Annotated in this window: 40 protein-coding genes and 1 tRNA gene (2 of these 41 running past the window's edge); 26 read left to right on the top strand and 15 right to left on the bottom strand. The window is 62.9% G+C overall.

Annotation, left to right across the window (positions count from 1 at the left end; translation table 11 throughout):
- The 4 genes from BM400_RS00460 to BM400_RS00445 all read left to right on the top strand — a co-directional run.
- On the top strand, positions 1-1,048 hold the 3' portion of the coding sequence (locus BM400_RS00460; protein WP_089835612.1) for a mechanosensitive ion channel domain-containing protein. The gene continues 728 nt to the left of window position 1, outside the view; only the last 1,048 of its 1,776 coding nucleotides appear in the window; its start codon lies beyond the left edge, outside the window; it ends in the stop codon at positions 1,046-1,048.
- A gap of 191 nt (positions 1,049-1,239) precedes the next feature.
- A complete protein-coding gene (locus BM400_RS00455) occupies positions 1,240-4,461 on the top strand; it encodes an efflux RND transporter permease subunit (RefSeq protein ID WP_089835610.1) in 3,222 nt (1,073 codons plus the stop codon).
- A complete protein-coding gene (locus BM400_RS00450) occupies positions 4,461-6,110 on the top strand; it encodes an efflux RND transporter periplasmic adaptor subunit (RefSeq protein WP_089835609.1) in 1,650 nt (549 codons plus the stop codon). The genes BM400_RS00455 and BM400_RS00450 overlap by 1 nt, the downstream gene beginning before the upstream one ends.
- Entirely contained in the window at positions 6,107-8,116 is a 2,010-nt protein-coding gene (locus tag BM400_RS00445) for a TolC family protein (protein ID WP_089835607.1), read from the top strand. Before BM400_RS00450 ends, BM400_RS00445 begins: the two co-directional genes overlap by 4 nt.
- A 6-nt stretch (positions 8,117-8,122) precedes the next feature.
- Here BM400_RS00445 and BM400_RS00440 read toward each other — a convergent pair whose 3' ends face one another.
- Positions 8,123-8,467, bottom strand: coding sequence for a carboxypeptidase-like regulatory domain-containing protein (locus BM400_RS00440; protein ID WP_175528797.1), 345 nt, complete (start codon positions 8,465-8,467; stop codon positions 8,123-8,125).
- A gap of 209 nt (positions 8,468-8,676) precedes the next feature.
- On the opposite strand from BM400_RS00440, the gene BM400_RS00435 reads away from it, so the two are divergent.
- The 3 genes from BM400_RS00435 (at position 8,677) to BM400_RS00425 (ending at position 15,701) form a co-directional block, all read left to right on the top strand.
- Entirely contained in the window at positions 8,677-10,215 is a 1,539-nt protein-coding gene (locus tag BM400_RS00435) for a CoA-acylating methylmalonate-semialdehyde dehydrogenase (protein WP_089835603.1), read from the top strand.
- A gap of 95 nt (positions 10,216-10,310) precedes the next feature.
- A complete protein-coding gene (locus BM400_RS00430) occupies positions 10,311-11,450 on the top strand; it encodes a helix-turn-helix transcriptional regulator (protein ID WP_089835601.1) in 1,140 nt (379 codons plus the stop codon).
- A 345-nt stretch (positions 11,451-11,795) separates the two neighbouring features.
- Positions 11,796-15,701, top strand: coding sequence for a TonB-dependent receptor (locus BM400_RS00425; RefSeq protein WP_089835599.1), 3,906 nt, complete (start codon positions 11,796-11,798; stop codon positions 15,699-15,701).
- Positions 15,702-15,750: 49 nt separating this feature from the next.
- Here BM400_RS00425 and BM400_RS00420 read toward each other — a convergent pair whose 3' ends face one another.
- From BM400_RS00420 to BM400_RS00410, 3 genes are all read right to left on the bottom strand, one after another.
- Positions 15,751-18,006, bottom strand: a complete 2,256-nt coding sequence (locus BM400_RS00420) for a GH92 family glycosyl hydrolase (protein ID WP_089835598.1) — start codon at positions 18,004-18,006, stop codon at positions 15,751-15,753.
- Positions 18,007-18,147: 141 nt separating this feature from the next.
- Entirely contained in the window at positions 18,148-18,798 is a 651-nt protein-coding gene (locus tag BM400_RS00415) for a response regulator transcription factor (protein ID WP_141223758.1), read from the bottom strand.
- Positions 18,795-20,225 (bottom strand): ATP-binding protein, encoded by a 1,431-nt coding sequence (locus BM400_RS00410; RefSeq protein WP_089835594.1) that lies wholly within the window; start codon positions 20,223-20,225, stop codon positions 18,795-18,797. The genes BM400_RS00415 and BM400_RS00410 overlap by 4 nt, the downstream gene beginning before the upstream one ends.
- Positions 20,226-20,398: 173 nt before the next feature.
- Between BM400_RS00410 and BM400_RS00405 the strand changes: the two genes are divergently transcribed.
- Genes BM400_RS00405 through BM400_RS21855 form a run of 4 tightly spaced genes read left to right on the top strand, consistent with a single transcriptional unit; the run spans position 20,399 to position 26,223 of the window.
- Positions 20,399-21,550 (top strand): efflux RND transporter periplasmic adaptor subunit, encoded by a 1,152-nt coding sequence (locus tag BM400_RS00405; protein ID WP_089835592.1) that lies wholly within the window; start codon positions 20,399-20,401, stop codon positions 21,548-21,550.
- Positions 21,550-24,687: an efflux RND transporter permease subunit gene (locus BM400_RS00400; protein ID WP_089835590.1), complete on the top strand. Its 3,138-nt coding sequence runs from the start codon at positions 21,550-21,552 to the stop codon at positions 24,685-24,687. Before BM400_RS00405 ends, BM400_RS00400 begins: the two co-directional genes overlap by 1 nt.
- Positions 24,687-26,021, top strand: coding sequence for a TolC family protein (locus tag BM400_RS00395; RefSeq protein WP_089835588.1), 1,335 nt, complete (start codon positions 24,687-24,689; stop codon positions 26,019-26,021). Before BM400_RS00400 ends, BM400_RS00395 begins: the two co-directional genes overlap by 1 nt.
- Before the next feature lie 40 nt (positions 26,022-26,061).
- Complete coding sequence (locus tag BM400_RS21855; protein WP_175528796.1) at positions 26,062-26,223, top strand: hypothetical protein; 162 nt, start codon at positions 26,062-26,064, stop codon at positions 26,221-26,223.
- 464 nt (positions 26,224-26,687) lie between these two features.
- On the opposite strand, the gene BM400_RS00385 is transcribed toward BM400_RS21855, so the two are convergent.
- Positions 26,688-30,134 (bottom strand): TonB-dependent receptor, encoded by a 3,447-nt coding sequence (locus BM400_RS00385; protein ID WP_245781599.1) that lies wholly within the window; start codon positions 30,132-30,134, stop codon positions 26,688-26,690.
- Positions 30,135-30,289: 155 nt separating this feature from the next.
- Here BM400_RS00385 and BM400_RS21515 point away from each other — a divergent pair, with 155 nt between their 5' ends.
- From BM400_RS21515 to BM400_RS00345, 8 genes are all read left to right on the top strand, one after another.
- Positions 30,290-31,744 (top strand): sensor histidine kinase, encoded by a 1,455-nt coding sequence (locus BM400_RS21515; RefSeq protein ID WP_175528795.1) that lies wholly within the window; start codon positions 30,290-30,292, stop codon positions 31,742-31,744.
- Entirely contained in the window at positions 31,735-32,442 is a 708-nt protein-coding gene (locus BM400_RS00370) for a response regulator transcription factor (RefSeq protein WP_089835581.1), read from the top strand. The genes BM400_RS21515 and BM400_RS00370 overlap by 10 nt, the downstream gene beginning before the upstream one ends.
- Positions 32,443-32,593: 151 nt before the next feature.
- Positions 32,594-34,012, top strand: a complete 1,419-nt coding sequence (locus BM400_RS00365; RefSeq protein WP_089835579.1) for a hypothetical protein — start codon at positions 32,594-32,596, stop codon at positions 34,010-34,012.
- Positions 34,009-34,167 (top strand): hypothetical protein, encoded by a 159-nt coding sequence (locus tag BM400_RS21850; protein WP_175528794.1) that lies wholly within the window; start codon positions 34,009-34,011, stop codon positions 34,165-34,167. Before BM400_RS00365 ends, BM400_RS21850 begins: the two co-directional genes overlap by 4 nt.
- Before the next feature lie 99 nt (positions 34,168-34,266).
- Entirely contained in the window at positions 34,267-37,191 is a 2,925-nt protein-coding gene (locus BM400_RS00360) for a sensor histidine kinase (protein ID WP_089835577.1), read from the top strand.
- On the top strand, positions 37,188-37,808 hold the full coding sequence (locus BM400_RS00355; protein WP_089835575.1) for a response regulator: 621 nt from the start codon (positions 37,188-37,190) through the stop codon (positions 37,806-37,808). The genes BM400_RS00360 and BM400_RS00355 overlap by 4 nt, the downstream gene beginning before the upstream one ends.
- A gap of 87 nt (positions 37,809-37,895) precedes the next feature.
- Positions 37,896-38,213 carry a helix-turn-helix domain-containing protein gene (locus BM400_RS00350; RefSeq protein WP_089835573.1) on the top strand — a complete coding sequence of 106 codons (318 nt, stop codon included), beginning with the start codon at positions 37,896-37,898 and terminating at the stop codon, positions 38,211-38,213.
- A gap of 257 nt (positions 38,214-38,470) precedes the next feature.
- On the top strand, positions 38,471-42,058 hold the full coding sequence (locus BM400_RS00345; protein ID WP_175528793.1) for a carboxypeptidase-like regulatory domain-containing protein: 3,588 nt from the start codon (positions 38,471-38,473) through the stop codon (positions 42,056-42,058).
- 325 nt (positions 42,059-42,383) lie between these two features.
- On the opposite strand, the gene BM400_RS00340 is transcribed toward BM400_RS00345, so the two are convergent.
- From BM400_RS00340 to BM400_RS00330, 3 genes are all read right to left on the bottom strand, one after another.
- Positions 42,384-43,604: an MFS transporter gene (locus BM400_RS00340; protein ID WP_089835569.1), complete on the bottom strand. Its 1,221-nt coding sequence runs from the start codon at positions 43,602-43,604 to the stop codon at positions 42,384-42,386.
- Positions 43,605-43,628: 24 nt separating this feature from the next.
- A complete protein-coding gene (locus BM400_RS00335; protein WP_089835567.1) occupies positions 43,629-44,795 on the bottom strand; it encodes an acyl-CoA dehydrogenase family protein in 1,167 nt (388 codons plus the stop codon).
- A gap of 104 nt (positions 44,796-44,899) precedes the next feature.
- Complete coding sequence (locus BM400_RS00330) at positions 44,900-45,883, bottom strand: tetratricopeptide repeat protein (protein ID WP_089835565.1); 984 nt, start codon at positions 45,881-45,883, stop codon at positions 44,900-44,902.
- Positions 45,884-46,311: 428 nt separating this feature from the next.
- Here BM400_RS00330 and BM400_RS00325 point away from each other — a divergent pair, with 428 nt between their 5' ends.
- Both BM400_RS00325 and BM400_RS00320 read left to right on the top strand, forming a co-directional pair.
- Entirely contained in the window at positions 46,312-46,734 is a 423-nt protein-coding gene (locus tag BM400_RS00325; RefSeq protein ID WP_217644053.1) for an NIPSNAP family protein, read from the top strand.
- Positions 46,735-46,965: 231 nt separating this feature from the next.
- Positions 46,966-47,202, top strand: coding sequence for a hypothetical protein (locus BM400_RS00320; protein ID WP_089835563.1), 237 nt, complete (start codon positions 46,966-46,968; stop codon positions 47,200-47,202).
- Positions 47,203-47,281: 79 nt separating this feature from the next.
- Here BM400_RS00320 and BM400_RS00315 read toward each other — a convergent pair.
- From BM400_RS00315 to BM400_RS00290, 6 genes are all read right to left on the bottom strand, one after another.
- A tRNA-Thr gene (locus BM400_RS00315) sits at positions 47,282-47,357 on the bottom strand.
- A 45-nt stretch (positions 47,358-47,402) separates the two neighbouring features.
- Positions 47,403-48,551, bottom strand: coding sequence for a DUF6599 family protein (locus BM400_RS00310; RefSeq protein WP_089835561.1), 1,149 nt, complete (start codon positions 48,549-48,551; stop codon positions 47,403-47,405).
- A 77-nt stretch (positions 48,552-48,628) separates the two neighbouring features.
- Positions 48,629-49,024 (bottom strand): nuclear transport factor 2 family protein, encoded by a 396-nt coding sequence (locus BM400_RS00305; RefSeq protein ID WP_089835559.1) that lies wholly within the window; start codon positions 49,022-49,024, stop codon positions 48,629-48,631.
- 13 nt (positions 49,025-49,037) lie between these two features.
- Positions 49,038-51,227, bottom strand: coding sequence for an N-acetylmuramoyl-L-alanine amidase (locus tag BM400_RS00300; RefSeq protein WP_089835556.1), 2,190 nt, complete (start codon positions 51,225-51,227; stop codon positions 49,038-49,040).
- A gap of 108 nt (positions 51,228-51,335) precedes the next feature.
- The gene (locus BM400_RS00295; protein ID WP_089835553.1) at positions 51,336-52,508 is read right to left on the bottom strand and encodes an acyltransferase family protein; all 1,173 of its coding nucleotides are present in this window, start codon (positions 52,506-52,508) and stop codon (positions 51,336-51,338) included.
- 25 nt (positions 52,509-52,533) lie between these two features.
- On the bottom strand, positions 52,534-53,133 hold the full coding sequence (locus tag BM400_RS00290) for a cupin domain-containing protein (RefSeq protein ID WP_089835551.1): 600 nt from the start codon (positions 53,131-53,133) through the stop codon (positions 52,534-52,536).
- Positions 53,134-53,559: 426 nt separating this feature from the next.
- On the opposite strand from BM400_RS00290, the gene BM400_RS00285 reads away from it, so the two are divergent.
- The 5 genes from BM400_RS00285 to BM400_RS00265 all read left to right on the top strand — a co-directional run bounded on the left by BM400_RS00285 (position 53,560) and on the right by BM400_RS00265 (position 57,220).
- Positions 53,560-53,820, top strand: a complete 261-nt coding sequence (locus BM400_RS00285) for a hypothetical protein (protein ID WP_089835549.1) — start codon at positions 53,560-53,562, stop codon at positions 53,818-53,820.
- A gap of 608 nt (positions 53,821-54,428) precedes the next feature.
- A complete protein-coding gene (gene fabZ / locus BM400_RS00280; RefSeq protein WP_089835546.1) occupies positions 54,429-54,920 on the top strand; it encodes a 3-hydroxyacyl-ACP dehydratase FabZ in 492 nt (163 codons plus the stop codon).
- Positions 54,917-55,699, top strand: coding sequence for an acyl-ACP--UDP-N-acetylglucosamine O-acyltransferase (gene lpxA / locus BM400_RS00275; RefSeq protein WP_089835544.1), 783 nt, complete (start codon positions 54,917-54,919; stop codon positions 55,697-55,699). Before fabZ ends, lpxA begins: the two co-directional genes overlap by 4 nt.
- A 1-nt stretch (position 55,700) precedes the next feature.
- Positions 55,701-56,555 (top strand): LpxI family protein, encoded by an 855-nt coding sequence (locus tag BM400_RS00270; RefSeq protein ID WP_089835541.1) that lies wholly within the window; start codon positions 55,701-55,703, stop codon positions 56,553-56,555.
- Positions 56,556-56,680: 125 nt separating this feature from the next.
- On the top strand, positions 56,681-57,220 hold the full coding sequence (locus BM400_RS00265) for a peroxiredoxin (protein WP_342714536.1): 540 nt from the start codon (positions 56,681-56,683) through the stop codon (positions 57,218-57,220).
- Positions 57,221-57,329: 109 nt separating this feature from the next.
- Here BM400_RS00265 and BM400_RS21845 read toward each other — a convergent pair whose 3' ends face one another.
- Positions 57,330-57,671, bottom strand: partial view of a hypothetical protein gene (locus BM400_RS21845; RefSeq protein ID WP_175528792.1) — the 3' portion only. The gene runs 696 nt beyond the window's last position; 342 of the gene's 1,038 nt are visible here — the last part of the coding sequence; the start codon falls outside the window, past its right edge; the stop codon is at positions 57,330-57,332.

Raw genomic sequence — 57,671 nt, 5'->3', positions numbered from 1 at the left:
GAAGATCGAGGCGATGAAGGCGTCGATGGGGGGGAAGGCTCCGGATGCGGGCCAACCGACGGTGGCGGCGGGGCAGACGATCGAGGAGAAGAAGGCTCGCGTGGCGCGGCTGCAGAAGAGGGAGGCAGCCGATAACATCACCGATATTGCGCAGGACCGGATGCAGACGGAGCAACAACTGGCCGGGGTGTACAGCAAGTGGTCCAAGCAGGTTGGGGTGCAGCACGAGATTGTGAATCATCTGCTTCTGAACTCGTTCGCGCTGGTGATCTTTGTGGTGCTGGCGACGATGGTGGCCGGTGCGGTGGTGAGGGCTTTGCTGGCTCGCGCGAAGCTGGAGCCGAGGCAGGCACGGACGTTGCGCACCATTCTCGACCTGGGGATTCAACTGGTGGGGATCCTGCTGATTGCGCTGGTGGTGTTCGGGCCGCCGAGCCAGGTGCCTACGATTCTGGGTCTGGCCACGGCCGGCTTGACGGTGGTGTTTCAGGACTTCATCCTGGCGTTCTTCGGATGGTTCGTCCTGATGGGGTCGAAGGGGATTCGCGTCGGGGACTGGGTGGAGATCGATTCGGTTGCGGGTGAGGTGGTGGAGATCGGGCTGTTCCGGACGGCGCTGCTGGAGACGGGTAACTGGACGGACAAGGGGCATCCCACGGGGCGGCGGGTTACGTTCATTAACAGCTTTGCGATTCGCGGGCAGTACTTCAACTTCTCCACAGCGGGGCAGTGGATGTGGGATGAGATCAGCATGAATATTCCGCCGTCGGACCACTCGTATCAGCTGATCGAGGAGATTCACGCGCTGGTGCTGAAGGAGACGGAAGAGGATACGCTGCTGGCGGAGGCGGAGTGGCGCGGGGCCTCGAAGAGCAGCGGACTGAGCCAGTTTTCGGCGACGCCTTCGGTCGATCTGCGGCCTGCGGCGAGTGGCGTGGACATCAAGGTGCGGTATGTGACGCGGGCAGGGGACCGGTTCTCGATGCGGAACAAGCTGTATCAGGACACGATTGCGGTGCTGCAGAAGAGTGGAGTGGAGGCGAAGTAGGGAACAGGGAAAGGGGAACCGGCATGCGCGGTTCTTGCTGGAGAAACATGAGTGTCGTGTAATTGCACGTGTAAATTTGATCTCAGCGAAACAGTGTCGGATTTGTGAGTCTCCGGGCGTGATCCATTCGTCTTATAGACCCATACGGGGAAACCCGATCTTGAATCACTGCACATCGATGAAGAGGGGCCATGTGGATTGTTGTCCTGGCGCTACGGCGTCCGTATACGTTTGTGGTGCTATCGATGCTGATTCTGTTTCTGGGGATTGGCTCCGCGATTGAAGCACCCAAGGACATCTTTCCTTACATCAACATTCCGGTGGTCAGCATTGTATGGACGTACACGGGGCTGACTCCCAATGAGATGGAAGGCCGCGTGGTTACGGTTTGCGAGCGCGCGCTGACGACGACGGTCAACGACATCGAGCACTCCGAGTCGGAGAGCTACCAGGGCGTCTCGATCATCCGGGTTTATTTCCAGCCGACGGTGAAGGTGGATCTCGCGATGAGCCAGATCACGGCGGTCGTGCAGACGATTCTGAAGACGCTGCCTCCGGGGATTACGCCGCCGGGCATTCTGAAGTACGACGCTTCGTCGGTGCCGATCGTGCAGGTTTCTCTGAGCGGCGAGGGCCTGACGGAGGCCGACCTTTACGATCTTGGCCAGAGCTTTGTCCGTCCACGTCTTTCGAATGTGCAGGGAGCGTCGATTCCACTGCCGTACGGAGGCAAGGTGCGGCAGGTGATGGTGGATACGGATCCGAACCTGCTGTTCGCCAAGCATCTGTCCGCTACGGATGTTTCGTCGGCTATCTCGGCGCAGAATCTTATCCTTCCCGCGGGCACGGCGCGTCTGGGCGACAAGGAGTTCGTCGTCCGGATGAACTCGAGCACGTCGTCGATCTCGGCGCTGAACGACCTTCCGATACGTGCCTCGAATGGCGCCGTCGTGTACATCAAGGATGTGGCGCAGGTTCACCAGGGATTCGCGATCCAGACGAACGTGGTGCGGCAGGATGGCAAGCGTGGCTCTCTGCTGACGGTGCTGAAGAACGGCCAGACGAGCACGCTCGATATTGTCGCGGGGATCAAAGCGGCGCTGCCGAAGGTGAAGGCGGGCCTTCCTCCGGCGCTGACCCTGACGCCTCTGTTCGATCAGTCGACGTTCGTGCGGGATTCGATCTCGGAGGTGGTTCGCGAGGCGACGATTGCTGCCGCTTTGACTGGTTTGATGATCCTGCTGTTCCTGGGAAGCTGGCGTTCGACGGTGATCGTGTGCGTTTCGATTCCGCTTTCGATTGCGACATCGCTGATTATCCTGACGGCGCTGGGCGAGACGATCAATGTGATGACGCTGGGCGGACTGGCGCTTGCGGTCGGCATCCTGGTGGACGATGCGACGGTCGAGATTGAGAATACGCATCGCAACATGGCGGAGGGCAAGGCGCTGGTGCGGTCGATTCTGGATTCGGCGCAACAGGTGGCGGCCCCGGCGTTCGTGTCGACGCTTTCGATCTGCATCGTTTTTATCCCGGTGGTTCTGCTGACGGGCGCGGCGAAGTTCCTGTTCACGCCGCTGGCGATGGCGGTGGCGTTCGCGATGCTGGCGTCGTACTTCCTCTCGCGTACCCTGCTGCCGACGATGATGCACTTCATGCTGGGTTCGGAGATTCATCTTTACCAGGATCCGAAGGCGGCGCACGAGGAAGAGAAGCACAACTGGATCTGGCGCTGGCATCAGAAGTTCGACCGGCAGTTCGAAAAGTTTCGTGAGCACTACAAGGAAGTGCTGGAGTGGTGCCTGGGGAATGCGGCGATCACGCTGGTGCTGTTTGCGGGGTTCGTGGTGTTGAGCCTTCCGCTGATCCTCCTGATTGGCCGGGACTTCTTTCCGTATGTGGACTCGGGGCAGATGCGTCTGCATGTGAATCCGCCGCAGGGCATGCGCCTGGAGGATTCGGAGCAGTATTTTGCGTCGATCGAGGCGGAGATTCGGCGGGTGATTCCGGCGGAGCGGATTCAACTGATTCTCGACAATATCGGGTTGCCGAACAGCGGCATCAACCTGGCGTTCGGCACGACCGGCACGATCTCGAACTCGGATGGCGAGATTCAGATTGCGCTGAAGCCTGGCAAGCGGGAGACGACGAAGTATATGCGTCTGCTGCGGGCCGACCTTGCGCAGAAGTTTCCGGATGGCACGTTCTTCTTTACGCCGGCGAATATCACCAACCAGATTCTCGACTTTGGTTTGCCGGCTCCGATCGATCTGCAGGTGATTGGGCGTGCGCCGGGGAACTATGAGCTGGCGTCGAAGCTCTCCAGGCAGATTGCGGCGATTCCGGGAGCGGTGGATGTGCATGTGCATCAGGAGGTGACGTATCCGACGATGCAGGTGAACGTGGACCGCACGAAGGCGCGGCAGTTGGGGCTGTCGCAGCAGGATGTGGCGCAGAGCATGCTGATCTCGCTGACGGGCACGGGGCAGACGGCTCCGAATGAGTGGCTGAATACGGCGAATGGCGTGAACTACCAGGTGGTGGTGCAGACGCCGAACTATCGGATCAGCACGCTGCCTGAACTGGCGCGGACGCCGGTGACTTCGCCGCAGGGGAATACGTCGCAGTTGCTGGGGAACCTGGCTACGTTCCGCCGGGATGCTTCGCCGATCATCATCGACCACTACAACATTCAGCCGGTGTTCGATGTGTATGCGGATGTCGATAACCGCGATCTTGGCGGGGTTGCGGATGCCATCCATAAGATCATGGCCGATGCGCAGAAGGACCTGCCGGTGGGCACGACGCTGGAGCTGCGGGGCGAGGTCAAGACGATGCAGGACTCGTTCGTGCGGCTGGGCATCGGGATCGTGTTTGCGATCGGCCTGGTGTACCTGCTGATGGCGGTGAACTTCCAGTCGTGGCTGGATCCGATGATTATCCTGATGGCGATTCCGGGTGCGTTCTGCGGGATTCTGTGGATGTTGTTTGTGACGCAGACGACGTTCAACGTGCCTTCGCTGATGGGCGCGATCATGACGATCGGCGTCGCGACGGCGAACTCGATCCTGATGGTGGTGTTCGCCAATGACGAGCGGATTGCCGGGAAGGATCGTTATGAGGCGGCGTTGAGCGCGGGCTTCACGCGTCTGCGGCCGGTGTGCATGACGGCGCTGGCGATGATCATCGGCATGCTGCCCATGGCGCTTTCGATCGGCGAGGGCGGCGAGCAGAACGCGCCGCTTGGACGTGCGGTGATTGGCGGGTTGCTGCTTGCCACGGTGGGAACGCTGTTTATCGTTCCCGTAATTTATTCGTTGCTCAAGAAAGATGGACCGGCTGACTACGACCGTGAAGTGGATGAGGCCGAGGCGGAGCAGAGAGAAGCCGAAGGACAGGAGCAACACGCGTAATGGATGAGAAGAGTTTTGACCAGCGGGAACGTGAGCAGAAGGCGCGGGAGCAGCAGCGCCTGGGCGAAGAGTTTGCTCATCCGGAGCGGGCCGAGGGACGGCGTTTGGGGGAGAACTTCGCGGAGGCGAACGAGCCGGACGACGCGAAGATGGGCAAGCTGTTTGCCGAGGCGAACACGACCCATGAGGACGAGAAGAAGAAGGGCAGCAAGAAGGTTCTTGTGTGGTTCATTCTGATCGTCGTGGCGGTCTTCGGTGTGGTGTTCCTGCTGGCGATGATTCCGCGGCACAACCGCGACAAGGAGAACGCGAAGAAGGCAGACGAGGAGAAGAACAGGAAGCCTGTCGTGATAGTGGAGACGGTGAAGCGCGACGACCACTCCGGGGGGCTTGTGCTTCCGGGAACGACGACGCCGCTGACCGAGGCGTATGTGTTTGCGCGGGCGAATGGGTATCTGAAGACGCGGCTGGTGGACATTGGGGACCATGTGCAGAAGGGGCAATTGCTGGCGGTGATCGATTCGCCGGACCTGGATGCGCAGGTAGCGCAGGCACGCGAGCAGGTGCGCCAGGCCGAGTCGCAGGTGGCGCAGCAGAAGACACAGTTGGCGCTGACGAAGATTACGTGGGACCGGTGGCGGGTGCTGGTGCAGAAGGGTGTGTTTGCGCGGCAGGATGGGGATCAGAAAGAGGCGGACTATCTGGCGGCCGAGGCGAATGTTGCGGCGGCGGAGCGGAATGCTCAGGCGTTTCGAGCGAATCTGCAGAGGGTGATTTCGTTGCAGGCGTACGAGCAGGTGCGGGCGCCGTTCGATGGGGTGATTACGGCGCGCAATGTGGATGTGGGGGCTTTGATCTCGGCCTCGGGTTCGACGAGCGGTGGTGCGACCGGGCCTTCGGGGCTTGGCGCGACGAATACGGGGGGGACCAGCGGCAGCTCGCCGACGGCGGGGACGGCGACCGGAGGCGGCGATGGCAGCGGTGCGGGGGCCTTGTTCTCGGTCGCGCAGGTGCAGCGGTTGCGTGTGCTGGTGGCTGTGCCGGAGGGATACGCGTCGAGCGTGAAGCCGGGGCAGAAGACGGTCATGCACTTTCAGGAGTTTCCCAAGCAGGAGTTTCCTGCGGATGTGACGCGGACGGCTGGTTCGATCGACCAGAACACGCGTACGCTGCTGACCGAGGTGCAGGTGGACAACCGCGACGGCAGGCTGCTCGCGGGGATGTATGCGGTGGTGACGTTCGATGGCGTGACGGGAGCGGGGCCGCTGATGATTCCGGGTGACGCGATCGTGATCCGCGAGAACACGACGGAGGTGGCGGTCGTGGAGGACGGCAAGATCCGGATGCAGCCGGTGGAGATTGGCCGCGATTTCGGCGAGGCGGTCGAGATCGTGCATGGGCTGAAGGAGGGCGACGTGATCGCGACCAGCGTGACGGATGAGGTGCACGATGGCGCGCAGGTGCAGGCGCGGGAAGAGTCCGCCGATAAGAAGAAGGCTGTCCAGCACGCTCCGTCGAATACGCTTCCGGGGGGATCCAGCCAGTACGGCGACCAGTCGATTACGGACCAAAATCTGCAGGGACAGGCGAACCAGACGCAGCAGAAGAAGCCGGCGTCACAGACGAAGAAGTCGGAGAGCAAGCCTTGAACGCGCGGATCGGTTTGGGGATTGTGCTGATGATGGGTGGTGCGGCGCTGGCGCAGACGGCGACGATACCGGAGGCGCCGGATGTGCCTGCGATCTCGGGTTTTGTGCAGACGCCCGCAGGCAAGGCTCCGGCGATTGGAGCGGAGGCGGCGTCGCATGTTGCTACGACGCGTTCGCAGCCTGCGGGCCTGGGCTTCAGTTTTTACGGGCTGCTTGGGCCCTATCGCCGGCCCAGTGTTCCGCCTTTGTTTAGCGGGAGCGACGCGCGTTTGCAGCCGCTGATTCGTGACGGCAAGCTGTATCTCTCGCTGCATGACGCGATTGCGCTGGCGGTGGAGAACAACCTGGATGTCGAGGTGGAGCGGTACAACCTGGAGCTGGCCGATACGGATACGCTGCGGGCCCGGGGCGGCGGCAATCTGCGGGGGATCGACTACACGGTGCAGGCGGCACCGAATGGCGTGGGTGGTCCGGGGAGTCCGCTGCTGAATACGGGCGCGACGAATCCGAACCCGACGGTTCCCACGGTGACGGATCTGACCGCGCTGAACTCGACGACGCAGGCGACGCTGAACTATGGCGAGAGCGGCACGGGGCTGCAGCCTTCGACGGGACCGGCTGTGCCGTTGTTCGACCCGAGCTTCCTTCTGTCCGGAGGGTATCTGCGGCGGTCCAACTCCATTACGTTGAGTGGAACGACGACCACGACGACGCAGATCGCGCCGCTGCATTCCATCACGACGAACGCGGCGTATCTGCAGGGGTTCAGCACGGGCGCGCAGCTTGAGGCGACGGTGAACAACGACTCCCAGGTGATCTACGGGGCGCAGTCCGAGAACAATCCCTTTCACGCGCCGAGCACCTCCGTCACGCTGACCCAGCCTTTGCTGCGCGGGCGGGGGCGAGATGTGAATTTGCGGTATGTCCGGATCGCGAATCTGGACAAGAAGGTCTCGCGTCTGCTCTTCGACCAGCAGGTACAGCAGACGGTGTACGGCATCTCGCGGCTGTACTTCGATCTTGTGTCGCTGGGCGAGAGCGTTGCGGTGAAGCGGGACGCGCTGCGTGCGGCGCAGAAGCTGCGCAAGGACGATGCCGACCAGGTGATCGAGGGAACGCTTGCCCCGATCGAGTTGACGCGGGCTTCGGCACTGGTGAGCTCGAGCGAGTTCGACCTGATCCAGACGCAGGGCTTGTACCGGCAGCAGGAGGTGATTCTGCGGAACCAGATGCTGCGGATGGCTTCGCCGGTGTTCGCGGCTTCGTTCACGGAGATCGTTCCGACGGATCACATCGTCGTTCCCGATCTGATGGACGCGCTGGTTGTGCCGGATCTGATCGCGCAGGGGCTGGCGCGGCGTCCCGATCTGGCGCAGGCCGAGATTCAACTGCAGACCGGGCAGATGACGGCGCAGGCTTCGCGCAACCAGGTGCTTCCGCAGTTGAACGTGTATGCGAACGTCGAGACGCGGGGGACCGCGGAGCAGGCGTATGAGCAGCTTGGATCGCCGGGCACCGGCATCCCGACGATTCCGCAGAATCTTGCGCTTGGCGGTCAGCGGGTGTCGACGATCTACCAGGCAGGCGTGCAGATGACGCTGCCGATTCGCAACCGGGTGGCGGCCTCGGACGCGGCGCGCGATACGGTGCTGGTGCGTCAGGCGCAGGCCAGGACGGAGAAGCTGTCGGCGTCGATCCGGCAGGATATCGAGAATGCCGTGATCGCGCTGCAGACCTCATACGCGGCGTACGCTGCCGCACGCAAGAGCACCGGTTTCCAGGAGCAGTTTCTCCAGGCGGAGCGGGACAAGCTGGGCGTCGGTGCTTCGACCAATCTGCAGGTGATTCAGGATGAGACGTACGTGGCGCAGGCCCGGTCGACGGAGATTGCGGCGCGGAGCAACTGGAAGAAGGCGCAGATTGAGCTGGAACGCGCGCTTGGGACGCTGCTGGATGAGAACCAGGTCAGCCTGGACGATGCGGTGCGGGGAACGTTGCCGCAGTAAGCCGCGTCAATGCAGGGCGATGACGAGATCGATCTCGGCGTCTTTCCGGGTGTCGAATTTGTCGAGCTGGCGCTCCTTCGAGCGGATGCCGCGGAATGTGGCCCATATCTTGTAGTCCGTATCGTTGCCGATGCGTTTGAAGCTGTAAGTGCCGCGGCGGTCGGTGATGAACGAGACGATGCCGTGGGTGTTCTGGTTTTCAAGCTGGACGACGGCTCCGCGGAGGGGCTCGCGGCTGGTGTCGGTGACGCTTCCGGTCAGGTTGCGCGTTCCCTCCTGCGCGTGAAGCGCGAGGGGCGCCATCAGCGTGAGGCAGAGAAGAATGGTCGTGCGGGACGGAAAGCCGGGCATCGTGGTCACCTTGGTTTGGGGCGTCTTATCGGGTTGGATGCAAAGAGGCTCGCTACGGAAGCATCGGAGGCTGGTGCGATCTGCTGCCGGGCGAAGAGTTGCCCTTACCGTGCTTCGCTTCAGCATATCTTGCATGGAGAGCACGACGGGCGACGAATCGCGGTATGATTCTTCTTCTCCGCGATCCGTGGCGGTGAAAGGTGGTTTTCATGTCGAGTACGCTGCTCTCTCCTCTGACCGAGTCTCCGGCTAAGCCGGACAGCCTTCCGCACTGGATCGACGGCAAGCGCACGCCGGACTCCGGTGCGCGGAGCGCGGCTGTCTACAACCCGGCTACGGGGAAGATTCGCACGATGGTGCCGCTTGCCAGTGCGGAGCAGGTGGGCGCCGCAGTGGCTTCGGCGAAGGCGGCTTTCCCGGAGTGGTCGGCACAGCCACCGCTGCGGCGGGCGCGGGCGCTGTTTCGCTTTCGCGAACTGTTTGAGGCGCGCCTGGATGACATTGCGCGGCTCATCACGGCCGAGCATGGCAAGGTCTTCTCCGACGCCAAGGGCGAGGCGACGCGCGGACTGGAGGTGGTGGAGTTTGCGACGGGCATCCCGCAGCTTTTGAAGGGCGAGTTCTCGGAGCAGGTGGGCGTCGGCATCGATAGCTGGTCGATGCGGCAGCCGCTGGGCGTCGTCGCGGGGATTACGCCGTTCAACTTTCCGGCGATGGTGCCGATGTGGATGTTTCCCATTGCGCTGGCGTGCGGCAATACCTTTGTGCTGAAGCCGAGTGAGCGCGACCCGAGCGTGTCGCTGTTGCTGGCGGAGCTGCTTAAGGAGGCTGGGCTGCCGGATGGCGTCTTCAACGTGGTGCATGGCGACAAGACGGCGGTGGATGCGCTGCTGGACCATCCCGATGTGAAGGCCGTGACGTTCGTTGGGTCCACGCCGATTGCGGAGTATGTGTATCGGCGCGGTACGGATGCGGGCAAGCGCGTGCAGGCGCTGGGCGGGGCCAAGAATCACATGGTCGTGATGCCCGATGCTGATTTGGACCAGGCGGCGGACGCGCTGGTGGGCGCGGCGTATGGTTCTGCGGGAGAGCGGTGCATGGCGATCTCGGTGGCCGTTGCGGTTGGCGATAAGACGGCGGATGCGTTGATCGGGCGGCTGCGTGCGCGGATCGATACGCTGGTCGTCGGCGATGGGATGAACCCGAAGGCAGAGATGGGGCCGCTGGTGACGGGCGCGCATCTGGATCGCGTGACGGGGTATGTTTCGCTGGGCGTGGAGGAGGGCGCGGAGCTGATCGTCAATGGCAGGGAAGCGGCGTTGCCGGCGGGCGATGGATTCTTTATCGGGCCGTGCCTGTTCGACCATGTGCAGCCGCATATGCGTCTGTACAAGGAAGAGATCTTTGGGCCGGTGCTCTGTGTCGTGCGGACGACTCACTTCGATGAGGCGCTTGGACTGATCAACGATCACGAGTATGGCAATGGCACCGCCATCTTTACGCGGGACGGCGATACGGCGCGCGCCTTCGCGAACGGTGTGCAGGCAGGCATGGTGGGGGTGAACGTGCCGATTCCCGTGCCGATGGCCTTTCACAGCTTTGGCGGGTGGAAGCGATCGCTCTTTGGGGATCATGCGGTGCATGGTCCGGAGGGCGTGCGCTTCTATACGCGCATCAAGACGGTGACCGCGCGATGGCCGACCGGGATTCGCGCCGGTGTCGATACCGTGATGCCTACGCATGGCTAGCAATATGTAACAAAAACACTCGAATCGGGTGGCCTTGAAGGGGTGGATGTCGAGTAGGATACACACATCCAACGCATCCTCGGGGCCACCCTTTCATGATCTCTCTGGACATCTTCTCCAGGCTTCTGCAGGCGCTGTACGCCGCGCCGCTGCAAGAGGAGAGATGGGAAGAATTTCTCAATCTACTGTGCGAGACTACCGGCTCCACGGGCGGGTTCTTTCTGTGCGCCGACAGCAGCCTTGGACTGTCGATCCGTGCGCAGGGTGGAGGAATGGTCCTCGACTCGTCCGACCTAATCTCCTACCGTGAGACCTACGCTCCCAAGGATCCGTTGCGGATGCCTGCCATCCGCAGCGGGAAGCTTGGTGTCATCGATTGCGAGGAACTGCTTCCGATGGAAGAGCTGCGGAAGTCCGAGCTCTACCGCGAGATGGTGAAGCCTCTGGGGCTGGAGCATCCGTCGCTGATCATGCTGACGTGCACCATCCGCCGGTTTGAAGCGATCAGCTTCTGGCGCAGCCCGCAGGAGGGGCCGATGCCGGAGAAGTTTACGCATCTGCTGCATCTGCTGGTGCCGCACATTCAGGCGGCGCTGCAGATTCGCCAGTCCCTCGGGGTCGCCAGGCAAAGGCTGGAGGGGGCGGAGGCGATGGCCAACGCGAGCGACACCCCCACGCTGATTCTCTCCGCAGCGGGTGCCATCGTGATGTCGAACGTTGCCGCCGATGAGCTGCTTCGTGCCGAGGACGGCCTCAGCCGCAGGGATGACCGGCTGGTGGCTGCCAAGGGCCGGAATCAGAGCGCGCTGGACGCGCTGCTGCGGCGCACGGCCACGGCGAACTTCTCGCACCTGGATCCCCGGGGCGGGCCGCCTTTGCTGTTGCACCGTTCGTCGGGGTCACAACCGCTGATTCTGCAGGCCTCGCCGCTGCCCGGTGGCACGGGCTTTGGGTCGGGGTCGATCCTTCTGCTGATCACCGATCCAGAGAGACCGATCCGTCCGGCGGACGATGTGATGCAGGCGCTTTACTCCTTTACGCCGGCGGAGGTGGAGATCGCCAACGGCCTGATCACGGGCTACTCGCTGGTGGAGATTGCGGCCCTTCGCCGCGTGTCGGTGGGGACGGTTCGGGGGCAGATCAAGAGCATCTTCTCGAAGACGAAGACCTCCGGGCAGAGCGATTTGGTCCGACTTCTTACCTGTCTGCCCCGTGCGCAGCCGACGCAGAGTTGAGCAGGGGATGCTCGAGCGAACTCTCGATCGAGCTTTTGGACCTGCTTGGGTTCCTCTATTTAGATTCTTGAAATGAGATACTTGCAGAGATGGATCTCTTTGCGGGGGCTTCTGCCTGCCGTGTTTCCATGTGGCAGAAATGGACTGACCATTTCTCATTGGGATTTGGAGAGGTTTTATTTCCAGGAAACTATTTTCCTATTGACATCGGTAGGTGCGGTTCTCTAGAGTCTGTCCGAATCCAACAGGTTTCATTTGTATCGTTTCGGAGGCTCCATGACTCACCACGTTCTATACCCCTTGCCTTCCCAGGCCCGACGGGGTTTCTCTCTCATCCGCTCCCGCATGGGGGCCTATGTTTTGCTGTTCGTTCTGTCTCTTGGGCTGCTTGTACCCCGCGCCCTGATGGCGCAGAACGCAGGAACCGGCGCGATTGAAGGTACCGTGCAGGACTCGACCGGCGCCGTCGTGCCGAATGCGACCGTGACGGCTCTGAACGTCAATACCGGTCTTTCGACCACACGTACGACGACCTCGGGCGGCTTCTACAGCATCGGGACGCTGCTTCCCGGCACGTACAAGGTGACGGTCACGGCGACCGGCTTCCGCACGTTCGTGCAGGAAAACCTCGTTGTGGACTCGTCGCACACCTCGGGTTTGAACGTGCCGCTGACCAACGGCGCCACGACCGAGACGGTGACTGTGACGGAGATTCCTCCGGCGCTGGAGACGACCAACGCGACGCTTGGCGGCACGATCGAAAACAGCTCGTACACCGCTCTGCCGGTCATGATCTCCGGACTGCAGCAGCGTGATGTGACGCAGTTCTCGAATCTTCTGCCCGGCGCGCAGGTTCCTCCGGGAGGACGTTCGTCGATCATCGGCGGCACGGCACAGCGTCTTGGCGAACTGTACCTCGACGGTCTTCCGCTGACGACCATCTCGCAGCAGGGTGACAACCGCCCTGTGTTCAACGTTGTCCCGCTCGAGGCGATCGACGCGGTGCAGGTGGTGACGTCGGGCTTCTCGGCGCAGTACCAGGGCGCGGGTCTCGAGAACTACAGCACCAAGTCGGGCGGCAACAAGTACCACGGCTCGGTTTTTGAGTACATTCGCAACACGGCGTTCGATGCGTGGTCGTTCTCGGCCAAGCCGGGCGGCGGAAACACGGTCACGGTCATTCAAAACGGGGCAGCCGTGAAGGTCCCAGGCCCGAAGACGCCCGAGCATCAGAACGAGTACGGCTTCACCATCGGCGGACCGATCAGCATTCCGAAGCTCTTCAGTGGCCACGACAAGCTGTTCTTCTTCGCGACCTACGACCGGTTCAAGTCATCGCAGGGCGCCAACCCCAGCGCATCGACGCTGCCTTCGACGTTGATGCGCTCCGGTAACTTCCAGGAGCTGCTGCCCACGACGGCGGGTGGTCTCGGCAATACCTCGGGCGCGAACTACGCCATCTACGATCCGACCACGCAGGCGAGCTGCACCGCGCACAGCACCAATGGCGCATGCCGCTACCAGTATGGCTACGGCCCGGGTGCGGCGAACGGCCCCGGCGGCGCTCCGGTGAGGACGACCGCCCCTGTCAACGTGATTCCGGCGAGCCAGCTTTCGCCGATCGCGCAGTATCTGGAGAAGTTCCTGCCGGCTCCGTCGATCGACCAGACCGGTGTGATCCAGAACAACTACATTGCGGGTATTCCGGCCGGCTACCAGAACTGGATCTACTCCGGACGCGTGGATTACGCGATGACGGACAAGAACCGCATGTCGTTCCTGTACACCTCGGGTAGCCGTAAAGCGGTTCCGTACACGTCAACCACGACCAACTTCCCTGTTCCCTATCTTGCCTCTACGCTCTCTACGGTGCAGGGTCACTATCTTGCGCTCGAAGATACGTACACGATCAGCTCGAGCCTCGTGAACCAGTTCAAGGTCGGCTACATGTACTTCGGTGGTCCTCCGGTCCGCAACCCGACCAACGGCATCACGCAGTATGAGTTGAAGACGGCCGGCGTCACCGGTCTTCCGGCCGGACAGGCTTCGGAGAACTTCCCGGGCGTGATCTTCGGCGGAAGCAACGCGCAGACGACGTGGGCTTCGCCCAGCACGGGCAGCACCTCGGTCTCGAACACCTTCACCTTTGTCGACAACGTGCAGTGGGTGAAGGGCAATCATGCCATGACCTTCGGCTTCCAGTACCAGGCGCTGCAGAACAACGCCAGCACTGCGGATACCGGATCGTTGCCGGTGAACCTGAACTTCAGCACCAACGATACGGGCAATGTGCTTGGCTCGAACTTCGTCTCGGGTACGGGCTACTCGTATGCCAGCTACATGCTGGGTGCGGTGGGTTCGACGAGCGTGACGCAGCAGAGCTTCTCGGTGCTTGGCGGCCGCTTCCACCCCATCTCGCCCTATGTGCAGGATGACTGGAAGGTCACGCCGAAGCTTACGCTCAACATCGGCCTGCGTTGGGACTACTTCCCGACCTATAACGAGACGCTCGACCGCTGGTCGTTCCTCAACCCGACCATCACGAATCCCGTCACCGGCAACCCTGGCGCACTGCAGTTCGCCGGCAACCGCGTGGGCGCTGGCGTAAGCTGCCTGTGCCGGTCGCCGGTCAACAACTGGATGAAGAACTGGGGACCGCGTCTCGGGTTTGCCTACGCTCCCGATGCCCACACGGTCTTCCGTGGTGCGTACTCTCTGCTGTACTCGCATGGTGGTGGTACGGGTGGTGCCGGCGGTGCCGGTACGGGAACGGGTCAGGCTGGATTCAACAGCGTTGCCAGCTTCACGGACAACTCCTCCGGACCTGCCTTCTACCTGAACAACAACCCCGCTTTCGTGAATTCGAATGCGAACTTCGGCGGACCCGGCTACAACCTCGCCCCGGTGGCTCCGATCTCGGCGGCCAGCCAGGCGCTGAACGTGGGCTATTACGTCAACGGTGCAGGCGCATTCAGCGGAACGGGCTCGGGCATTGCCTATGCCGACCCGTACGTCGGTGGACGCTCGCCCGAGATCTCCTTCTACAACTTCGGTATGCAGAAAGAGTTCGTCAAGGACGTGACGGTCACGGCCAACTACGTTGGGACGCAGAGCCACTTCCTTGCGGGTGCCGCGAATATGCGCGGTCTGCAGTCGGGCCAGATGGATCCGCGTTACCTCGCACTGGGCAGCTATCTCGCCCGTCCTGCGACGCAGGCCAACATCAACGCAGCGCAGGCTGCCACCGGCATCACCATCCCTGTGCCGTACGCAGGGTATGTGGCGGCCGCGTCCCTCAGCACCAGCGCAACCATCCAGCACATGCTGACCTGGATGCCCCAGTATTCGGGCACGACGGACACGTGGGGCACGGTGGCCAACTCCAACTACAACGCCTTCCAGCTCTCGGTCGAGAAGCGCATGTCGCATGGGCTTTCGATGACCGTGAACTACACCTACTCGCGCAACATCGATGACGCCGGCACGGCTCGCAGCGGTTGGGCGATTCCCGCATCGGCGACTTCGGATGGACGTGCGTGGTCGCAGAATCGGATCGATCGCTCGCTGAGCGGAAACAACCTGCCGCAGCTCCTCACGATCTTCGGCGTCTACAAACTCCCGTTCGGCAAGGGCGGCATCGGCAAGGACAGCGCGATCGTCCGGGCCATTGGCAGCGGATGGCAGCTCTCGGAGATCTACCAGTACTCCTCCGGTCTTCCGCTCGCGATCGTCGGCACCTGCAACAGCACGCAGAACGTCGGACAGGGAACCTGCATGCCCGACTTCAATCCGAACTTCAGCGGAAGCGTCCGTACGGGCGGCGGCTGGGGACAGGGAGCCACGGCCGCGAACCTCGCGACCAAGAGCTACCTGAACGGCTACATTCAGGCGACGACCTCGGGCTCCGGCACCAACGGAACCGCGGCGGTTGCGTGTGCCTCCAGCAACGGTCCGTTCTGCAACTCGCGCGATTACTCCATCGGCAACCTGACCCGCATGGCCCCCTACGGGCTGCGCGGACAGAGCCCCTACCGTCTCGCGATGACCGCGAGCCGTACCTTCGATATCACCGATCGCTGGAAGTTCCTGTTCCGCGTTGATTGCCAGAACGTCACGAATCACACGACCTTCGGCAACAACGCGCAGAACAACCAGATCGGTGTCAACGTCAACAGCTCGAACTTCGGAACGCTCAACTTTGCCAGCGCGGATAGCCGTGCGTTCCAGTTCTCGGGCCGCATCAGCTTCTAAACCACGCACTGCAAGAATGCCCCGGACGCCTTGTGCGTCCGGGGCGTTTTTATTGGGTGACGCAGGTGCGATAGCCGGGGTCGCTCATCGAAGGCGGGGGCGTCGTGCGGCCCCATGCCGAAGGGGCAGAGCCCATGGTGAAGACCAGCTCCGCGCCATGCTCGATCTGTGCGTGGCGGAACCAGGCGTTCGGCAGATCGACGCCGTTCAGCGTCACGGACTGCACGTAGTGGTTCAGGCCGGCAGGATCGAGACCCTTGGTGGTGATGCGGAGCGTTTTGCCGCCAGCGAGCGCGAGGGAGGCCTGCGGCAGGCTGGGGGTTCCGATGAGATACACGTCCTGTCCTGCCACCGGGTAGATGCCGAGTGTCTGGAAGATCAGCCAGCTCGACATCGCGCCCGAGTCGTCGTTACCGGGGATGCCCGCGCGGCTGTCGGTGAAGTACTTTTCGAGCAGCAGATGCACGATGTCGGCGGACTTGTCCGGACGGCCGGAGTAGGCGTACAGCACAGGCATCAGGAAGCCGGGTTCGTTGGTCACGTCGAAGTGGCCGCGGCTGAAGATGAAGTCCATGCGGTCGTTGAAGCGCTGGTTGCCCCCGGCCATCTCGATGAGGCGTCGCATATCCTGCGGAGCGTAGAGCGAGTATGTCCAGATGTCGCCCTCGTACATGAAGTCGGGCCAGGTGCCTCGGACGGTGAGGTAGGGATCGGCCCAGGTGCCGTCGGCCTTTCTGGGGCGCAGGAAGCCTTTGAAGCCGGAGACGAGCATGTCCTTGTCCCAGAGGTTCTCGAAGTTGTGGGTGCGGCCGAAGTACTTGGCCGCTTCGCCGGTCTTGCCGAGGCCGCAGGCGACCTCTCCGATGGCGAAGTCGTCGTAGGCGTACTCCACGGTGCGTGAGCCGGCGCGCTCGTCGTTGAGGGTAATGTAGCCGCGCTGGTTGTAGTCCTTCAGGCCGCCGCGGCCTTCGCGCTGCGGGTCTTTCGGAGGCACCTCGGCGTCTTTGACCATGGCGGCGAAGGCGGTCTCGTAGTCGATGCCCGTCATCCCCTTGACGAAGGCGTCGGCGATGACGACGTTGGCGTTGGATCCGCCCTGGGTGCGTCCGTTGTCGTTGCCGCTGCGTGCGTCGGGCATGTAGCCGGTGTGCCGGTAGATGTCGACGAGGGAGCGGATCATAGCGCGTTGGCGGTCGGGCGAGATGAGCGTCAACAGAGGGCTGGAGCTGCGGTAGGTGTCCCAGATGGCGTAGAAGTCGTCGTAGTAGGGCTCGCTCGAGGTCCATCCGGGATTCTCGCCGGTGCGGTCGGCGGGCATCAGCATGACGTGATACATGGCGGTGTAGAGCATGCGCCGCTGTGCCGGGGTCTCGCCCGCCATGTGCAGCTTGCCGAGCTCCTTGTTCCAGGCCGCCACGGCAGCGGTCCGGATGGCGGCGAAGTTCCATGCGGGGGCCTCGCTGCGGACGTTCTCCTTGGCCTGCTCCGTGCTGAGGAAGGAGATGCCAACCTTCATCTGGACGGCTTGCCCCGCGTGGGTTTTCAGGGCGAAGTCGATCCCGACGGGCACTCCCCTGCCGACGCTGGCTTGTTTCGCATCGATCAGGTCGGCGCCGTTCCATAGATGCGTCTGCGCGGCTGGCGTGTCGGTCACCAGGTAGAAGAAGACGCGGTACTCTCCGCCGTTGTTCCATCCGCCCTCGAACCGGGCCATGCCCTGCGCTTCGTGGTCGGAGAGGACGCGGATGTCCGCGCCGAGAAAGCGCTGGGCCTCATAGCCTGGGCCGAGGCCGAGTGCTGCGGCTACATTGACGGTGAGGTGGGCGTCGTTCGAGGCTGGGAAGGTGTAACGATGGAAGCCGACGCGGCGTGTGCCGGTCAGCTCCACCTTGACGCCGTAGCGGCTGAGCGTGGTGGCGTAGAAGCCTGCCTCCGCCGTCTCGCTGGTGCGCGGGGAGCGGATGTCGGCGGGGTCCAGATGTCCGACCACGGGAGCGACGAGGATGTTGCCGTACTTGCCCTGCGCGCCGCTGAGGTGCAGATGGGAGAAGCCGAGGACGTTACCGTAGCTCGAGTAGCCGAAGCCGGAGCGGCGGCCGTCGAAGGTCTCCATATCCGGGCCGAGCTTGACCATACCGAAGGGAAGGGCCGCGCCGACGAAGGTGTTGCCGCCCCAGTCCACGCCGATGAAGGGATCGACGCTGCGGGTGTAGTCGGGGGCTTTTGTCTGGCCCGCAGCGGAGCCAACAAGCATGGCCACCGCAATGGCCGACAGACGAGCGGAGAGAGATCGCAGAGAAAGCATGAGACCTTATACCGCATCGGGGCGCGGTTCGTTTCCGGACCCAGGCCACCGTCGAGACAGGGCCAAGGCGGAGCGTGGTGGAGGTGCCGCGAACAAAGGAGCAGACTTCCCGGGAACGATCTCGGATGTCCTTGTCTGCTCTCAGTTGTCCGGCTTCGCCTGTAGCTCGAGCGCGATGCGAACCAGTTGCGACCTGCTTCTTACCCCGGTCTTCTCGAAGAGCTTCTGCAGGATTGCCTTGATGAGACTCTCGGAGAGCTGCAACTGACTGCCGATCTCCTTGTTCGTCAATCCCTCCAGCACATAATCCAGCACCATGCGCTCGCGGCTTGAGAACAGCGGCTCAGTGGTCTTCTCCGGTGGCTGCGTTCCCTTCAACAAAGACAGTGCCACTCCCGAGGAGACCCACTGTTCGCCGCGCGCCGTTCTCCGCATCGCGAGAAACAACTCCTCGGAAGGTTCGTTCTTCAGGAAGATCCCCACCTTCGCCTCATGCACCGCGTATAACATCTCGGTCGCGTCCATCCCTGCGGTCACCAGAAGAATGGGCATCGCGGGCCGCATGCTGCGCAGCCGGGCCGCTGCCGTCAGGCCGTTTGTACTCGCCTCGTTGCTCCCATCCAGGTCGAAGTCGATCAATGCCAGATCGCAGGCAAGTCCTTCGGCGATCGCGTACGCCGCATCCTCCGCGTTGCCATAGGTGCCGGTCACCGTCCAGTCCGGCTCGCCTTCGAGGAGCCGACGCAGGCTCTCGCGAAACAGGGTGTGGTCATCGATCAGCATCACGTTCATCGGCAGCACTCCGCATCGCTTTCGTTCACGGTCTCGACGGGCAGAAGCTCCACCACAAACACCGCGCCGGCAGGGTTCGGCTCATATCGCAGATCGCCATGGAAGCTCGTCACAAGGGCTCGCGACAGATACAGCCCCATCGAGAGCTGTCCCGGCTTGCGCTTCGCCGTCCGGAACGGATTGAAGAGGTGATCGGGATCGGCGATGCCGCTTCCGTTGTCGGCGACGCGAATTTGCACAAACCCTTTCGTCTTGCGCACGCTCAACGTGAGCCGTGCATCGTCCCTGTCGGCAAGTGCGGCCTCGGCATTGCGGATCAGGTTCAGAAATACCTGCAGAAGACCCTGTGGATCGGCCCACACCATCGCCGTGTCTTCGCCCTTGTCCCAATCGACGGAGACGCCGGCTTCGCGCAGCGAGGGACCCACGATGATCCGAAGGTCCTGAAGAAACCGGTTCAGATGGACATGACCCGCCTGATGCTTGACTTGCGAGAGCTCCACGGCCGCCAGCCGCTCCAGCGTCGTGGTCAACTGTTGCAGCGCCTTGAAGTCTTCCTGCGCAACCAGGTCAGGCCTCTGCGTCGCAAGCTTCTGCTGCACGAATCCGATCGCTGCGCAGATGTTGCGGATCTCGTGCGATACCGACCCCACCAGCAGACGCAGCCCGGTGAGCACCTGCTCCAGGTTAGCCTCCTCGCGGTCGCGAATCTCCTTCGACGAGTCGACGATCATCGCCGTCAGGCGGTTGCCCTCCGCCGTACGATAGGTGGAGAACCACACGTCCGCGAAGAAGGGTTCAAGGTCCGCACGCAGCCCCTGGCACTGCATCATCGTCTTCAACTGCCGCTGCCCGCGTCCCATGCTTGGCGCGCGCGCCAGCGCCGGAATCAGCTCCGCGATGCCCTGCCCGGTCAGCTTCAGGGGCTTCTCGCCGCCTCCGAACAGACGTTCCGCTGCATCGTTCGCCTGTAGAATCCGGCCCTGCTCATCCGAGGTCACGATCGCGATGGAAGAGGTGGTGACCAGAAGGCGAAGCTGTTCCTCTGCCTGCTGTCTGGCTTCGCCCTCCAACTCCACTTCATGCAGATGCTCTTCCTCTCGTCTGCGATTGGCCAGCACCTCCGAGACGTAGAGCCCTGCCGCCGTATAGGCGATAAAGTACAGCGCATCGCGCGGAATACCCTGCGCCACGCTCCATGGGAAGGCGTCGGCCATCTCCGCGATTGCCGTACACAGCGCGCCGAAGGCCGGGATCTGCCAGCGAGAGAGCCCTGTCCCCGCATACGCGGCGGGTACGAGGTACACTAGCGCGAGCGGCACCTGTGCATGAATGTTCAGATCCACAATTGCGATGACGATCATCAGCGCAACTGCTTCCATCACCACATACGCTGGTCGCCGGCTCTTGAAGATCTTCGCCCACATACCTAACAGCCTACGGGCTTGCGAGACGATTGACGAGCGTCAAAAGGAACGGCTATCGAAAGATATAACCGTCTGCCTTGAAGATAGTTCCGGGTATCGTTTGCCGCCCCTAGGCTCGAATCCAGATGAGTGCGCCTCAGCCAATCCGCAGTACCCTTTCTCGAGTGAATGCAATGACCCGATTCCAGTCGCACCTCCTGGCCCTTGCCTGCGTTGGCCTCGCACTCACCGGATGTCGCAAGCAGGACGAGGCCAGCCGCGAGGCCAAAGAGGCCCCGCCCGCCGCGCCCGCGACCATCGAAACCGGCAGCACAGGGACCGTCAAGGTCGATAAGCCATCGCAGTTCCCCTTGGTCTCCGCTTCCACGCGCCAGATGGCATCGACCCTGAACGCCACCGGCTCGGTCAACCCGGATATCTCCCGCGAGCTGCCGGTGCTTTCGCTGGCCAATGGCCGCGTCGTCAATCTGCGCGTGCGCCTCGGCGACATCGTCCACCGCGGCCAGCCCATCATGGACGTCCAGAGCCCCGACATCTCCACGGCCTTCGGGACCTACCTCAAGGCAGTCAGCGACGAGCACCTGACCAGGATCACGCTCGACCGCGACAAGCTCCTCTATGACAAGGGGGCCATTCCGCAGACGCAGCTTGAGGTCGCCGAAAACGGCGAGCAGGACGCCCAGTCCGCGCTGACCGCCTCCGAGCAGCAGCTCCGCATCCTCGGCGTCGACAAGAACCACCCCAGCGACACGGTGACCATCACCGCTCCCACATCCGGCGTCGTCATCGCGCAGAACGCCACCGCCGCGGGGGCTGCCGGAGTCGTCTACGCCGGCGCCGCCGGATCCCTCACCATCGCCGATCTTTCGCACGTATGGGTCATCTGCGATGTGTATGAGAACGACCTCGCCAGCGTCCATCTCGGCGAACAGGCGGAGATTCGCCTCGCCGCCTATCCCGGAAAGGTCCTTCAGGGCACCATCGGAGATATCGGCGCCATCCTCGATCCCGCCATCCGCACCGCCAAGGTACGCGTCCAGGTCGCGAACCCGGGCGGCATCCTGCGGCTCGGCATGTTCGCCACCGCAACCTTCCGCAGCGCGCAGCAGGCCACGATCATCACCATTCCGGGCGACTCGATCCTTCATCTCCACGACCGCGCCTTCGTCTTTGAGCCCGCAGGTTCGGAGGGCACCTTCCGTACGGTCGAGGTCAAGACCGGACGCACGCTCGATGGCAACTTCGTCGAGATCACCTCAGGCCTCAGCCTCGGTCAGCAGGTCGTAGCCAACGCTCTCGAACTGCAGAACACGGCGGCCCAGTAATGATCCGCAAGATCGTCGACTTCGCGCTCAACAACCGCTTCATCGTGCTGGTGGTTGCGGTTCTCCTCTTCGGATGGGGAGCCATCTCCTTCCATAACCTGCCGGTCGAGGCCTATCCGGACGTTGCCAACAACTACGTCAACGTCATCACGCAGTGGCCCGGCCGCGCGGCAGAAGAGGTGGAGCAGCAGGTCACCGTGCCGCTTGAGATCGGCATGGCCGGCATCCCGCACATGACGCATCTGCGTTCGACGTCGCTGGCCGGGCTCTCCAGCGTCACCATGATCTTCGACGACGACAGCGTCAACGACTGGAATCGCGAGAAGGTGCTCGAACGGCTCTCGCAGGTCACGCTGCCGAACAATCTGCAGCCCCAGATCGGAACCGACTGGAGCCCGGTCGGCCAGATCTTCTGGTACACCCTCGAGAGCGACAACCCCGCCTACGACACCATGGCGCTGAAGAGCCTTGAAGACTGGACCCTCGAGCGCCAGTTCCGCAGCGTTCCAGGCGTCGTCGATGTGTCCAGCTTCGGCGGACCCACGCGGGAGTATCAGGTCATCCTGAACCCCGACAAGCTGGTGCAGTACGGCCTCTCCGTCGCGCAGGTCAAGCAGCAACTCGCAGCGAACAACGTCAACGCGGGCGGCAGCTTCATCGAGGTCGGACAGCAGCAGATCAACGTGCGCGAGGTCGGTCTCTTCCGCACCGTATCCGACATCGAGCAGACCGTGCTCAAGACCCAGAGCGGCACCGCGCTCCGCGTCAGCGATATCGCCACCGTCACGCAAGGCCCCAAGATCCGCCTAGGCCAGATCGGCAAGACGATCCGCCGCAAGGACGGCAAGCTGGTAGAAAATCAGGATGCCGTCGAGGGCATCGTGCTGCTGCAGAAGGGCGAGAACTCCGACGTCACGCTCGAAGCCATCCACGAGAAGGTCAAGGAGCTCAACGAACGCATCCTGCCTAAAGGCGTTCGCGTCGTGCCGTTCCTGGATCGCAGCGATCTGCTGCACCTCACCACGCACACCGTCCTGCACAACCTCACCGAAGGCATCGTCCTCGTCGTCATCATCCTGTTCCTCTTCCTGGGCAACCTGCGCGGCGCGCTCATCGTTGCGCTGACCATCCCGTTCTCGCTGCTCTTCGCGTCGATCTGCCTCGACCTGCGCCACATCCCGGCCAACCTGCTCTCGCTCGGTGCGCTCGACTTCGGCATGGTGGTGGATGGCGCCGTCGTCATGATCGAAAACATCGTCCGTCATCTCAGCCACGGACGCCGCGCGGACATGACGCCCATGCAGCAGATCCGCGAGGCCGCCTACGAGGTGCAGCGCCCGGTCTTCTACGCGATCGGCATCATCATCACGGCCTACCTGCCTATCTTCACGCTGCAGTCCGTGGAAGGCCGCCTCTTCAAGCCGATGTCGTGGACGGTGGCCTTCGCGCTGCTCGGCGCTCTCATCTTCTCCATCATCCTCGCGCCGGTGCTGGCCAGCTTCCTCTTTCCCAAAGGCACCACCGAGTGGGAAAACCCTGTCCTCAAATACATCACCGCCATCTACCGCCGCACCGCGCAGTGGGCCATCGAACATCGCAAGGTCACGATCTCGGTTGCCCTCGCCGCCTTTGCCGCGACCATCTTCCTCGGCACATCCGGTGTCGTCGGTTCGGAGTTCCTGCCGCACCTGGATGAAGGTGCCATCTGGGTGCGCGGCACACTCGCCCCCAGCACCGGTCCCACGGAGAGCAAGGCCGTCGCCGACCGCGCCCGCACCGTGCTCGCCTCCTTCCCCGAGGTCAAGCAGGTCATCAGCCAGATCGGCCGTCCCGACGATGGCACCGACACCACCGGCTTCTTCAACACGGAATACTTCGTCGATCTGAAGCCCAAGGCCGAGTGGCGCCCCGTATTCAACGAGAACAAGGAAGACCTCATCGGCGCCATGAACCGCGAACTCGAGAAGGCTCCGGGTGTCATCTGGAACTTCTCGCAGCCCATCTCCGACAACGTCGAAGAGGCCGTCAGCGGCGTCAAGGGCGAGCTCGCCGTCAAGCTCTACGGCACCGACCTCAAAACCCTCGAAGCCAAGGGCGATGAGATCGTCTCCGTCATGCAGGGCATTCCGGGCGTCGCCGATCTCGGCCTTTTCCGCGTGATCGGGCAGCCCAACCTCAACTTCGTCGTCGACCGCGCCGCCGCAGCTCGCTTCGGCATCAACGTCTCCGACGTGCAGGACGCCATCGAGAGCGCCGTCGGCGGCAACGCCGTCACCCAGGTCCTCGAAGGCGACGCCCGCTACGACGTGACCGCCCGCTACGGCCTGGGTTACCGCGGCACACCGGATCAGATCGCGAACGTCCGCATCGTCTCGCCCAGTGGAGAACGCGTCTCCCTCGCCCAGGTCACCAAGCTCCAGATCGAAGATGGAGCGGAAGAGATCTATCGCGAGGGCGGTGACCGCTACGTCGCCATCAAATACAGCGTGCGCAACCGTGACCTCGGCAGCACCGTGCAGGAGGCCATCGACAAGGTCGGTCGCCAGGTCAAACTCCCCGCCGGCTACAAACTCGACTGGGCCGGTGAGTACGAGAGCCAGAAGCGCAGCTCGCGCCGCCTCATGATCGTGCTGCCTCTCACGATTCTGCTCATCTTCATCATCCTTTACACCATGTTCGGCTCCTTCAAATGGGCCGTGCTCATCCTCGCCAACGTGGCCATGGCTCCCTTCGGTGGCATGCTCGCACTTCTGCTCAGCCACACCCACTTCAGCGTCTCCTCGGGCGTCGGCTTCCTCGCGCTCTTCGGCGTCTCCGTGCAGACCGGCATCATCATGCTGGAGTACATCAACCAGATGCGCGTCGCCGGACACAGCGTGGAAGAGGCCGCCATCGAAGGCGCCGTTCTCCGCCTGCGTCCCATCATGATGACCATGCTGGTCGCCACCCTGGGCCTTCTGCCCGCGGCCCTCTCGCATGGCATCGGTTCGGACTCGCAGCGTCCCTTCGCCATCGTCATCGTCGGCGGGCTGGTCGGTGCGCTTCTCATCAGCGTCTTCCTCCTGCCGACGCTTTACGTCTGGGTCGCACGCGACACCGACATCCTTCCCAAACGGGAGATGGAGTTTGAACATTGATGCGATTCCAGATCGTCTCACCCGCACTTTTGCTTCTGCTGACCGCCACGCTGCCGGCGCAAACCGCACCGGCGGCAGCGCCCACAGCCGCGCCGCAGGCAACGCCCTACCCCTACGCCACCACACCAGGGCCCGATCCGCGCAAGCCGCCCATGTCCAGGCCGGGTGCTTACACCATGCAGCAGATCGTGACGATGGCCGAGGCCAAGAACCCAACCCTGCTCGCCGCGCAGGCGAACCTCCGTGCCGTAAAGGCGCAGGAGACGCAGGCCGCCGTTCGCGTCAACCCCGTCTTCACCCTCTCCGGCACCAACGTCACGCTGCCCGCGGAGGGCGCCTCCAACCCATACAGCTACAGCGCGCAGGTCTCACGCCTCTTTGAGCGCGGCGATAAGCGCCACTGGCGCGTCGACGCAGCCCAGGCAACCACGCAGCAAACCCAGGCCCAGCTTGAAGACACCGTCCGCCAGACCATCCTCACCATCAAGCAGGCCTTCACCAAAATGCTGGTGGCCAAGGTCGCCCTTGAGCTCGCCAACGCCAGCCTCAAGGACTATCGTCACGAGGTCGAGATCAGCCTCGACCGTTACAAGGCAGGCGACCTCGGCAAGCTCGACTACGAGCGCCTCGACCTGCAACTCGCCAGCTTCGAAAGCGACGCGGCCAACGACGAGATCGCACTCCTGCAGGCAAGCGATCAGCTCCAGACGCTCATCGGTATCGAGACCCCCAGCGATCAGTTCGACATCGCAGGCGACATCGTTCCACCGCCCATCGTCAGCACCCGCACCGACCTCATCCAGCAGGCCATCCTGCACCGTCCCGACTATGCCGCCGCGCGCGCTGCCGTCAGTGCGGCCACGGCAAACGTCCGCCTCGCCGTCGCCAACGGCACCACCGACCCCACCCTCGAAGGCGAATACGACCGCAGCGGCACCTATAGCTCCGCCGGCTTCTCCGTCAGCATTCCCCTGCGTCTCTTCGACCGCAACCAGGGCAACAAGGCAACCGCGAAGTACCAGGCCGACGCCTCACGCTTCACCGAGACCGCCGCCCGCAATCAGGTCGTCTCCGACGTCGATCAGGCCTGGGTCGGATACACCCGGGCCAAGGCACTCTCCCTCCGGTACAGCGACCACTACCTCGACGAGTCGAGGGACGTCCTCGACATCGCGCGCTTCTCCTTCGAACACGGAGGCCTCGCCCTCATCGACTATCTCGATGCCCTCCGCGACGCCCGCTCCTCCACCAACGACGCCGTCAACGCCTTCGCCAATACGTGGAATGCCATCCACCAGCTCAGCGCCGCCAGCGCGACCGAACTCACACCGTAACAAGGCGACCGGGATCCGCCGGCCACCGAGAGGAGGGATCATGAAAGTCCCTGACGTGCGCTCCGATTCCCCATGGTCGGGGCGCAGGTTGTTCGGAGTGGCTGCTCTGATCCTCTGCGTGGTTCCGCTTCTGGGTGTCCTCGTCGTCATCCTGGTCCAGACCTTCGGCACCCTCCTCGATCTGGCTCATCTCCACCGGTAGCATCAACGGCATCGCCTTCCCCGCGCGTTGCCGGCCTCCGCTGTCCGGCGTCATCCCTTGACGTGAAGGGCTGCAAAGACCAGCGTACCGACGAACGCGGCAAGAAGCAGCCAGGTGCCCAGCACGAACCAGAGCTGCCCTTCCGCTCCGGTATCCATGCTCGCCCTACGAGGCAGGCGCAGTCTCCGAAACAGCAGGAAACGCGGCGTGGCATCTTCCTGCACGCACGCGTAGCCTGTCTTTCTCAGTTCGGACTCACGAAGATCCCTTATCCTGCGGCGAATACGATGGGAGTTATCCACGACGGAAGCTGTTCTTCCCGGAAGGGGGCCACGCGTCTTCTTGGTGTACATGTCCTGCGTCCTCGCACTGATCTCGCATGAAAGCGGCAGCGCCGGTACAACGAAAAAAGGAGGCGAGAAGATTGATCTTCCCGCCTCCGGCTGATGGTTGAGGGAGGCGGCTTAGAAGTCGATGCGAAGAGCCGCCTGCCCCGTACGATTGCCTGCGCTCTCCGCCGTCTGCGCGCTCGTCAACTGCCCGAACTGCGAGTTGTCGATGGCGGTGACGGGCGGTGCGAAGTTGGTGTGGTTGAGTACGTTCGTGAAGGTGGTCTCGAAGCGTCCGTGAATCCGTTCGGTCAGTGCGAATCGCTTGGCAACACCCATGCTGACCGCCGCGGTGCCTGGCCCTTCGATGATGCCAACCCCTGCATTGCCGAACCGGCCCACGCCAACCGGAGTGGGCGCGAAGTACAGGCCCTTGTAGCTCACCGCGTTGGGAGTGCTGGCGGAGACCACGTCCGGACGAAGCAGCGCGCTGCGGTTGGCGACGTTGGTGTTCGACTGATCGGCGGATCCGGCGATGCTCGGCGTAAGCCAGGGGCCTGTCTCGAGCATCGTGATCGTGGTCAGGTCCCAGCCTCCGAGCACCGCATCCGTCAGCCGGTTCGTGTTCATGAACTGGCGTCCCTTGCCGAACGGAAGCTGGTACACGCCCGTCAGCAGCATGCGGTGGCGGCGATTGCCGGACACGTTGCCGAGGTTGCGCTGGATGTGGAAGCGATCCGCGACCGGCAGACCGTAGTTGACCTCGCCGGCATACGTGCTTGGCGTGTCGCCCTGGTTGTCGGCCTCGTTCTTGGCGAAGGTGTAGTTGGCATCGACATACAAGCCATGTTCCAGCCGATGAGTCGCCTGCAGCTCGAGCGCGCGGTAGTTTGCTTCGCCTGCGTTGAAGGTGCTCAGCAGCGTGGTCCAGTTCTGGTACGGAGCGCGGCTGTCCACGTAGAGACCGGCGGTCGCACCGGAGTCGTAGGGGGTCGTGCTCGCCGCAATCTGGTTCAGATCCTCGGTCACGCTGAGGCGATACGTGTGCATGCCCACGTAGCTGGCGCGCACGGAGGTGGCGTGTGTCACCTCACGTTCGAGCGTAACGTTCCACTGGTTCGATTGCGGGTCGCGGAAGTTCGGATCGACGCCCTGGTCGAGACCGCCGCCGCCATAGACCGGGCCGCCGGCCGTGGCGGGCGAAGTCTGCGGGAAGACGATGGAAGGCGTGTTCGGTCCGGCCAGATTGCTGTTCGTATAGATGTGCAGGTTCGAGGTAGGGTTACCGCTGTTGTTGAAGGAGAGCGGTCCGAGGTTGGTCATGGTGTACATGCCGAAGCCCGCACGCACGACCGTCTTCACATCGTTGAAGGGGCGATAGGCAATCGAGATGCGCGGCTGGAAGTTCTTCTTGTAGCTGTTGCGCAGTCCCTGCGGCAGACCATCCTGGCTGGCCGTCACGTACTTTGTGCAGGGCTGCGCCGTCTGGTTGAGGTTGCAGGCGTTGAACGACTGCTGAAACGCGAGGTTGGAGCTGGTCAGGTTCTGTGACTTCAGATACGACGCAAGCGCATCCGGCACGACGATGGAGTTGGTCTTCTGATCGAAGTTGGCAAGGTTGCCGCCATCCTCCGTGAAGCCCGGGAGAATTTGCCAGCGAAGTCCGTAGCTGAGGGTCAGGTGGTTGTTGAGCTGGTACTCGTCCTGCGCGAAGAAGCTGAACTGCGTTGCGGTGCCCCCCACGTCGGGGCTGGAGACGGCGAAGTTCAGCGTGGTCGGCGCGCCTTCAAGGAAGTCGCCGAATGCATTGCCCGTGAAGTGATCGTTGGGGCCCGTGCCGAAGCTGGGCTGGAAGACGAAGGCGCCGAAGTCATCCGAAGCGAACTGCGGAGCGAAGCTCTCGAGGTCGAAGTAGCGGACACGGCGGATGTCGACGCCGCCCTTCAACGTGTGCCTGCCGACCGTAAAGGTGAGGTTGTCGCTGAACTGCGTGGTCTTCGATTGCGTGATGCCGGCCTTATCGCGGCCGATCGCGGTGAAGGGTGTACCTGCGGTGAAGTTGAAGGTGGGAAAGGCATGCGTCAACGGATGCTGGCTGATATCGACGCCCGTAAGATTGAGCTGGCTGAGTGCGGTCGAGCCCTGAATACCGAAGTTGACCGCCGTCGTCACGTTCGTGAAGCCGAAGCGAAACTCGTTCAGCAGCCGGGGAGTAATGGAATAGGTGTGCGAGATCAGAAGGCTGCGATTGTGAATCGAGTCCACGTCATTCGGCAGAAAAGGGTTGGCATAGTTGGAGGTGATGTTCTTCCGGCTGAAGCGTGCGTAAGCCGACATCTTCGACGAAATGGTCTGGTCCACGCGAAGATCCGCGCCGTCGGTCTGGGCCGGTGTGGCCTGGAAGTTCTGGTAGTTGATCGCGCTGGTGTTGGTCACGCCGGGCACGTTCGGCAACGGGTAGTAGGCAAGCACGGCCTTCGCCGTCGCGCTGATCTGCGAGGGCGCAACCGTGGGTCCACCGATATCTCCCAGGTTGCCCGCGCGATCCGCGGCCGTTGGCACCACGAACTGCTGCAGCACAGCCGTCGAGCGGCGATTGCCCTCATAGTCGGCAAAGAAGAACGTGCGATCCTTGCCGTTGTACAGGTGCGGCATGCTGACGGGACCGCTGAGCGAAAAGCCGAAGGTGTTGAACTTCTTCGGTGCCTTGTTCGTGAAGCCGTAGGGGTTGGCATCGAGCGCCTGGTTCTGCAGGTACTCGAACACGCTGCCGTGATAGTCGTTGGTGCCGTTCTTGGTCGTGAACGTCACGTCGCCGATCTGCGAAAACTCCGCGCTGTTGTTGAACGCCGTGACCTTCACGCCTGCGATGCCTTCCTGCGAGGGATACGCATCCTGCAGCGCGCCGTTCTGCCGTACGTTGGCAGTGGAGATGCCATCGACCGAGAAGTTCACCATCGACGAACTTGCGCCGCCCAGGGCGATGTTGCCGGAGCTATCCGTCTGCACATTGGGCGAAAGAGCAAGCGCACCCAGCGGGCTCGTGGTCGTGGCGCGGTTGTTCAGCGGCAACTGCGTCATCTCGATGTTGGTCTTCGAGTCGCCGAGCGTGGCGTTCTCGGTGTTAATCTGGTCGGCCGCACCCGAGACCTCGACCGTCGTCATCTGCTGGGCCACCGAGAGCGTCGCCCCAAGCCGAAGATCCTGACGCGCTTCCACGGTGATGCCGGAGACGACGGTATCGGCGAAGCCCTCGCGATGCGCGCGCATCACGTACTTGCCGGCCTTCACATTCTCGAAGATGAAAGCCCCGGACGAGTCTGCGCTGATCGTGCGGTCGGAGTTGTCGTCCACGCTGTGCAGCACCAGCTCCGTGTTGGGGATAGCCGCACCGGTCGGGTCCTGCACGGCGCCGCGTACGCTGCCGAAGGTCGACTGCGCGTGCGCGGTCAGTGTCGCACCCAAGAGCAGGCAGCCGAGAAGAACAGGCAGCACTCTCTTCGGTGTGCGTTTGCCGATGGTGTGCGATGCAGCCGAATCCTCTGGATGGGATATGCGTGCTGCTGCGTTGGATAATGCCATGCCAAAAAGGCCTCTGCGGTCGTTCATTGCGATTCACCTCGTGTCGAAGACAGCCGACACTTTCAGTGAAACGAAAAAGACATCAACCAGGCATAAGGCTCTTCTTAACGGTTTGCTTATGGCCGAATCGCTATAGTGAATACAGGCGAACCGGCATGATTGCCACACAAATTCGTAAGTCCGTGCGCAGGGTCGTCGCAGGCAGCGTCGCGGCTCTTCTGCTCACGCTGCTGGCCTTCCACTTCCACTTCAACCTCGCTTCCGCCACATCGATCCACCTCTTCCTGGTGGTGCTCATCGCGTTGCGCTGGGGCTTTCTCGAAGCCGGGATCGTCTCCATCCTTTCGACCGCCTGTCTCGACTTCTTCTTCACCGATCCGCTCTTCGCGTTCACCATCTCCGACTCCCACGACTTCGTCTCGCTGCTGACGTTTGAGGCCGCGGCCCTTCTCGTCAGCAGGCTCTCGAACCAGGCCACGCTCCACGCGCAGGCGTCCGAGCTCCATCAGCAGAGACTGCAGCGGCTCTATGAACTCAGCCAGCATGTCCTCGTCCTCGACCGCATGGGCATCGTCGAGCAGCAACTGGTGGACCTCATCCGCTTCAACCTGCAGGTGGAGGGTGTCGCTCTCTGGACCGCACGCGATCTCAGGCTTTGCCGCAGCGGAGTCTGCGGCGTCACCGACGATGCGATCCACACGGCTTTCGAAACCGGCAGCGACATCGATGACCCAGGCACGCGTACCTCGCTGCGTATCGTGCGCTCCGGCACACGGCCCATCGGTGTCCTTGTCTGCTGCGGACACACGCTCGATGTCGCGTCGATGAACGCCGCAACCTCGCTCGCCGCCGTCGCCATCGAACGCGCCCGCTCCTTCTCCACCGAGGCCAACGCGGAGGCCGCACGGCAGAGCGAGCAGCTTCGCTCCACCATCCTCGATGGCCTCGCCCACGCCTTCAAGAGTCCACTCACCACCATCATGGTTTCGAGCTCCGGTCTCCTCGCGATGAATACGCTCTCCGGCGTGGAGAAGCGACTGGTCGGCATGATCGATCGTCATGCGAGTCAGCTCAGCGATCTCACCAATCATCTCCTGCTCACCGCAAGCCTCGATCGCGCTGATTTAAAGCTCAGCCGCGAGATCGTCGATCTCGATCAACTCATCGAAAGCAGCGTCGAAGGCTGCTCCGTCGAACTGAGAAGTCATGCCATCGAACGGCTCGGCACACGCGAACGCAGCAGCGTCTATGCCGACCGCAAGCTGCTCCAGATGGCCATCGTCCAGATCCTCGATAACGCCGCGAAGTACGGCGCCCCGGGCTCTTCGTTGCTCATCGGAGTCACGCAGCAAGAGACGCAGGTGGCCATCACGATCCACAACCAGGGCTCCTTCATCCCACCCGAAGAGAGAGAAAAAGTGTTCCAGCGTTTCTATCGTTGCACCGGCTCCAGCGGAGCCGTATCCGGCACGGGGATCGGTCTCTCCGTGGTCCGGCGTATCGCCGAGGCTCATCATGGCAGTGTCTCGGTGGAGAGCGATCGTGCCTCCGGAACAACCTTCGCCATCACGCTGCCGCACGACGCGAGAAGGACCGAAACATGCCGCTGAAGAACGAACGCAAGAGCAAGGTACTCGTCATTGAAGATGACGCCGGCATCCGCGAGAGCCTCTTCGCCACCCTCGGTGCGCTCGGCTTTGCGGTCGGCGAAGCAAGCAACGGCGAGGAGGGTCTCACGCGTCTCCGCATGGTCGACTACGACGCCGTTCTGCTCGACATCAACATGCCCGGCATGGGCGGCAAGGAGACCTGTCGCAGAATCTTCCAGAACTATCCTCAACTTCCCATCATCATGCTGACCGTGCGCAACGAGGAACAGGACATCGTGGAAGCGCTCGATGCCGGAGCATGCGACTACGTCACCAAACCCTTCCAGATGGGCGAACTCACGGCAAGGCTGCGTGCCGCCATGCGCCGCACCCAGCCTTCCACGCCCAAGCCGCAGACCGTTCTTGCGATCGGCGAAATCGTTCTCGATGAGGATAGCCGCCGTGTCACCCGAGGCGCCGAGGAGGTCCATCTCACGCCGAAAGAATATGAGACGCTCCGCTTCCTCATGGAGCGCGCCGGCCGCCCCGTGCGTCACGACACCCTCCTGCAATCCGTATGGGGACCCGTCTATGGCAACGAGCGTGAGTACCTGCGCGTCATCGTCAACCAGTTACGCAGAAAGCTCGAAGACGATCCCACGCAACCCGCTTACATCCTCACCGAAAACCACATCGGCTATCGCTTTCGCGCGGAGTAGCGATCGGTCCTTCGGCTTCTTATCATCCTCCTTACGATCCCCTTATGCCTCTTTAACGGTGGCCGGACTGTAATGGAATGAGGCCGCGACGGCGCAAAGCCGCTCGCATACTCTTCCGCAGTCCCCGTGCTTGGAGGCACGGCCCCGTACCATGAATGACCCCGAGAATTACTTTGTCGTCCCCACCCATAGATTGCGCGATGTTGGCGAAACGATCCACGCATACGACGATCACTTCCGGAGAAATGGGCACTCTCCCCAGATGATCGTCTTCGACGATTCAACCCCCACCAACGTCGAGAAATACTTCCCTCTGCTCAAGGACATCAAGACCCGCTCCGACCTCTTCTACGTAGGCCCCCGCGAGAAGGAGGAGTTCATCGCATACATCAACTCCCGCCTCCGCAACAAGCGCCTCGAGCCCCTCGTCAAGAATCTCTTCCGCCCCAGTTACGGAGGCAATCGCAACTACACCCTCATGTACACCCTCGGCGGACTCATGGTCAGCTCCGACGACGACATGCGCCCCTACTCGCTCATGGAAGATAGCCCCGAGTCCCTCGATGACGACGAGATCAGCCGCGGACGCCTGCATAAAATCGGCGTCAACGGATATGCAAAGAAGTCATTCGACATGATGTCCGCCTTCATGGACGTCCTCGGCAAGCCCGTCTCCGAGGTGCCTGAGAACTACGAGCGCGGTGAGCTTCTCCTCGACACCACGATGGACCTCGAGACCAACTCCACCAAGGGCCTGGCCTCCGAGAACAGCATGACGCTCGAACGCGGCAGCATGCGCGACAACGCCATCGTGAAGATGGCGCAGACCTTTCGTTCCGGCACGAACGATATCGACGCCATCGACTTCGTCGATATGTTCCTCGAAGACGAGAAGCAGGCCAGTCCCGATGACCTCAACGACCTCTATGTCCTGGTCAACTTCCGTCCCGCGCTCACCAACAAGAACTGGCGCATGGACTGCGGCGTGGCCGGCTACGACAACACCTTTGGCCTGCCGCCCTTCTTCCCCACGCGCCTGCGCTTCGAGGATTACATCTACCGGCTGTGGATCCAGCAGGACGGCATCGTCGCCGCCCACGTCGATGCCGCGCAGCACCACACCAAGAGCAACTACATGCGCAATCCTCCCGCCTCCGAGGTGCTCAACGAAGAGATCGCGAACCTGCTCAAGCGCAAGATCAAGTCGTCCATCACGCACATGGATGAGCTGAGCATCTCGTTCGATTACACGGGCGAAGTCACGGCACAGGATGCCGAGGAGATTCTGGAGAAGATCAGCGGCCTGCATCGCCGCGCACTCGATGCAGCAGCCCGCGCCGGCAGTCAGGACCGCATCGACTCGCTTCGTCTCTTTGCAGCCAATCTGGACAAGGCCTTCTACGGCTTCGAGCCGGACTTCTTCCAGCACAACCTCCTCCGTATCGTGGACGATGCGGTCTCCGTCATCCGTGCGTCCATCGAGCTATGGCCCACGCTGGTGGAGATCTGCTACTTCCAGAAGACGCGCACCGGTCTGCCGATGATGCGTCTCAGTGGCCGGTCGCGATGAGCGAACGAGAGACAAGACAGGACACACCACGCCAGCCCGGCTCCGACGAGCGGGCTGGCGTCTTCAGTGCCATCGTCTCTGGCATCCTGTTGATGGCTGGACTCGTCGCGGTCATGGCAGCCGTCTGCCTCCTCTCGATCGAGTACGCCTCCTGATCGCAGTCGCCTGCTGACTGGAGGACCGCCTCCGCCGACCCGGCACAGTACGCTGAGCGGCGATGCTGCCTATCCGCGCGGTAAGATTACGCTCGGATCATGCGTCCCTCTTTCCTCGTACTCTGCCTCGCCGCGCTCGCCCTCATGTCCACCGGCATGCGGGCCCAGGCCCCTGCGCCGATGACGGCGCGGGTGTGGCATGTGCAGGATGGATTGACGGATCAGGTCATCCAGGCTGTCGTCCAGGGCCCCGGACACCTGCTTTGGATCGGAACCCCGCGCGGCCTGTTGCGCTTCGACGGGCAGGCCTTCTCTCCGTATGCCGGTCCCGGCAGCGAACAACTCGCAAACGGGGTCACCTGTCTGACCGCTACCTCAGATGGCAGCGTCTACGCAGGAACCGAGGGCGCGGGTCTGGTGCGCTTCCACGGATCGCAGGTGGAGCTTCTGGGTGCCGGGCAGGGAATCACCGACTCGCTCATCCGGGTCGTCACCGAAGACAGCCTGCACCACATCTGGATCGGCACCGACCACGGTCTCTTCGTCGGAGACAAGAGCGTCTTCCACAACGCGATGCCCGCGAAGCAGTACACCAACCTGGGCTGGACCTCCGTGGTGCAGGCGCACGACGGAGCCATGTGGGCCGGCGGCAGCGATCTGTTGCGTATCGCCAACGGAGAGGTGAAGCCCTATAAACTTCCCTCCCGCAGCGGCTCGATCCGCGTGAAAGCCATCGTCGAGGACACGGACGGAACCATCCTCGTCGGTGCCGTCTCCGGGCTCTTCCTCCGTGGTGCGAACGACACCTTCACGCAGGTTCCCGCGGTGCAGGGCATCATCCGGATGTTTGGCCGGCTCCCCTCGGCGGAGCTTCTGGTCGGCACCGCCGGCTTCGGCATGTACGTCCGCCGCTCCGGCCGGTTCGAGCGCGCCGAGATCGCCGCGCTGCCCAGCGAGACGCTCCTCAGCAGCACGGTGGATACCGAGGGAAACTCCTGGATCGGCACGCAGAGCGGTTTGGTCCGGCTCAGCGAGACCAATCTGCAGTTGGTCCCTCTGCCCACCTTCACCTCGGACTACGGAACCATCAGCCAGGATGGCGACGGAGGCTTCTGGTTCTGCTCGAACGGCGTCTACCAACTGCGTGGACGGAAGATCGAATCGTACCGCTTCCCATGGCTCGGCTCCGCCATCGTCCGTGTCGTGATGCGCGATGCCAGCGGAGCGATCTGGATCGGCACCGCAGGAAGCGGTGTCTTTCGGCTCGCCCCGGACGGACGCCACCAGCAGTTCACTCAGGAGGTCGGCACCAACTATATTCGCGGCTTCCTCCAGGCGCGCGACGGAGGCATCTGGATCGCGACCGACGGCGGTATCAGCCTCTGGAAAGACGGGCACATCCGCAACTACCACAAGGTGCGCGGCGCACCCCACACGCTCGTCACCTCCATGTTCGAAGACGCGAGCGGACGCCTGTGGGTCGGCACGCAGCGCGGCCTCTATCAATGGCAGGATGGCGGCTTTCAACTCCCCCAACCGAACTTCGAACTCCCTTCCGGCCCGGTCTGGTCCGTCTACGGCAAGGCAGACGGCACCCTCTGGCTCGGCACAAACACTGGCCTGTTCCTCCTGCAGTCAGGCGTCCTCAAACAGGTGCCGCTCGGTGGCGGACAAGGGAACCAGGCCGTCTTCCACATCATGGAATCGAACACGCCCGCCTCGAAGGCGGCATTCTGGATCTCCGGCCCCACCCAGATCATGCGTGTCTCCGAGAACGAGCTGCTGCGCGCCGCCGGGCGTCCGGCTCCCTCGCAGTCCATGGCCTCCGACACCTACTCCGTCACCGATGCCTTTCCCTCCGCCGAGCTCTTCACCGGCATGCAGCAGTCGGGCAGTGTGGACCGCGACGGCAGCGCATGGTTTCCCAGCTCGCTCGGCCCCATCCACGTCCTTCCCAGTCCCGCCGCCCAGCCCCCGCTGCCCGTGCCCATTGCGATTCGCGTCCTGGTCGATGGCAACCCCGTCGATCTCTCCACGCAACTCCATCTCCGCGCCGGCACCCAGACCGTGCAGGTGGAGTACGCGCCCGTCATGCTCAGCGCGCAATCCGGCGTTCGCTTCCGTCAGCGCCTCAGCCCCGACCCCAACTGGACCGCGGCCAGCACCGCCCGCACCGCCCTCTACACCGGCATGGACGTCGGAAGCCACACCTACGAAGTCCAGGCTATCGATTCCGAACAGCGCATCCTCGGCCACGCGCAGTTTGAGCTCTATCAAAGCCCATATTTCTATCAGCGCATCTGGTTCTGGATCGCCGTCCTCTTTGCCCTCGCAGCCGCCATGTTCTGGATCGACCGCATGCGCATCCAGCGTCTGCAGATCGGCTTCCACGCCGTGGCCCGCGAGCGTGGCCGTCTCGCCCGCGAGATGCACGACACCCTCATTCAGGGTTGCCAGGCCGTCTCCGCCCTGCTCGAAGCCATCGCCGTGCAGCCCGCCGGCTCGGAAGAATCGAAGACCTGGCTGCAGTACGCCCGCGAGCAGATCAAGGCGACCATCGTGGAAGCCCGCGCCGCCGTCTGGGATCTTCGCGGCCAGGATGCCGACGAATCCCTCGAAGGCGCACTCCTCGCCATGACGCAGCAAAAGTCCCGCCCCGGTGCGGCGACTATCTCTTTCACCCGGCTCGGCCCCGAGCCCCGCCTCCCCCACACCATCACCCACGAACTCGTCATGAGCGCGCGCGAGGCCCTCATCAACGCCCTCACCCATAGCGCCGCCACCCAGGTGAAGCTGCATCTCCTCGCCACAAAGTCCCAACTCGAGGTCACCATCTCCGACAACGGAGAGGGCTTCTCGGTCATCGGCGCCGACGCAACCCACGGCCGCTTCGGCCTCGTCGGCATGAAGGAGCGCATGGCCAGAATCGGCGGAGACTGCCTCGTCTCCAGCGCGCCGCACAGTGGGACAATAGTGAAACTGACGTACCCCCTGCGTGAGAGGAGCAACCCGGTACAGCCATGAGCCTGATCACCATCCTGATCGTCGAAGACCATCCCATCATGCGCTTCGGCATCGCCGCCATGATCTCCTCGCAGCCCGACATGAAGGTCGTCGGACAGGCCGCCGAGGCCGCCTCCGCGGAGACGCTCTTCCTCAGCCTCCGGCCCGACGTCGTCATCGTCGATCTCCGTCTGCCCGGCGAGAGCGGCGTCGACCTCATCCGCAAGCTGCAGGACCGTTCTCACAACGCCGCGTTCCTCGTCCTCACCACCTACGAAGGCGACGAAGACATCTTTCAGGCCATGCAGGCCGGCGCACGCGGCTATCTCATCAAGGGGATGTCGCAGGAGAGCCTCATCCAGGGCATCTACGCAGTACACGCCGGCCGCCGCTTCCTTCCGCAGGAGATCCGTGAAAAGCTCAGCGCCCGCAACCCCCACGACACCCTCAGCGAGCGCGAAAAAGAGGTACTCGGCCTCCTCGCCCGCGGCATGAGCAACAAGACCATCGCTGCAACCCTCGGCGTCACCGAAGGCACCATCAAGACCCACGTCGGCGTCATCCTCGCCTGCCTCGGTGCCGAAGACCGTACCCAGGCCGTGCTCGTCGCCATCCAGCGCGGACTCGTTCACCTTTAGCCTTCCACCGCATCATACTTTCGGCTGATTACAAACCTCACCTCCCGTCTCTACAGTGGTAACGCTACACGCACACCACAGGAGAGCATGCGAGAAGCCCTGCCCAAGCCGAGGTTCCATCTCGACGACCTTGAGATCGTCAAAGCGAGCCGCTCCCAGCGCTCCATGGACCAGCACCCCGACGTCGATCGAAGCTATATCGTCCCGGTCCTCCTCAAGGCTTTCAACGTCATCGACCGGGTCCAGCACGGCGGCCCGTCCGTCAACGTCAAGAGCATCGCCCGCGAGCTCGGCTACTCCTACAGCACCGTCTACCGCATCGTCCGGACGCTGGTCGCGTGCGGCTATCTCGGCGACCGCGAGGTCATCCAGCCCCTCGGTCGACGCCCCCGCCGCAAGGCATGAGCCCGGCTCCTCCCGCGCCACGCCAGTCCCTCGCTGCGGCCTGGGCACATCCAGAAATAAATTCCTATGAGAAATTATTTCGCCCCCAGTCATACTTAAGTCCCATCACAACCGTGCTAACCGGCACGTAGAGTCCTCCATGCAGCCGGATCGAGATCCCAACAGACCCCTGTTCGAAGCCCATCGCAACGGGCGCGGACTCGTGGCTATCCAGCCGCACGCACGCAATCGCACGAATCGCTATGGAGGCAATACCGATGCATCGTTCATCCAACCCAGGCCGCCTGGGAAACCTTTTCTTCGCGCTCATCCTGCTCGTCCTCGGGTTCGGCCACGCGGCCCTCGCACAGGCCGGTGCCGGCAGCATCCAGGGCATCATCGCCGACCCCTCGGGCGCGGTCATTCCCAACGCCATCGTCAACGCCACTAACAGCGCGACCGGCGTCGTCACCAGCCGTAAATCCACCGGATCCGGCCTCTACAACATCTCGCCCCTCCAGATCGGCGAATACACCGTCACCGTCATCGCCCCCGGCTTCGGCCCGCGCACCCAGGAGCACATCCAGGTCGACGCCCTCGCCACCATCTCGCTCAACCTCGAGTTGAAGCCCGGCACCGATACCGTCATCACCGTCTCCACCCCCTCGCTCAACGCCTCCAACGGCACCGTCGGCGACACCGTCAACAGCCAGGACTACCAGCTCCTGCCCCTCGTCATGAACTCCGCCCCGCGTAACCCAGTCGCCTTCGTCAACCTGGCCAACGGCGTCGACTCCACCCGCGGATACAACGGCGGTGCCGTCAACTATCACAACGAGACCTACCTCGAAGGCGTCGTCGCCAGCGGCATCAACCAGCAGGGCGCAGCCAACAACACCAGCCTCGGCGCCATCATCGAGGCCGTCGACGAGTCGCAGGTCCAGACCATCGGAATCTCCGCCAAGTACCAGGGCCAGGGCTTCAACAACTTCACCATGCGCTCCGGCACCAACAAGTTCCACGGCACCGCCTTCGAGTTCTTCCGCAACACCGAACTCGACACCTGGAACTACCTCGCCAAATCCGTCATCAACCCCGCCACCGGCAAGGCCACCAAGCCCGTCGAGAAGCAGAACGAGTACGGCCTTGTCATCGGCGGACCCATCATGAAGGAGAAGGCCTTCTTCTTCGCCGGATACGAGCGCATGGCCTACCGCAGCCTGCCCAACCCCGGCTACTTCACCCTGCCCACCCTCGCCATGCGCAACGGTGACTTCTCCGCCTTCGCTGCCTCCACCGGATATCACATCTACGACCCCGCCACGACCACCTGCATCAACAACGGAGCCAACTGCCGCCGTAACCAGTTCCCCGGCGACATCATCCCCGCCTCGCGCATCTCGGCCATCTCCAAGGCCGCGCAGGCCTTCCTGCCGACGAACCTCGCCAACGGCAACTACCAGAACAACTACCTCGGGAGCCAGTCCACCGGCTACAACTACTTCAAGGCCAGCGGCAAGCTCGACTACCAGTACACCCCCACACAGCGCCTTAGCCTCGTGTACCTCGTCGGCCAGCGCGCGAACTCCGCCGGTGCCCTTGACTCCGGCTCCATCCTTCCTCTGCCGTACTCCGCCACCACCAGCACCACGCTCTTCAACAACACCGGCATCATCGGCCACAACTGGGTCATCTCGCCCAACATGGTCAACGACATCAAGTACAGCTACTTCCGCAACGAGACCATCCAGGCCGATCCCACCCTCACCCCGCAGTACGCCCTCTCCACCCTCGGCTTCCAGAACACGCTCCCAGGATGGGGCGGCGGCAGCTTCATCAAGACGGCCTTCAGCGGCAACAACGGCCTGACCAGTTGGGATGGAAGCGGTACCACCCTCAACACCAACCGTCCCCAGAACCTCCTCGTCAACACCTACGGACTCACCGACGATCTGCAGTGGACCAGGGGACGCCACAGCATCTCCGTCGGCGCGCAGATGGAGTGGTACCAGTACAACTCCGCCCTGCCCGCCACCGGCACTGGCGTCAGCTTCTCCTTCGATACCTCCACCTCGGCCATGTTCACCGGGCAGGAAGCCGTCGGCGCTCCGGCCACCTACGGCAAGAGCTCCGTCACCACCACCAGCGGCAACGCCTACGTCGGCTATCTTCTCGGCTCGACCACCTCGGCGTACGTAGCGGACCAGCGCGCCCTCGGCGTTCTTGGCGGTCGCTTCAAGGCCCTTTCGCCCTACATTCAGGATGACTGGAAGGCCTCGCAGAACCTCACCATCAACGCCGGACTCCGCTGGGACATCTACGGCTCCTACCACGAGGTCCTCGACCGCATGTCCTTCTTCAATCCCGATATCCCCAACCCCGTCGCCCACGGCGCCATGGGCGTCATCGAGTACAACGGCAAGGGCAACCAGTACTACTGCAACTGCGACACCCGCGTAAAGACCTACTGGGGTAACGTGGAGCCGCGCCTCGGCTTCGCCTATCAGGCAGCGAAGGATCTCGTCTTCCGCGGCTCCTTCGGCATCTCGGCCACGCACGCTGGTGGAACCGGCGGACGCGGCGGAGCCCGCGAAGGCACCAACCAGATCGGCCTCGCGGCCAGCACCAACCTCGCCCAGTCCCTCGGGTACGAGTCGCCCTATAGCTGGACGAACCCGCTCTTCACCGCCACGCCGCCCACCTTCGACAACACCTACGGCGTCGGCCTCACCACCACCCCGGGCTTCACCGCCCCTGGCCAGACCGTCTTCTACGACGAGCCCTATCTTGCCAGCCGCTCCGCCTACTATGAGAACTACAGCTTCGGTCTCCAGAAGGCCGTCACCAACAAGACCACCGTCTCCATCGACTACAGCGGTTCGCTCGGTCACTTCCTCCCCAATGGCAACGGCCACGGCATCTTCAGCAACCAGGCTCAGCCCCAGTACCTCGTCCTGGGCAGTCTGCTGACGGCCCCGGCCAACCCCACCAACCTCGCCGCCGCCAACGCGCTGCTGGCGCAGAACGGCATGGCATCCATCTCCCTGCCATACACCAACTACAACACCACCACGGGAACGATCGGCCAGGCCCTCCGTCCCTTCCCCCAGTACACCATCTCCAACAACTTCCAGAACGACGGCAACTCCAAGTACAACGCCTTCGAGTTCACCCTCAAGCAGCGCGCCTATCACGGCCTCTCGCTCACGGTGAACTACACCTACTCCCGCCTCTACGACAACCTCGCCGCTCGCACCTCTACTTACGTCAAATCGAACGCGTACAACATCGACAACGGCCCACAGTCGCTGCATATCTACGGAAGCTGGGTCACGCCGTCTGCCTCCGGCAAGCGCCTGGTGCGCGGTCTGACAGGCGGCTGGGTCATCTCCAGCATCTACTCCTACAACTCCGGCAACCCGCTGGTCTACACCACCTCCTGCGCCGGTCAGTTCGCCTTCTTTGGCGGATGCCGCCCAAGCCTCAACCCCAACTTCACCGGCCAGCTCCGCACGTCGGTGCCCTACGGCTCGCGCAACTTCAAGGAAGCCGCCTTCGTCCCATCGCTCTCCTCCTCCCCCAACGCGCCGTTCCTCACCTCGGCCACGGCCTTCGGCAACGCACCCTATGCCAAGGCCTACGGCGTCACCGGCCCCAGCACCAAGGACCTCGACGCCAGCATCCGCCGCACCTTCGGCCCCTTTGAGCATGCCCGCTTCACCATCGGGGCCGACATGTTCAACGTCACCAACCACGTGGAAGCCACCGGTCTCACCACCGGAATCACCAGCACCGCCTTCGGAACCGCGAGCAAGCAGAGCAACACGTCACGCGACGTGCAGCTCAACGCGAAGATCGAGTTCTAAGGTCGGACTGCTCCGGAGAAAAGGCCGTTGCCCTGGGGCAGCGGCCTTTCGCTTTGCTCGTCCTTGCCCGATACCGACCCTCGTCCCCGGGGAAACGCGTGCGATCGTTCACGCGAAAACAAGCGCACCATGTTTTCCATGCACGGTGGCCACAAAATCCATACATTCCTCCACGTTTCACGGCCCGGAAAGTCTCTGGAGAAGCAAAGGGGTTTTCGCATCGCCGGTCCCTAAGTCCTTTAGAACACCAGGATAGCGGCCATGTAAAAAGTGCACCCAAAGCGGTGCACTTCATCCCACTTTTTTTGCTGGAGAGCCCAGCCTCTCAGGCGTGCAGAACCGTCTCGGTCTGGGCTCCGGGCGCTCTCTCCCCGCGCCGTCCGGTAGCATGCCGCAACCCGGCAAGAGCGATCAGCGTGAGGGCTAAACCACACACTCCATTCCACTTCCAGTGGACCCACGCCACCGTCGAGAGCGCCGATCCAGCCGCCGCACCCGAGAAGTACACGGTCATATACACCGTATTCAGGCGGCTCCGCGCCGAAGGCACCAGCCCAAAGATTCTGGTCTGGTTCGCCACCTGCATCATCTGCGCCCCCACATCCAGCACAATCACCCCCACAGCCAGCGCCGCGAGGTGTAAACCCAACGAAACATTGGCCTTCTCCTCCCCCCACAGGAAGAGATACGAGGCTGCAAGGACCGCTCCGCCCAGGGTGAGCACCCAGCGCGGCCCATGTTTATCGGCAAAACGTCCGGCAATCGACGCCGTCAGCGCCCCCGCCGCGCCCACGACACCAAAGGTTCCCGCGACCCCCGGCCCCAGTCCATAGTGGCTGTCGAGCAGGAACGCCAGCGTCGTCCAGAAGCAGCTAAATGAGGCAAACACAAGGGCTCCCAGCACGCACGACTCGCGCAGCAGGGGCTGAGTCCGCCACAGCGTCCACAAGGACGACATCGCCTCGCCATACGTCAGCGGCTGCTTCGGCGGAAGTTTCGGCATCACCTTCCACAGCAGCGGGACAAACGCCAGATTGACCGCCGCCGCGATCAAGAAGACCAGCCGCCACCCATGAATGCGGCTCACCCATCCGGCAAAGGTGCGGGCCAGCAAAATTCCCAGCAAAAGCCCCGTCATCACGATGCCGATCGCCCGCCCACGCTGGTTATCCTCGACCAGATCCGGCGCAATCGGCAAGACGATGTGCGTCACCGAGGCAAGCGCTCCGGCGATGACGCTGAAGGCGATCAGCCAGAAAAGGCTCGGAGCAAGTCCGACCAAAAGTAATGCCACCGCCACCGCCCCGTACATCCTCACCATCAAAGCGCGCCGTTCGAGCACGTCGCCGAGCGGAACGAAGCAAAGAAGTCCGACCGCATAGCCGATCTGCGTCGCGACCGCGACGAAACCCGTCTCGCCGGGATGGGCATGGTAGCTCTGGCCCATCTCTAACAAAAGAGGCTGGTTATAGTAGATCGTGGAGACCCCGACCGCGCACGCCAGCCCTAAAAAAGGGAGGTTGGTGGGTTTGGCGGAAGGCTTCATTCTTCCAGTGTAAACGCTGGGTGGCTAGACCTTTCCGAGGGTCAGCTTGGCGATCGTGGCAAGCTGCATGAAGGAAGTTCCTTCATAGATCTTGCCGATCTTGGCGTCGCGATAGAGCTTCTCAACGGGATAATCCTTGACGAAACCGGAGCCTCCGTAGACCTCGACCGCGAGGGAGGCGACCTTCTCGGCGACGTGCGAGGCGTAGTACTTCGCCATCGCCGCCTCCTTGAGGAACTCGCTGCCGTTATCCTTCAGGCGGGCGGCGTTGTAGACCATCAGGCGGGCTGCCTCGATCTCGGTGGCCATCTCGGCGAGTTGGAACTGCATCGCCTGAAACTCGACCAGCGCTTTGCCGAACTGTTTGCGCTCTTTCGCCCATTTGGCGGCGTGTCCCCAGGCGCCGTCGGCGAGCCCGAGCATCTGGGCGGCGATGCCGATGCGGCCCTCGTTCAGGGTCTCGATGGCGATCTTGTAGCCGATACCGGGCTTTCCGAGCACGTCGGCCGAGGGCACGAAGCAGTCGTCGAAGAGCAGGGCAGCGGTCGAGGAGGCGCGAATGCCGAGCTTGTCTTCCTTCTTGCCGAGCGTGAAGCCGGCTGCACCTTTTTCGACCAGGAAGGCCGTGATGCCCTTGTAACCCAGCGCTGGATCGAGGGTGGCGAAGACGATGAAAAGGCCCGATTCCATCGCATTGGTGATCCATAACTTCTGCCCGCTCAACAGATAGCCACCTTCAACGGCGGTGGCACGGGTCTGGAGGGCGAAGGCGTCGGAGCCGCTCGAGGCCTCCGACAGGGCGTAGCTGGCGACGGTGTCGGTAGCCAGTTTCGGCAGGAATCTGGACTTCTGGGCCTCGTTGCCCCACTTGATCAGGGCGTTGATGGTGAGGGTGTTCTGGACGTCCACCAGCACGCCGACCGAGGGATCGACTGCGGAGAGCGCCTCCACGGCAAGAATGGCGTCAAAGAAGCTGCCGCCGGAGCCGCCGAACTGCTCGGGGATCTCGATCCCCATGAGACCCATTGCGAAGAGCTGCTTGAGCAGAGCGGGGTCGAGCTTCTGGGCCTCGTCCATGGCGCGGGCCATGGGGGCGATCTCGTTGTGGGCGAACTTGCGGACGGTATCGCGGAAGAAGAGCTCCTCTTCGCCGAGTTGCGTCAGGGCGAGGGGCTTGGTGGTAGCTGGCATGGAAGACCTCAACCCGGCGAGTTTAGCATTGAGAGAACATGGCTGAATAGTCATTCAGTCCCGCGATGCGTGCCCTCCCGCCGTCTTCTGCGGCCCTAATTCTTCTATCCGGCTGCGTCGTGCTTCAGGAGGGCTTTGCCGCACTGTTTGCCGAAGCGGCTGACGATGGAGAGCTTTTCGCCGGAGAGGATCTTCCTGGCTTGCCCCTTGGCGTGGGCGGCCCATGGTCCTACCGGATCGAGGCGGGCGTAGGCGAGCCAGTGGGCGAGGGCGCGGCGCTTCTCGCCCTTGCGCTCGAAGGCGAGGGCAAGGTTGTAGTGGGCGTCGGCGTAGCTGGGCACGAGTACGACGGCGCGCTGGTAACACTCGACGGCCTCGTGGACACGCTGCAGTTCATCGAGCACGTTGCCGAGATCGAAGAAGGCAAGCGCGTAGTCGGGATCGGCGTTGGTGGCGCGACGGTACATCGCCTCGGCAGTTTCGAAGTCACGCAGCGTGTAATAGATGGTGCCGAGGTTGATGCAGGCGGGGGCGTGCCGCGGATCGAGCGCCAGGATCTCGCGGTAGAGCTGCATGGCCTGTTCGCGGGCGTTGGGGTCCTCTTCGAGCTTGACGGCGCGCAGGAACATCTCCTGCAGACCGGGCACGGTGGGCGCGACCATGGGTTCGCCCGAGCGCACCACACGCAGACGTCGATCGGGTGCGAGCTCGAAGTCGAAGGCGAGTTGCTGGGTGAAGGGGTCGACGAGCGCCCCGGCGTAGCGGTAAGAGAGGCGCGATCCGCGACGGACCATGCTGGCTTCGAGCAGGGGATTGCTGAGGCCGGCGACGCGCTGCATCGCATCGACCGAGGCGCGGATGCTGCGGACGGAGATCCGGGTCGCCTGCAGGTCGCGGAGAGTCCGCATCTGCGAGAGGTCTTCAAAGCTGTAGGGAAGGTCGAGTTCGCTCGGCTGATCCTTGGAGAGAATCAGGCCCGCGCGCTCCCATGCGGTGAGCTGGCGCGGATGCACGCGAAGGATCCGCAGAACGTCTTGGCGACTGTATCGGGTCACTGTTGGTCTCGGTGGCACCGTGTACGCACTCATCTAGGAATGAGTATGGGGCGCAAGCGACCGTGGATCAAGAGCTTTAGACGTGGGTTTGAAGGAAATCAGTGGATAACGTGTACCAAGCGTGATTCCAAGGCAACCACGCGCGAATCATGCGCTTAGATCTCTTCTTCAGAGCCTTTGAACATGGTCACGATGCAGGGGGCGATCAGCATTCCGATGAAGACGATGGCGATGATGGCATTGTGCATGGGAGGAAGTCTCATTTCTGTCGCGAGGCTCTTTGTCCCTGCTGACAAGACAAGAGTCTCGCGTTTTCATGAGGGGGGATATTCCCCGTTGGATCGGAGGGCCGAACGTTCGGGGGAGGGGCCGTAGCACCTTTGGGTGATATCGCGGTCGCGCCCTGATATTTTTGGGAATAAACTCATCTCGCAGCGACTTCAACATTTGGAGAGAAGACCATGGACCGCAGGAATTTATTAAAGGCGATGGGCGCGGCGGCAATGATGCCCATGGCTGTGGATGCGGTGGCGGCGTCGCCGGCGGGTGACGATAGCGTGTATGAACTGAGGATCTATCACCTGAACGAGGGAAAGCAGGATCTGATCCTGGAGAGATTCCGTTCCGGTGAGACGAAGCTCTTTGAGAAACATGGCATGCACGGCGTTGCCTATTGGGTTCCTACGGACGAGCCGCTGGCGGGCCGCACTCTGGTCTACATGCTTCGCCACAAAAGCCGCGAGGCTGCGACGGCAAGCTGGGCTGCGTTTTCCAAGGATCCGGATTGGGTGGCGTTGAAGACGGCGTCGGAGAAGGATGGCGTCTTCGTGAAGCTGCACGAGTCGACGTTTCTGAAGCCGACCGACTTCTCTCCGAAGCTCTGAGGTGTACGCGTGATGCTGGTTTTGCATCCAACATCACAGCGATTTCACCTCGTCTTCTCTTGGGGCCGTACGGTACTTGCGTACATGCAGAACGAGAAAGATCCAGGAAAACGGGAGAATTCGCTGGTAAGTTACGAAAAGCACTCTATACAACAGCATTTGCGGATGTTTCTATAGGGACGCGGATCCAAAAAAACTTGAGCAAAATCTTACACCGCTAGATCGGGCCACATGAATAATGAGCAGATAATCAAGGAATTGACGGCAAAACTGGAAAAGATGCATCCAGAGCACAGGATCGTCATGAGGAACAACCGGACCATGATCAGCAATCATTGGTTTGTGTACCTGCAGTCGACGCCGGACGGTCCGCTCCAGGAGATTGGCAGTGACTACACGGAGGTAACCGCGCTGAAAAACGCGCTTGCCGTGAGTGAGTCGCTGATTCCGGCCAAAGTAAGCTTTTAGCTCCGAACCATCGAGGGCGCACGAGAAAGAGGCGAGACCGCATGGGAGCGGACTCGCCTCTTTTCTGGTTCAGAACCTGTGGAGCCGATGAGCGGAGTTGAACCGCTGACCTACTGATTACGAATCAGTTGCTCTACCAACTGAGCTACATCGGCGTACCTTATGCATTCTATCGGCTCCGGGGCCTGAGAGCAAACGGGTCAGGTGGTGGGCGGTGTCCGATCCGTGGCATCGGCGGCTGGTTTGCCGCTGAAGTCGATACGGAGGAACTCCGGCTCGCTGGCGGCGGGCTTACCCATCAAGACGCGTACCCAGGCGCGGCCGAAGCCGAGGAAGAGGCCCAGCAGGATGGCTGCCAGGCCAAGAACGCCGGAAAAGACGAGGATGCTCGTCAGGAGGCTGGCGGTCTTGCGGACCTCGGTGTGGAACTCAGGCGGCAGGGCCTTGTTCCAACTGACCTCGCTGTGCAGGTGGATCTGATCGACCACCTCCTGCGCCTCTTTTTCCGAGAAGCCGCCGGTGGCGAGGATGAGGAGCGGGCCTTCGCGGCGGAGTTTGGCGACTCCGGCGGGCGGTTGCGCGTGAAGCTGCGCGTCGACGGCACGGCTGACGTCGCCGGCGATCGTGGGTGTGGGGTAGAGCAGGAGGGTGACGACACCGCGCTCCTTGTGGGCGTGGATCTGGTAGTCGCCGGTGACTGATTCGCCGGCCTTATCGAAGGTGAGGATGTTTGCGGGCAGGACGCCGCCCATGGCGGTATAAGCCGCGGGACCGAGCGCGTAACGCAGGCTTCCGGGGACCAGGTTCTTTTCAGGCAGGTAGGTGGGCAGAAGAGGCGGTTGGCTGGCAGGGCCTGAGGCTTTGGGGAGATGCGTGATCAATTCGTCAAAGACAGCCGGGAGCTTTGGGGTCGACTTGTCGAAGTGGGCAATCACCAGGTTGATGCCGCTCTGGAAGAGGATGCCGTCGGGGCCGCTGGCGGTGGCGCCGCCGACCTTCTTCGCGGGCTGGTTGAAGCCCTGGGAACGCTCGTAACAGAAGGCGGCGTAGGCGCCCGAGACGTCGAAGAACTGATAGACGGTGAGGGTGCCGTGGAACGGTCCGGAGGTGAAGTCGGATTTTTCGAAGCGGCGGATGCCGTCTTCTTTCATGACCGGAGCCTGCGCGGCGTCGAGTGAGCCGAGGCCGTCGCCGACGGGGGCAGGGGCGTTCTTCTGGAAGGAACCGATCTGCTGGGGGAGAAGAGGCGGCGGGGGCTCGACGATGTGGGCGGCGGGCGGAGCCTGCGCCGCGGCACCGGCTGCGGCAAGGAGGACAGCGAAGATGAGGGTTTTACGCGACGAAACCATACAGGGGTGAGACTACCATTTCCTCACGGGGGTAGCTCGGGAGGGAGGCTGGAAGCGTGGGCGACGCGGCGGACGGCTCAGGAGCGATGGGCGAATGCGGCTGATGGGCCAGCGTTCGGATCGGCCTCGTCTTCGAGGTCCATGGCTACGATGAGGCCCTCCGCGATGGTGAAGACGTGGACGACCACGCCGTCGGCGAGGAGATCGCCTTGCAGGTTCTTGACAAGCTGGTGCACGCGCACGTGAATCCGACCGGACTCTTGCGGGGAGAGGTCGAGGGGGTCGACGTGGGGGTCGAACTCGCTCCACTGCCGCGTCCAGTAGGCACGGATCGCTTCTTTGCCGATGACCTTGCCACCCTCGGACGCCCTGGGCCAGCTCACGTCGTGCGTCATGAGGGCGAGGGCGGCGTCGATGTCTCGCCGGTTGAAGGCGGCGTAGGCCTGCGCGATGATGGTGCTGGTGTCGGCCATGGAGGCTCCTGGACTACTTGCCGGTGGCGGGGGTGGCAATGGAAGCGCGTTCGAGCGGGGCGTGCGAGTCGCCGAGGCCCGACTCGTATTTGGCGACGCCCTTGAAGAGCGACTCGGCGACGCGCTGACGATACTCGGGCTTGCGGAGCTGCTCGGCGTCGCGCTGGTTGCTGACGAAGGAGATCTCGGCGAGGATGGACGGCATGTTTGCGCCGATGAGCACGACGAAGGGGGCCTTCTTGACGCCTCGATTGCGGAGTCCTTCGTTACCTTGGGCGAGGCCTGCGTAGAGGCTGGTTTCGACGTCCGAGGCGAACTCGCGGGACTCCTCGATCTTGTCCTTGAGGGTGATCTTCTTGACCAGTTCGGTGAGCTGGTGGACGGACTGGCCGGAGAGGGCGTTCTCGCGAGCCGCGAGCTGGTTGGCGTCGGCGGATTGCGTGAAGTTGAGGTAGTAGGTCTCGACGCCGCGCGCGGTGGGGTCGGGCGAGGAGTTGGCGTGAATGGAGAGGAAGAGGTCGGCCTGGGCCTTGTTGGCGATGGCGGTGCGCGTCTCGAGCGGGATGAAGGTGTCGTCGGAGCGGGTGTAGATGATCTCGGCGCCGAGGCGCTCGTGCAGCAGCTTGCCGAGGCGGAGGGCTACGTCGAGGACGACGTCTTTTTCCTGGATGCCGCCCGCGCCGAGCGTGCCGGAGTCGTGTCCGCCGTGGCCTGCGTCGATGACGATGCGGCCGATCTTGAGGCCGAGCGCGCGCACGAGCGAGGTCTCGCCAGTGGCGGTGGGAACGGCGGCTTTCGCGGGAGCGGCGATGTCGTCGTCCGGGGTGTGCCTGGTGTGTTTGCGTTTTGTGGCGATCGGGGAGTCGTCAGGGACCGTGGCGGCGATGGGATGTGCGGTGGGCTTGCCCGTGGCCTCGATCTTGCCGGGTTGGAGGCTGACCGCGGCGATCTCGGCGGAGGCGGTCGGTGTCTTGGTGGCGATGGTGTTGGGCACCGGGCGTCCCAGCGTTACGGCCTGTGGCTGCGCGACGCGGGGAGCTGGAACGGGCAAGGGGGTCGCTGGGATGGGGGCTGCGACGGCCTCCTGTTTCGCCTTGCCGTGAATGTCGATGATGAGCCGCGACGGGTTGGGCAGGAGGAATGCGGAGTATTCGGTCACATCGCTGACGTCGAGCACGACGCGGGTGGTGTCGGGGGTCTGCTGGGCGGCGCGGATCTTCTGGAGAAAGCCATCGTCGGTGACGGCAAAGGTCTTGTTGATGAGCTCGGGTGCCAGGCGTGCGCCGTGGAGATCGAAGAAGAGTCGCGACGGGTTGGTGACGCGCGCGGCCTCGAAGGTCACGTCGTCGCCGAGGTCGATGGCGACGCGGGTGTAGGTGGGGGTCGACCAGTGACGGATGCCGGTTACGGTCGCCGCGCGCGGCCTGTGCGTGGGAATGGGGGCTTCGACCGGCGTTGCTGCAATGGGGAGCTCGGTGGTGCGGGGCTGCGCGTAGGTGGGCACGGTATCGGCGCGTGCCGCGAGCTCCGCGGTCGTCGCCATGGGGGGCAGGCCGGAGTGGCGCGTGGGAGCCTGCGACGTTTCGACGGGCTCGGGCGTTGGCTCGGGCGTTAAAGGAGCGACGCGTCGCGCGGGTTCGGGCTCGGGGACGACAGCCGGGGCCTTTGCGCGGGCCAGGGTGGCGGGTGAGCGCAGCGCGACGCGTGCGGCTTCAGCCTGTTCGCTCCGAGGATGATTGTGGACCAGAAGCGCGTACAGCGTCCGTGCGGCTTTGGGATCGTGGCGCTCTTCCGCTTCGAGCTGGGCCTGGGCGAGGATTGCTGCGGGAACAAGGGAACTGGCCGGATACTGCGTGCGCAGAAACTCGTAGTGCGTGGCGGCGGACTGTGTGGCCTTCGCGTCGTGGAGGAGGTGGCCCTCTTCGGCCTCAAGGTTGGCTTGGGCGAGGATGCTGGCGGGCGCGTGCTGGTCGCGAGCCGAGCCGAAGTAGATGATGCGGAAGGCTTCGATGGCGCGTGCGTATTCGGCGCGGGTCCGTGCGGACTCCGGCTCGGCGGCGAGTGCTTCACGCAGATGCAGGGCCTTTTCCCACGGAGTCGTTGCCGTGTGGGCCGGTGCGGTGCGGCTGCTCGCGGCGTACACGGGGGTAAAGCTGGCGGCTATGGCCAGGACGGCAGTGCGGGTTGTGCTCGACGGCTTCATCGCTTGGTCGAGTTTAAGGTTCGAAGGGCTGCGGATCGTGGCGAAATGCCGGGGTGTACTTGCCTGGGTACTCCCCCGACACGGCTGAGAGCGCAGAGAATCTATGGGTTACGGCGTTTCTGGCCTGATGGCGTGTGTGAATTTTGGACGCAGACGCCGGTTCATCGGCTCGGAGAAGAAGCGAGCGACGAGCCCACCGAGAGGCGCGGTGAGCAGAAGGATGCCGACAACCCATGCGGCGAGCGGTCCGCGGTGGTACTTGAAGTAGAGCTCCGTGCCAAAGAGGACCAGGAACTCGTGCGTGAGATAGACCTCATAGGAGTGGCGTCCGAACCAGCGGATAGGCGCGGTCCAGAGGCGTCCGGGACGGTTGCGCAGCAGGGACGCGACGATGACGAGACTCGCCGCGAGGGAGAGCAGCGTGTCGTCAAGACCGCTCTTGCCGAGGAAGCGCAGAACCGGATGCAGGATAGGCCAATTGGACGGCCAGAGCGCAATGAGGAAGAGGATGGCGGCTCCGGCGATCTGGGCCGGGATGAGAGCGCGCCGAAGGGCTTCGCGGCGGGGCCAAAGGCGATGTGCGAGGAGCGCGGCGAGGCATCCGACGGCGATATCGCTCATGCCGCCGATGTAGTTGTTCTCACGCCAGACCTCGTTCGAGGCATACCAGGTGGTGCGGGCGAAGGGACCCATCGCGACAAAGGCCACGAGGATGGCGATGAAGGCGAAGAGGCCTGCGCGGAGGCGGAGCAGGACGACGCACGCGAGCGGGAAGAAGAGGTAGAACATCTCCTCAATGGAGAGCGACCACATGACGTCCCAATTGGCAGGAAGGTATCCGTGGAAGGACTCGTACCAGTTGAGGTGGAAGGTGAGGGCGGAGAGCAGCGCGCGGGGAAGTGTCGCGACGTTGGGCCGGATCACGAAGCCTTCGACATGCGCCAGATGCAGGATGCTGAGGACTGCGAGCAGAGCAAGGAGAAGGGGAGCGATGCGCGCGAAGCGAATGCGGTAGAAGGTGAGGGGCCGCATCGCCGCGAGCGACCCGAAGCGGCGCATCGAGGTGAAGGTGATGAGAAAGCCGGAGATGGCGAAGAAGACCGTGACGCCGTTGCCTCCGTTGCGAAAGAGCAGATGACCGAGCATCTTGGGGAGGTTGGCGTCGACGTGGACGCTTCCGAAGAAGAAGCGGAGCCAGGTGTGGAGGAGGACGACGGCGAGGATGGAGAGTCCGCGCAGGACGTCGACGGTGTCGAAGCGGGGTTGAGGCTGCTCGGGCATGGGGTTGATGGTACCGTCTGGCCAGCTATGGCTGCCAGTTCGGACCGATCATCTCGCGCAGGGCGGATTCGGTGGCCCATGGCGCTTTGTCTTTGAACCGGGCGATGAAGCTGGGGCCGGCGCCGATCCTGACGCGACCGGGGGTGAACTCCGGGGAGAGCGCGTTGGCCATCAGGGCGTAGGCCACGCCTTTGTGCAGACGGAGCGCCTTCCAGCATCCGCCCGGCACGGCGACGATAGGTCGTTCCCCCTTGGCGAGATCCATGCCGAGGACTCGCAACTCGACGCGCCCGTCTGGATGGAAGATGTAGTAATCCACCGGGCCACCTTCGATGAGGATGTGGGTGTCGTCGGGCGCGAGCCAGTGCAGGTAGTTGATGGGCACCGCGCGCGTGAGCATGTAGTAGTTCTGGCTTTGGACGGCGAAGGTTTGGTCGTCGATCTGGATCTTTCGGGCGGAGACGCCGAGGATGCCGAGGAAGCCGGACTCTTTGGGGAGTGGCTTGAGGTCCAGCAGGCGGATGAGTTCGCTGGCGCGGGCGTCGGTGTGGACGGCCTGCTGCGGGATGGCATGTGTCGGGACGAGACAGGCGAGCAGGAGAGCACAGGTCGCGATGGGCTTCATCGCCGCAGACTATCACTGGCTCCGGACGAAGCGAAGAAGGCGAAGATGTTCGTCGTGATGTGCCCTGCTTGTGGTGCAGAGGTTCAACTTTTGCGGTGGCGATCCGAAGCTTTTCAACAGAGGAAAACTCGATTCGCCCAACGGGTACAGGGTGTTGGGAGAAGCTGTGCAAGCGCAAGTGCGAAAGCTTCGGACTTACACCTTCCTTTCGCCCCTTGCGGAGGCGCGTGGGTCTTCGTAAGGTTGAGAAGCGTTGACAAGGGGAAGAGAGGCTCGATGAGCTCGACCCCGAACTACGAACGAGAAGAACGAAACAGCAGTTCAGGCGTGAAGTCTTCGCCGTCTTTTCAAAACAACATGCGTTGAGAGTGATTCGGCCGCGGACGATGCGGAACGGCTCTTTCGAAAGCTTTGAGACCGCTGCCTGTGTGGGCCGCGATCGCGCCTTTGCTCGTCCTGGTGACGGGTTGGCCGGTCGAGCGCTGCCGGTGGATGGCTCCCCTGCGCCTTTCGGACGAGACGATCCGGTATCACCAAACGAGGCTCTCAACATCTCCCCGCAGTTCGGTGCAGGTCACCGGGCATGCGATCCCCCGTGTGCTTCTCGGCTTCGAGAGTGCTGTGCATATCGGGGGTTCAAGCCCCTGCGTCTTTGGGGTCCTCTTCGGCTCGCCGGTGGCGAGGTGAGAGTTTCGACAATCTGTAGCCCGGTGTTTTGCCGGTTGTATCTCCCCTGCTGTGCTTCTCGGGTTTTCGAGAGTGCTGTGCATATCGGGGGTTCAAGCCCCTGCGCCTTTGGGGTCCTCTTCGGCTCGCCGGTGGCGAGGTGAGAGTTTCGACAATCTGTAGCCCGGTGATCCTGCCGGTTGTATCTCCCCTGCTGTGCTTCTCGGGTTTTCGAGAGCGCTGTGTATATCGGGGGTTCAAGCCCCTGCGTCTGTTGGGGTCCTCTTCGGTTCGCCGTTGGCGAGGTGAGAGGTTTCGACAATCTGTAGCCCGGTGATCTTGCCGGTTGTACCTCCCCTGCTGTGCTTCTCGGGTTTTCGGGGGCGCTGTGCATATCGGGGGTTCAAGCCCCTGCGTCTGTTGGGGTCCTCTTTGGTTCGCCGTTGGCGAGGTGAGAGGTTTCGACAATCTGTAGCCCGGTGATCTTGCCGGTTGTATCTTCCCTGCTGTGCTTCTCGGGTTTTCGGGGGCGCTGTGCATATCGGGGGTTCAAGCCCCTGCGTCTGTTGGGCGATACGGCGGCTCGCTGGAGTGGTCGAGAAGGTGCGGCATTTATACTCATGGGTGCTATGAGTGAAGAGACTACGAACCTACCGGCACCGGACCAACCGGAAAGACAGACGATGGAGATCGGCGAGATTATGGCGCTGCTCCCGCATCGCTACCCGTTCCTCCTGATCGATCGCGTCGTTGAGATGACGCGCAAGGAACGCATCGTCGCCATCAAGAACGTGACGATGAACGAGCCTCACTTTCAGGGACACTTTCCGGATTACCCGATCATGCCCGGGGTGTTGATGGTTGAGGCGATCGCGCAGACCGGCGGTGCGCTTCTGCTGAAGGAGATTCCAGACCGCGACTCGAAGCTGATGGTGTTCACCGGCATCGAGGAGGCGAAGTTCAAGCGGCCCGTGGTGCCGGGCGACCAGCTCCGCATCGAGGTTACGGTGATGAACTGGCGGACGCGCGCGGTGAAGATGCGTGGCGAGATCACGGTCGAGGGCAAGGTGGTTTGCGAGGCCATCGTCACCTGCATGGTGGTGCCGCGGGTGAGGGCATGATTCACCCGACCGCCATCGTGGCTGCGGGCGCGAAGATCGCGGCGTCGGCGAAGATCGGCCCCTTCTGCACGGTCGGTGCGAACGTCGTTCTTGGCGAGGAGTGCGAACTGGTGTCGCATGTGATCGTCGATGGGCACACGACGCTGGGTGCGCGGAACACGGTATATCCGTTTACGAGCCTGGGCTGCTCACCGCAGGATCTGAAGTACAAGGGTGAGCCCACGCGGCTGGAGATCGGCGACGACAACGTGATCCGCGAATCGGTGACGATCTCGCGGGGCACGGTAGGTGGTGGCGGCGTGACGACGGTCGGTTCGGGATGCCTGATCATGACGTTGACGCATATCGGGCACGACTCGCATATCGGCAACGGGTGCATTCTGGCCAATGCCGCCACGCTGGCTGGGCATGTGGTCGTCGAGGACTACGCGGTGGTTGGGGCGCTGTGCCCGGTACACCAGTTCTGCCGGATCGGTAAGTACAGCTATATTGGTGGCGGCACGACGATTACGCAGGATGTGCTGCCGTACTCGCTGACGTCGATTGAGCGCAACAACCATGCGTATGGCCTGAACAAGGTCGGGTTGGAGCGCCGTGGGTTTACGCCGGCGCAGATCAAAGGGCTAAGGCAGGCGTACCGGCTGCTGAAGGGCTCGAAGCTGAATACGACGGACGCGCTGGCTGCGATGCGGGAGATGCTCGCCGGGCTGGACGACGCGGAGCATGTAAGGTATTTCGTGGAGTTCATCGCGGAGAGCACGCGCGGAGTGATCAAGTAACGTGGTCTCTCATGAGCCAGAACGCCTTGGTCTTATCGCGGGCAATGGGCGCTTTCCGTTCTTGCTGCTCGATGCAGCGCGGGCACATGGGCTGACCGTCGTCGTGGCAGCGATCAAGGAAGAGGCCGATCTGGAGATGAAGGCACGGGCTGCGGCTGACCCGCAGGTGATCGTGCATTGGCTCTCGCTGGGTGAACTCTCGAAGCTGATTGAGACCTTCCAGCGCGAGGGTGTCACCCGGGCCACCATGGCGGGGCAGGTGCGGCACAAGCAGATCTTCTCGTCGATCCGGCCGGACTGGCGTCTTGCCAAGCTGTTGATGAGCCTGCGGACGAAGAATACCGACATGCTCCTCGGCGCGGTAGCGAAGGTGCTGGGCGATGAGGGAATCGAGCTGATCTCGTCGACGGCTTATCTTGAGCCCCTGCTGGCGAAGGCCGGCGTGCTCACGCGCCGTTCCCCGAGTGAGAACGAGACAAAGGACGTGGCCTACGGGCGCACGGTTGCGAAGGGTATCGCCGGGTTCGATCTTGGGCAGACCGTCGTGATCGCCTCGCAGGCGTGTGTCGCGGTCGAGGCGATGGAGGGTACCGACGCCACCATCGCGCGCGCGGGAGAGCTGCTGCGCGGCTCGGGCGGCGTGCTGGACGCGACGCTGACCGTGGTGAAGGTCGCCAAGCCCAATCAGGACATGCGCTTCGACGTGCCGGTGATCGGCGTGGCTACGATCCGCACGATGATCGCAGCGGGTGCGACCTGTCTCTCGGTCGAGGCGGGGCGCACGCTGCTCTTCGATCCGGCGGCGATCATCGCAGCGGCGGATGAGGCCGGGATCGCGATTGTCGCGGAAGCATGAGTAAATCTGCACGTTCGTGACAACTGATATACGCTCTCGGGCGTACTATATCCGTGGGTGTCCGAGCGCGTTTTCTTTCGCCGCCGCACGCCCCCAATCGAAAGGGAACGAATATGCGCAAGGGATTGTTGCTCAGAAGCCTGGGGCTCGCCGCCGTGGCAGCCGCTGTGACCGCTGGTGGTCTGGTACTGAAGGTCAAGGCAGCCGATACGATTCAGCCGGGTGCCACCGCACCGAACTTCAGCCTGCCCTCGCAGGAAGACAAGCTGGTTTCGCTAAAGGACTACAAGGGCAAGTGGGTGGTGTTGTACTTCTACCCCAAGGACCAGACGACCGGATGCACCATCGAAGCGCATAACTTCCAGCGCGACATGGCCAAGTACGATGCCGCCAATGCGGTGGTGCTGGGCGTCTCGCTCGATACCGTGGAAGGCCACAAGGCCTGGTGCTCGAAGGATACGTTCAGCTTCAAGCTGCTTGCGGATCCCGACCATAAGGTCGTCGACGCATATGGCGTGCCGGTCAAGGGCATGGGCGCGATGAAGTTCGCCAACCGCGAGACGTTCCTCATCGATCCTTCGGGCAAGGTCGCCAAGGTCTGGGAGAAGGTCGACGTGAAGGTTCACTCGGACGAAGTGCTCGCGGCGATCGCAGCGGCAAAATAACGCCAAAGCTCATTCTTAAATGGAAGAAGGCTCGAATTCTCTCGATCGGATTGATCGAATGAATTCGAGCCTTCTTTCGGTTCGGGCGGACGAGCCGCCAGGTAGAGGCTTACTTCTTGGCAGCGGGCTTCTTGGCAGCCTTCTTCGCGACGGTCTTCTTGGCAGCGACCTTCTTGGCCACAACCTTCTTAGCTACGACCTTCTTCGCGGGAGCGGCGGCCTTCACGGGAGCTGCAACCTTCTTGGCTACGACCTTCTTTGCCGGTGCCTTTACGGGTGTCTTTGCGGGAGCCTTCTTGGCTACCGTCTTTTTCGCCGGAGCCGCTGTCTTCTTCGCTGCTGCTTTCTTTGTTGCCAAGGGAATACCTCTCAATGGGGATTTAGATTTGACGGTGCTCTTTTTGCCGGCTGCCTTCTTAGGGACAACCTGACCGCCGCGCTGAGCAACCGA

Origin of the sequence: Granulicella pectinivorans (assembly GCF_900114625.1) — a bacterium.
Lineage (GTDB): Bacteria > Acidobacteriota > Terriglobia > Terriglobales > Acidobacteriaceae > Edaphobacter > Edaphobacter pectinivorans.
The sequence above is the reverse complement of the archived record's forward strand: the minus strand, read 5'-3'. Positions and strand labels throughout refer to the sequence as shown.

Excerpts from the sequence above, each read along its gene's own strand:
- BM400_RS00300 (WP_089835556.1), bottom strand. The coding sequence starts at position 51,227 with ATGAAGCCGTCGAGCACAACCCGCACTGCCGTCCTGGCCATAGCCGCC.
- fabZ (WP_089835546.1), top strand. The coding sequence starts at position 54,429 with ATGAGTGAAGAGACTACGAACCTACCGGCACCGGACCAACCGGAAAGA.
- BM400_RS00420 (WP_089835598.1), bottom strand. The coding sequence starts at position 18,006 with ATGCTTTCTCTGCGATCTCTCTCCGCTCGTCTGTCGGCCATTGCGGTG.
- BM400_RS00310 (WP_089835561.1), bottom strand. The coding sequence starts at position 48,551 with ATGGTTTCGTCGCGTAAAACCCTCATCTTCGCTGTCCTCCTTGCCGCA.
- BM400_RS00355 (WP_089835575.1), top strand. The coding sequence starts at position 37,188 with ATGAGCCTGATCACCATCCTGATCGTCGAAGACCATCCCATCATGCGC.
- BM400_RS21855 (WP_175528796.1), top strand. The coding sequence starts at position 26,062 with ATGAAAGTCCCTGACGTGCGCTCCGATTCCCCATGGTCGGGGCGCAGG.
- BM400_RS00305 (WP_089835559.1), bottom strand. The coding sequence starts at position 49,024 with ATGGCCGACACCAGCACCATCATCGCGCAGGCCTACGCCGCCTTCAAC.
- BM400_RS00395 (WP_089835588.1), top strand. The coding sequence starts at position 24,687 with ATGCGATTCCAGATCGTCTCACCCGCACTTTTGCTTCTGCTGACCGCC.
- BM400_RS00365 (WP_089835579.1), top strand. The coding sequence starts at position 32,594 with ATGAATGACCCCGAGAATTACTTTGTCGTCCCCACCCATAGATTGCGC.
- BM400_RS00335 (WP_089835567.1), bottom strand. The coding sequence starts at position 44,795 with ATGCCAGCTACCACCAAGCCCCTCGCCCTGACGCAACTCGGCGAAGAG.
- BM400_RS00425 (WP_089835599.1), top strand. The coding sequence starts at position 11,796 with ATGGGGGCCTATGTTTTGCTGTTCGTTCTGTCTCTTGGGCTGCTTGTA.
- BM400_RS00385 (WP_245781599.1), bottom strand. The coding sequence starts at position 30,134 with ATGGCATTATCCAACGCAGCAGCACGCATATCCCATCCAGAGGATTCG.
- BM400_RS00450 (WP_089835609.1), top strand. The coding sequence starts at position 4,461 with ATGGATGAGAAGAGTTTTGACCAGCGGGAACGTGAGCAGAAGGCGCGG.
- BM400_RS00360 (WP_089835577.1), top strand. The coding sequence starts at position 34,267 with ATGCGTCCCTCTTTCCTCGTACTCTGCCTCGCCGCGCTCGCCCTCATG.
- BM400_RS00440 (WP_175528797.1), bottom strand. The coding sequence starts at position 8,467 with ATGCCCGGCTTTCCGTCCCGCACGACCATTCTTCTCTGCCTCACGCTG.
- BM400_RS00400 (WP_089835590.1), top strand. The coding sequence starts at position 21,550 with ATGATCCGCAAGATCGTCGACTTCGCGCTCAACAACCGCTTCATCGTG.
- BM400_RS21515 (WP_175528795.1), top strand. The coding sequence starts at position 30,290 with ATGATTGCCACACAAATTCGTAAGTCCGTGCGCAGGGTCGTCGCAGGC.
- BM400_RS00290 (WP_089835551.1), bottom strand. The coding sequence starts at position 53,133 with ATGAAGCCCATCGCGACCTGTGCTCTCCTGCTCGCCTGTCTCGTCCCG.
- BM400_RS00430 (WP_089835601.1), top strand. The coding sequence starts at position 10,311 with ATGATCTCTCTGGACATCTTCTCCAGGCTTCTGCAGGCGCTGTACGCC.
- BM400_RS21850 (WP_175528794.1), top strand. The coding sequence starts at position 34,009 with ATGAGCGAACGAGAGACAAGACAGGACACACCACGCCAGCCCGGCTCC.
- BM400_RS00435 (WP_089835603.1), top strand. The coding sequence starts at position 8,677 with ATGTCGAGTACGCTGCTCTCTCCTCTGACCGAGTCTCCGGCTAAGCCG.
- BM400_RS00350 (WP_089835573.1), top strand. The coding sequence starts at position 37,896 with ATGCGAGAAGCCCTGCCCAAGCCGAGGTTCCATCTCGACGACCTTGAG.
- lpxA (WP_089835544.1), top strand. The coding sequence starts at position 54,917 with ATGATTCACCCGACCGCCATCGTGGCTGCGGGCGCGAAGATCGCGGCG.
- BM400_RS00370 (WP_089835581.1), top strand. The coding sequence starts at position 31,735 with ATGCCGCTGAAGAACGAACGCAAGAGCAAGGTACTCGTCATTGAAGAT.
- BM400_RS00330 (WP_089835565.1), bottom strand. The coding sequence starts at position 45,883 with ATGAGTGCGTACACGGTGCCACCGAGACCAACAGTGACCCGATACAGT.
- BM400_RS00455 (WP_089835610.1), top strand. The coding sequence starts at position 1,240 with ATGTGGATTGTTGTCCTGGCGCTACGGCGTCCGTATACGTTTGTGGTG.
- BM400_RS00345 (WP_175528793.1), top strand. The coding sequence starts at position 38,471 with ATGCATCGTTCATCCAACCCAGGCCGCCTGGGAAACCTTTTCTTCGCG.
- BM400_RS00415 (WP_141223758.1), bottom strand. The coding sequence starts at position 18,798 with ATGAACGTGATGCTGATCGATGACCACACCCTGTTTCGCGAGAGCCTG.
- BM400_RS00325 (WP_217644053.1), top strand. The coding sequence starts at position 46,312 with ATGGACCGCAGGAATTTATTAAAGGCGATGGGCGCGGCGGCAATGATG.
- BM400_RS00410 (WP_089835594.1), bottom strand. The coding sequence starts at position 20,225 with ATGTGGGCGAAGATCTTCAAGAGCCGGCGACCAGCGTATGTGGTGATG.
- BM400_RS00295 (WP_089835553.1), bottom strand. The coding sequence starts at position 52,508 with ATGCCCGAGCAGCCTCAACCCCGCTTCGACACCGTCGACGTCCTGCGC.
- BM400_RS00405 (WP_089835592.1), top strand. The coding sequence starts at position 20,399 with ATGACCCGATTCCAGTCGCACCTCCTGGCCCTTGCCTGCGTTGGCCTC.
- BM400_RS00340 (WP_089835569.1), bottom strand. The coding sequence starts at position 43,604 with ATGAAGCCTTCCGCCAAACCCACCAACCTCCCTTTTTTAGGGCTGGCG.
- BM400_RS00320 (WP_089835563.1), top strand. The coding sequence starts at position 46,966 with ATGAATAATGAGCAGATAATCAAGGAATTGACGGCAAAACTGGAAAAG.